Annotated in this window: 50 protein-coding genes and 6 pseudogenes (2 of these 56 cut by a window edge); 18 read left to right on the top strand and 38 right to left on the bottom strand. The window is 68.2% G+C overall.

What is annotated here, in order from left to right; genetic code table 11:
- Both ACT2CW_RS37365 and ACT2CW_RS37360 read right to left on the bottom strand, forming a co-directional pair.
- On the bottom strand, positions 1-286 hold the 5' portion of the coding sequence (locus ACT2CW_RS37365) for a TetR/AcrR family transcriptional regulator (RefSeq protein ID WP_445519778.1). It extends 359 nt beyond the left edge of the window; the window shows 286 of its 645 coding nt (coding positions 1-286); the start codon lies at positions 284-286; its stop codon lies beyond the left edge, outside the window.
- A gap of 28 nt (positions 287-314) precedes the next feature.
- Positions 315-722 carry a PaaI family thioesterase gene (locus ACT2CW_RS37360; RefSeq protein ID WP_182470161.1) on the bottom strand — a complete coding sequence of 136 codons (408 nt, stop codon included), beginning with the start codon at positions 720-722 and terminating at the stop codon, positions 315-317.
- A 210-nt stretch (positions 723-932) separates the two neighbouring features.
- Between ACT2CW_RS37360 and ACT2CW_RS37355 the strand changes: the two genes are divergently transcribed.
- Positions 933-1,088, top strand: a complete 156-nt coding sequence (locus ACT2CW_RS37355) for a hypothetical protein (protein ID WP_445519777.1) — start codon at positions 933-935, stop codon at positions 1,086-1,088.
- A 293-nt stretch (positions 1,089-1,381) separates the two neighbouring features.
- A complete protein-coding gene (locus ACT2CW_RS37350) occupies positions 1,382-1,618 on the top strand; it encodes a RidA family protein (RefSeq protein ID WP_445519776.1) in 237 nt (78 codons plus the stop codon).
- Between the two features lie 122 nt (positions 1,619-1,740).
- On the opposite strand, the gene ACT2CW_RS37345 is transcribed toward ACT2CW_RS37350, so the two are convergent.
- Positions 1,741-2,592 carry a helix-turn-helix transcriptional regulator gene (locus ACT2CW_RS37345; RefSeq protein WP_445519775.1) on the bottom strand — a complete coding sequence of 284 codons (852 nt, stop codon included), beginning with the start codon at positions 2,590-2,592 and terminating at the stop codon, positions 1,741-1,743.
- A 169-nt stretch (positions 2,593-2,761) separates the two neighbouring features.
- On the opposite strand from ACT2CW_RS37345, the gene ACT2CW_RS37340 reads away from it, so the two are divergent.
- The 6 genes from ACT2CW_RS37340 (at position 2,762) to ACT2CW_RS37315 (ending at position 7,317) form a co-directional block, all read left to right on the top strand.
- Entirely contained in the window at positions 2,762-3,589 is an 828-nt protein-coding gene (locus ACT2CW_RS37340) for an enoyl-CoA hydratase/isomerase family protein (RefSeq protein ID WP_445519774.1), read from the top strand.
- Between the two features lie 67 nt (positions 3,590-3,656).
- On the top strand, positions 3,657-4,073 hold the full coding sequence (locus tag ACT2CW_RS37335; protein ID WP_182470164.1) for a nuclear transport factor 2 family protein: 417 nt from the start codon (positions 3,657-3,659) through the stop codon (positions 4,071-4,073).
- Between the two features lie 58 nt (positions 4,074-4,131).
- Complete coding sequence (locus ACT2CW_RS37330; protein ID WP_414082792.1) at positions 4,132-4,539, top strand: carboxymuconolactone decarboxylase family protein; 408 nt, start codon at positions 4,132-4,134, stop codon at positions 4,537-4,539.
- 368 nt (positions 4,540-4,907) lie between these two features.
- Positions 4,908-5,213, top strand: a complete 306-nt coding sequence (locus tag ACT2CW_RS37325) for an alpha/beta hydrolase fold domain-containing protein (protein ID WP_445519891.1) — start codon at positions 4,908-4,910, stop codon at positions 5,211-5,213.
- A gap of 173 nt (positions 5,214-5,386) precedes the next feature.
- Positions 5,387-6,442: an MBL fold metallo-hydrolase gene (locus tag ACT2CW_RS37320; RefSeq protein ID WP_445519773.1), complete on the top strand. Its 1,056-nt coding sequence runs from the start codon at positions 5,387-5,389 to the stop codon at positions 6,440-6,442.
- 35 nt (positions 6,443-6,477) lie between these two features.
- Positions 6,478-7,317 (top strand): MBL fold metallo-hydrolase, encoded by an 840-nt coding sequence (locus ACT2CW_RS37315; RefSeq protein ID WP_413100043.1) that lies wholly within the window; start codon positions 6,478-6,480, stop codon positions 7,315-7,317.
- A 94-nt stretch (positions 7,318-7,411) separates the two neighbouring features.
- On the opposite strand, the gene ACT2CW_RS37310 is transcribed toward ACT2CW_RS37315, so the two are convergent.
- The 6 genes from ACT2CW_RS37310 to ACT2CW_RS37285 are packed head-to-tail and all read right to left on the bottom strand — an operon-like array spanning position 7,412 to position 14,626.
- Positions 7,412-8,065: a TetR/AcrR family transcriptional regulator gene (locus tag ACT2CW_RS37310; RefSeq protein WP_413100044.1), complete on the bottom strand. Its 654-nt coding sequence runs from the start codon at positions 8,063-8,065 to the stop codon at positions 7,412-7,414.
- A gap of 31 nt (positions 8,066-8,096) precedes the next feature.
- Positions 8,097-9,104 (bottom strand): amidohydrolase family protein, encoded by a 1,008-nt coding sequence (locus ACT2CW_RS37305; RefSeq protein ID WP_445519772.1) that lies wholly within the window; start codon positions 9,102-9,104, stop codon positions 8,097-8,099.
- Complete coding sequence (locus ACT2CW_RS37300) at positions 9,101-10,621, bottom strand: bifunctional 3-(3-hydroxy-phenyl)propionate/3-hydroxycinnamic acid hydroxylase (protein WP_445519771.1); 1,521 nt, start codon at positions 10,619-10,621, stop codon at positions 9,101-9,103. Before ACT2CW_RS37300 ends, ACT2CW_RS37305 begins: the two co-directional genes overlap by 4 nt.
- On the bottom strand, positions 10,618-12,474 hold the full coding sequence (locus tag ACT2CW_RS37295; protein WP_445519770.1) for an AMP-binding protein: 1,857 nt from the start codon (positions 12,472-12,474) through the stop codon (positions 10,618-10,620). The genes ACT2CW_RS37300 and ACT2CW_RS37295 overlap by 4 nt, the downstream gene beginning before the upstream one ends.
- Before the next feature lie 56 nt (positions 12,475-12,530).
- Positions 12,531-13,490, bottom strand: coding sequence for a fumarylacetoacetate hydrolase family protein (locus ACT2CW_RS37290; RefSeq protein WP_445519769.1), 960 nt, complete (start codon positions 13,488-13,490; stop codon positions 12,531-12,533).
- The gene (locus ACT2CW_RS37285) at positions 13,487-14,626 is read right to left on the bottom strand and encodes a VOC family protein (protein WP_325117163.1); all 1,140 of its coding nucleotides are present in this window, start codon (positions 14,624-14,626) and stop codon (positions 13,487-13,489) included. Before ACT2CW_RS37285 ends, ACT2CW_RS37290 begins: the two co-directional genes overlap by 4 nt.
- Positions 14,627-14,963: 337 nt before the next feature.
- Here ACT2CW_RS37285 and ACT2CW_RS37280 point away from each other — a divergent pair, with 337 nt between their 5' ends.
- Both ACT2CW_RS37280 and ACT2CW_RS37275 read left to right on the top strand, forming a co-directional pair.
- Entirely contained in the window at positions 14,964-15,638 is a 675-nt protein-coding gene (locus ACT2CW_RS37280) for a DUF3159 domain-containing protein (RefSeq protein WP_445519768.1), read from the top strand.
- A 46-nt stretch (positions 15,639-15,684) separates the two neighbouring features.
- Positions 15,685-16,071 (top strand): transposase, encoded by a 387-nt coding sequence (locus ACT2CW_RS37275; RefSeq protein ID WP_445519890.1) that lies wholly within the window; start codon positions 15,685-15,687, stop codon positions 16,069-16,071.
- On the opposite strand, the pseudogene ACT2CW_RS37270 reads toward ACT2CW_RS37275, so the two are convergent.
- From ACT2CW_RS37270 to ACT2CW_RS37250, 5 genes and pseudogenes are all read right to left on the bottom strand, one after another.
- Positions 16,013-16,318: pseudogene (locus tag ACT2CW_RS37270) on the bottom strand (helix-turn-helix domain-containing protein); the annotation flags it as partial. The gene ACT2CW_RS37275 and the pseudogene ACT2CW_RS37270 sit on opposite strands and share 59 nt — an antisense overlap.
- A gap of 43 nt (positions 16,319-16,361) precedes the next feature.
- Positions 16,362-17,486: an XdhC family protein gene (locus ACT2CW_RS37265; RefSeq protein WP_445519767.1), complete on the bottom strand. Its 1,125-nt coding sequence runs from the start codon at positions 17,484-17,486 to the stop codon at positions 16,362-16,364.
- Positions 17,487-17,648: 162 nt separating this feature from the next.
- Positions 17,649-19,835, bottom strand: coding sequence for a xanthine dehydrogenase family protein molybdopterin-binding subunit (locus ACT2CW_RS37260; RefSeq protein ID WP_445519766.1), 2,187 nt, complete (start codon positions 19,833-19,835; stop codon positions 17,649-17,651).
- Positions 19,832-20,812: an FAD binding domain-containing protein gene (locus tag ACT2CW_RS37255; protein WP_432045452.1), complete on the bottom strand. Its 981-nt coding sequence runs from the start codon at positions 20,810-20,812 to the stop codon at positions 19,832-19,834. The genes ACT2CW_RS37260 and ACT2CW_RS37255 overlap by 4 nt, the downstream gene beginning before the upstream one ends.
- Positions 20,813-20,824: 12 nt before the next feature.
- Complete coding sequence (locus tag ACT2CW_RS37250) at positions 20,825-21,457, bottom strand: (2Fe-2S)-binding protein (RefSeq protein WP_445519765.1); 633 nt, start codon at positions 21,455-21,457, stop codon at positions 20,825-20,827.
- 1,036 nt (positions 21,458-22,493) lie between these two features.
- On the opposite strand from ACT2CW_RS37250, the gene ACT2CW_RS37245 reads away from it, so the two are divergent.
- On the top strand, positions 22,494-22,778 hold the full coding sequence (locus tag ACT2CW_RS37245; RefSeq protein ID WP_445519902.1) for a hypothetical protein: 285 nt from the start codon (positions 22,494-22,496) through the stop codon (positions 22,776-22,778).
- A 13-nt stretch (positions 22,779-22,791) separates the two neighbouring features.
- On the opposite strand, the pseudogene ACT2CW_RS37240 reads toward ACT2CW_RS37245, so the two are convergent.
- Positions 22,792-23,028: pseudogene (locus ACT2CW_RS37240) on the bottom strand (IS21-like element helper ATPase IstB); the annotation flags it as partial.
- A 41-nt stretch (positions 23,029-23,069) separates the two neighbouring features.
- Here ACT2CW_RS37240 and ACT2CW_RS37235 point away from each other — a divergent pair.
- A pseudogene (locus tag ACT2CW_RS37235) lies at positions 23,070-23,237 on the top strand (integrase); the annotation flags it as partial.
- A 195-nt stretch (positions 23,238-23,432) separates the two neighbouring features.
- Here the strand turns inward: ACT2CW_RS37235 and ACT2CW_RS37230 are convergent.
- Positions 23,433-24,590: a lactonase family protein gene (locus ACT2CW_RS37230; RefSeq protein ID WP_445519764.1), complete on the bottom strand. Its 1,158-nt coding sequence runs from the start codon at positions 24,588-24,590 to the stop codon at positions 23,433-23,435.
- A 759-nt stretch (positions 24,591-25,349) separates the two neighbouring features.
- Between ACT2CW_RS37230 and ACT2CW_RS37225 the strand changes: the two genes are divergently transcribed.
- Positions 25,350-26,447, top strand: coding sequence for an integrase core domain-containing protein (locus tag ACT2CW_RS37225; protein ID WP_445519763.1), 1,098 nt, complete (start codon positions 25,350-25,352; stop codon positions 26,445-26,447).
- A 264-nt stretch (positions 26,448-26,711) separates the two neighbouring features.
- Here the strand turns inward: ACT2CW_RS37225 and ACT2CW_RS37220 are convergent, their stop codons facing one another.
- Entirely contained in the window at positions 26,712-28,142 is a 1,431-nt protein-coding gene (locus ACT2CW_RS37220) for an endo-1,4-beta-xylanase (RefSeq protein ID WP_445519762.1), read from the bottom strand.
- A gap of 477 nt (positions 28,143-28,619) precedes the next feature.
- Between ACT2CW_RS37220 and ACT2CW_RS37215 the strand changes: the two genes are divergently transcribed.
- On the top strand, positions 28,620-30,086 hold the full coding sequence (locus ACT2CW_RS37215; RefSeq protein WP_445519761.1) for a non-reducing end alpha-L-arabinofuranosidase family hydrolase: 1,467 nt from the start codon (positions 28,620-28,622) through the stop codon (positions 30,084-30,086).
- A gap of 87 nt (positions 30,087-30,173) precedes the next feature.
- Here the strand turns inward: ACT2CW_RS37215 and ACT2CW_RS37210 are convergent, their stop codons facing one another.
- From ACT2CW_RS37210 to ilvA, 13 genes and pseudogenes are all read right to left on the bottom strand, one after another.
- A complete protein-coding gene (locus tag ACT2CW_RS37210; protein ID WP_445519901.1) occupies positions 30,174-30,506 on the bottom strand; it encodes a hypothetical protein in 333 nt (110 codons plus the stop codon).
- A 37-nt stretch (positions 30,507-30,543) separates the two neighbouring features.
- Positions 30,544-30,753, bottom strand: a pseudogene (locus ACT2CW_RS37205) (carboxylesterase family protein); the annotation flags it as partial.
- A complete protein-coding gene (locus ACT2CW_RS37200) occupies positions 30,723-31,004 on the bottom strand; it encodes a carboxylesterase family protein (RefSeq protein ID WP_445519760.1) in 282 nt (93 codons plus the stop codon). The gene ACT2CW_RS37200 and the pseudogene ACT2CW_RS37205, both read right to left, overlap by 31 nt.
- Positions 31,005-31,141: 137 nt before the next feature.
- Positions 31,142-33,601 carry a beta-glucosidase gene (locus ACT2CW_RS37195; RefSeq protein ID WP_445519759.1) on the bottom strand — a complete coding sequence of 820 codons (2,460 nt, stop codon included), beginning with the start codon at positions 33,599-33,601 and terminating at the stop codon, positions 31,142-31,144.
- Positions 33,602-35,255: 1,654 nt separating this feature from the next.
- Positions 35,256-36,566 carry a ricin-type beta-trefoil lectin domain protein gene (locus ACT2CW_RS37190; protein ID WP_445519889.1) on the bottom strand — a complete coding sequence of 437 codons (1,311 nt, stop codon included), beginning with the start codon at positions 36,564-36,566 and terminating at the stop codon, positions 35,256-35,258.
- A gap of 57 nt (positions 36,567-36,623) precedes the next feature.
- Complete coding sequence (locus tag ACT2CW_RS37185; RefSeq protein ID WP_445519758.1) at positions 36,624-36,881, bottom strand: RICIN domain-containing protein; 258 nt, start codon at positions 36,879-36,881, stop codon at positions 36,624-36,626.
- Complete coding sequence (locus tag ACT2CW_RS37180) at positions 36,878-37,954, bottom strand: arabinofuranosidase catalytic domain-containing protein (protein WP_445519757.1); 1,077 nt, start codon at positions 37,952-37,954, stop codon at positions 36,878-36,880. The genes ACT2CW_RS37185 and ACT2CW_RS37180 overlap by 4 nt, the downstream gene beginning before the upstream one ends.
- Positions 37,955-38,093: 139 nt before the next feature.
- Positions 38,094-39,695, bottom strand: a complete 1,602-nt coding sequence (locus tag ACT2CW_RS37175) for a glycoside hydrolase family 27 protein (protein WP_445519888.1) — start codon at positions 39,693-39,695, stop codon at positions 38,094-38,096.
- A gap of 88 nt (positions 39,696-39,783) precedes the next feature.
- Positions 39,784-40,524: pseudogene (locus ACT2CW_RS37170) on the bottom strand (SGNH/GDSL hydrolase family protein); the annotation flags it as partial.
- 135 nt (positions 40,525-40,659) lie between these two features.
- Complete coding sequence (locus ACT2CW_RS37165; protein ID WP_445519756.1) at positions 40,660-41,895, bottom strand: RICIN domain-containing protein; 1,236 nt, start codon at positions 41,893-41,895, stop codon at positions 40,660-40,662.
- Positions 41,896-42,009: 114 nt separating this feature from the next.
- A complete protein-coding gene (locus ACT2CW_RS37160) occupies positions 42,010-43,452 on the bottom strand; it encodes an arabinofuranosidase catalytic domain-containing protein (protein ID WP_445519755.1) in 1,443 nt (480 codons plus the stop codon).
- 773 nt (positions 43,453-44,225) lie between these two features.
- Positions 44,226-45,325, bottom strand: a pseudogene (locus ACT2CW_RS37155) (integrase core domain-containing protein).
- 222 nt (positions 45,326-45,547) lie between these two features.
- A complete protein-coding gene (gene ilvA / locus ACT2CW_RS37150) occupies positions 45,548-46,813 on the bottom strand; it encodes a threonine ammonia-lyase IlvA (RefSeq protein ID WP_445519754.1) in 1,266 nt (421 codons plus the stop codon).
- A gap of 28 nt (positions 46,814-46,841) precedes the next feature.
- On the opposite strand from ilvA, the gene ACT2CW_RS37145 reads away from it, so the two are divergent.
- On the top strand, positions 46,842-47,642 hold the full coding sequence (locus ACT2CW_RS37145) for an IclR family transcriptional regulator (protein ID WP_414081585.1): 801 nt from the start codon (positions 46,842-46,844) through the stop codon (positions 47,640-47,642).
- On the opposite strand, the gene ACT2CW_RS37140 is transcribed toward ACT2CW_RS37145, so the two are convergent.
- From ACT2CW_RS37140 to ACT2CW_RS37115, 6 genes are all read right to left on the bottom strand, one after another.
- Entirely contained in the window at positions 47,608-48,612 is a 1,005-nt protein-coding gene (locus ACT2CW_RS37140; protein WP_445519753.1) for a glycerate kinase family protein, read from the bottom strand. The two genes, ACT2CW_RS37145 and ACT2CW_RS37140, sit on opposite strands and share 35 nt — an antisense overlap.
- Positions 48,603-49,565 carry a 2-hydroxyacid dehydrogenase gene (locus ACT2CW_RS37135; RefSeq protein WP_445519752.1) on the bottom strand — a complete coding sequence of 321 codons (963 nt, stop codon included), beginning with the start codon at positions 49,563-49,565 and terminating at the stop codon, positions 48,603-48,605. Before ACT2CW_RS37135 ends, ACT2CW_RS37140 begins: the two co-directional genes overlap by 10 nt.
- Positions 49,566-49,573: 8 nt before the next feature.
- The gene (locus ACT2CW_RS37130) at positions 49,574-50,515 is read right to left on the bottom strand and encodes a hypothetical protein (protein ID WP_445519751.1); all 942 of its coding nucleotides are present in this window, start codon (positions 50,513-50,515) and stop codon (positions 49,574-49,576) included.
- Positions 50,512-51,750 carry a CaiB/BaiF CoA transferase family protein gene (locus ACT2CW_RS37125; protein ID WP_445519750.1) on the bottom strand — a complete coding sequence of 413 codons (1,239 nt, stop codon included), beginning with the start codon at positions 51,748-51,750 and terminating at the stop codon, positions 50,512-50,514. Before ACT2CW_RS37125 ends, ACT2CW_RS37130 begins: the two co-directional genes overlap by 4 nt.
- Positions 51,751-51,783: 33 nt before the next feature.
- Positions 51,784-53,199: a GntP family permease gene (locus ACT2CW_RS37120; RefSeq protein ID WP_445519749.1), complete on the bottom strand. Its 1,416-nt coding sequence runs from the start codon at positions 53,197-53,199 to the stop codon at positions 51,784-51,786.
- Positions 53,200-53,703: 504 nt separating this feature from the next.
- Positions 53,704-53,838 carry a hypothetical protein gene (locus ACT2CW_RS37115; RefSeq protein WP_445519748.1) on the bottom strand — a complete coding sequence of 45 codons (135 nt, stop codon included), beginning with the start codon at positions 53,836-53,838 and terminating at the stop codon, positions 53,704-53,706.
- An 83-nt stretch (positions 53,839-53,921) separates the two neighbouring features.
- Here ACT2CW_RS37115 and ACT2CW_RS37110 point away from each other — a divergent pair, with 83 nt between their 5' ends.
- Positions 53,922-54,275, top strand: coding sequence for a hypothetical protein (locus tag ACT2CW_RS37110; protein WP_445519747.1), 354 nt, complete (start codon positions 53,922-53,924; stop codon positions 54,273-54,275).
- Here the strand turns inward: ACT2CW_RS37110 and ACT2CW_RS37105 are convergent.
- Positions 54,200-54,583, bottom strand: a complete 384-nt coding sequence (locus tag ACT2CW_RS37105; RefSeq protein ID WP_445519746.1) for a hypothetical protein — start codon at positions 54,581-54,583, stop codon at positions 54,200-54,202. The two genes, ACT2CW_RS37110 and ACT2CW_RS37105, sit on opposite strands and share 76 nt — an antisense overlap.
- Before the next feature lie 125 nt (positions 54,584-54,708).
- On the opposite strand from ACT2CW_RS37105, the gene ACT2CW_RS37100 reads away from it, so the two are divergent.
- Entirely contained in the window at positions 54,709-55,305 is a 597-nt protein-coding gene (locus ACT2CW_RS37100; RefSeq protein ID WP_445519745.1) for a hypothetical protein, read from the top strand.
- Complete coding sequence (locus tag ACT2CW_RS37095) at positions 55,236-55,631, top strand: tyrosine-type recombinase/integrase (RefSeq protein ID WP_445519887.1); 396 nt, start codon at positions 55,236-55,238, stop codon at positions 55,629-55,631. The genes ACT2CW_RS37100 and ACT2CW_RS37095 overlap by 70 nt, the downstream gene beginning before the upstream one ends.
- Here the strand turns inward: ACT2CW_RS37095 and ACT2CW_RS37090 are convergent.
- Positions 55,594-56,604, bottom strand: the 3' portion of a protein-coding gene (locus tag ACT2CW_RS37090) for a serine hydrolase domain-containing protein (protein ID WP_445519744.1). Its footprint extends 84 nt past the window's final position; 1,011 of the gene's 1,095 nt are visible here — the last part of the coding sequence; the start codon falls outside the window, past its right edge; the stop codon is at positions 55,594-55,596. The genes ACT2CW_RS37095 and ACT2CW_RS37090 overlap by 38 nt on opposite strands.

Below are 56,604 nucleotides of genomic sequence, written 5' to 3'. Positions count from 1 at the left end.
AGGTTTCGTAAAGCGCCGTCACCGGATCCGGGACCCCCCGGGACACGGCCTCCAACTCGATGAACAGTGAACTCCACACCCGCAGGCACGTGGCGTGGACGAGTTCCCTCTTCGAGGCGAAGTGGAGGTAGAAGGCCGGCGGGGTGACTCCCGCCCTTGTCGTCACCGCGCGAATCGTCAGAGCGTCGGCGCCACCGTCTGCGAGCAGCTGATCGGCGATGTCGAGAAGCTGCTCGCGGAGCAGGCCGCCCTGGCCCTTGGCGGCGCGAACACGGGAGCCGGTCACGGGAGGGGACCTTCGGGAGAGGGCGACATCAGGATGTCTTGGTCGGTTTGACGGCGGTGACCACCTGGGTCACCCGGGCGCACAGTTCGCCCTCGGTGTCGTGCACGTCGACCTCGATGACGGTGTTGCGACCCACACGCAGGGGGCGAGCTGTCGCGACGACGTCCGTGTGTGCCGGCCGAAGGAAATGCGTGGTCGACTCCACGGTGGCCGGTGCGGCGCCGGCCGGACCGTTGAGGGCGGCGCACACGGCACCGCTCACGTCGGCCAGTCCCATCAACGCTCCTCCATGGAGGCCACCACCCACCGTGGAGAGCGAGAGATCGTGCGCCAACGTGGCTCGAACGCCGGCTGCCGTCATCTCGTCGAACACGACTCCGAGGGTCTTGGCGTACGGCGCGAGCGCGTAGACGTCTTCGGCTCCGAGTGTGGGCACGGGCTGCTCCCATCTGAGTAAGAAATGATAAGTTATCGACGTTAACTCAGCCCGTCAACCGGGGACTTGTGGCCGGTCGGCCGCCTGATATGCCACGGTTGCCGGGAAGTCCGCTCGCGGAGAGCGGATGCCGTGTCGCCGGGTGTTGTACCGACGCGGCCCAGTGACCGGTCGGCTGCGCACAGGACGAGGAACACAACGGCCACAACGATGAGCAGCCAGACCATGGCGTGCAGTCCGGAACTGGTGGCGCCGTTCGCGGAAGAATCCGGCGCTCGCCGCCGCCGCGAACAGTGCGCCGATGTACATGAACGTGCGCAGCAGTCCCGCGGACGAGCCCATGCGGGCGGGATCGGCCTGCGCTGAGGCGACCCCCATGGCGTGGACACTCTGACAATGGATCTTGCAGATCCAAGGGAAGGTGTCCTGGTGGGCCGTAAGGGCTTGCCGGGATTTAGAGTTTGTCTCACCTCGAAGTTTCGTGACGGTCCGCCGACGGAGTCGGTGGACCGTTTTCGTGTCGTGGGCGAAGGCTGTGCGGGCCCAGGGCCCGAGTGTCGCCTCGGGGTGGCGCCGGGTTCCACTGCTCCGGGTGTTTGAGCTGCTGTCGTAGGGACGGGAAATCCGTTGGTCGCGGGCGAACCCGGGGCGAGGTGAGGGTGGGCACGGACGGCAACCTGGTCGGCAAGGACGACACCGAGGCGCAGGTCCGGCAGGTGTACGCGAACCCGACCACCGCGCGGGCGGCAGCCGGTTCCGGCCTGGAGCACGTGGTCGAAGCGACGGTCTACCTGACCGATCTGGCCGATCTGGCCGCGTTCCACGGGGTGCGGGACGCGCACCAGGACACGCCCAACACCCGCCCGCCTGCTCCCTGGTGGGGGCCGCCGGCCTGATCCACCCGGACTTCCGGGTCGAGATCGACGCGCCGGCCGTCGTGCCGAGCGCCGGTTGACGGCCGGGGTCCCGGACAAGGCCCCCGTTCCCCCTCGCCGGCGCCCGCGCGGCCGCTCGGCGGCTACTCGGCGGACGCGGTCGCCGGGGCGGGCTCGGCGAGGCCGGCCAGGAGGCGCAGGGAGTCCGCGGTGCGGCTGCCGCGCTCGGCCCGGTAGACGAGCAGTTCCTGCCCGTCGGAGCCCCTGATGTCGAACGCCTGGTATGTGAGCTCCAGCGCGCCGACGACGGGATGCGTGAACCGCTTCGCCTCGTAGGTACGCCCCCGGACCGGGTGAGCGTCCCACAGCTCCTGGAAGTGGGCGCTCGACGCGGACAGCCGCGCCACGAGCTCCAGCAGCCGCGGGTCGTGGGGGCGGCGGCCCTGGGCGAGGCGGAGGGTGGCGACCACGGCCTCGGCCACCTGGTGCCAGTCGGTGTAGAAGCCGGTGCCGGCCGGGTCGCCGAAGGTCATCAGGGCGAGGTTGACCGGGTCTGCGAAACCGGAGTGCATCGCCGCCGCGAGACGGTTCTGCGCCAGGACGTCGAGCGTCTCGTTGAGGACCAGCGCCGGGGTGGTCGTCCACTCCTCGACGAGTTCGAGGACGTCCGGCCGCACCGCCGGCTGCGGGAAGCCGCGGCGGCTCGGCGTCGCCCCGGCGAGCCGGTGCAGGTGCTCCCGGGCGTCGGGTCCGAGGTCGAGCGCGCGGCCCAGCGCGTCCAGCACCTGGAGCGAGGGGTGCCGTTCACGGCCCTGCTCCAGCCGCGTGTAGTAGTTGGCGCTGACCCCGGCGAGCACCGCGACCTCCTCGCGGCGCAGCCCCGGCACCCGGCGCATGCCCGCACTGGGCAGCCCGGCGCGCGCCGGATCGACGCGCGCCCGGGCCGCGCGCAGGAACCCACCGAGACCGGACGTGCTGCTTCCGTGCTGGCTCATGCCACCACGGTACGACGCCCCACCCGCCCCTGCCTGTGTGCGGCACTCCCCCCCACGGTCCGGTCTGGTTGCCCACCGACGCAACCGGGAGAGTCGAAACCGGCACCGCGGAACGCCTGTTCAGCGGGCCAGCAGGCACACACCGTGTCCGACTACGCAATGAGGGAACGTGTCCGAGGAATTCACCACACTCAACGTCACCGAGAGCCAGGGCGTCGCCCGGGTGACGTTCGACAACCCGCCGATCAACCTGTTCGACCCGGCCATGATCGCCGACTTCCGCCGGCTGCTCGACCGGTTCGCCGCGAGCCGGGACACCCGCGTCGTGGTCTTCTCCAGCACCCACCCCGACTTCTTCATCGGCCACGCCGACCTCAACCTCTTCCTCGACCCGGTGGACGAGATCCCGCCGAAGCCGACGAAACTCGGCGCGCTCCAGACGCTCTTCGAGGACCTGCGCACCCTCCCCCAGGCGACGATCGGGGTCCTTGAGGGCCGCGCGTCGGGGGCCGGCACCGAGTTCCTCACCTCCTGCGACATGGTCTTCGCCGCCCGCGGCCGGGCCCTGCTCAGCCAGTTCGAGGTGGCGGTGGGCGTCCTGCCGGGGGCCACCGGCTCCCAGCGGCTACCGCGACTGCTCGGGCGCAGCCGGGCGCTGGAGATGATCCTGGGCTGCGACGAGTTCGACGCCGAGCTCGCCGAGCGGTACGGCCTGGTCAACCGCGCCCTGCCGGCCGCCGAGCTGTGGCCCTTCGTCGACCGGCTGGCCGCGCGCATCGCCACGTTCCCGGCGGCGGCGATCGCCCTGAACAAGGTGGCCGTCGACGCCTCCGAGCTGCCGATCCAGCTGGGCCTGCTGGAGGAGACCCACACGCTGCACCAGACCCTCGTCGGCGGCGAGGCGCAGCGCCGCATGCGGCTCCTGCTCGAACTCGGCGCCCAGGAGGAGGAGTTCGAGCGCGAGCAGTTCACCGCCGCGCTGGAACGCCTCGGCTGACGCGCCCGGCCCCTGCCTCAGGCCTCTCGGCCCCCTGACCCCCTACCCCCGCCCCGATCGGAGACCCATGACCGACACCCGCACCAGCCGCTCCCCCCGCGACGTACTCGCCCAGCTCCTGGACGACGTCAGCGCGGACCGGTGGGAGCACCTGCATGAGCTGTACGCCGACGGCACCGTCGTCCGCCACCCCTTCGCGCGAGACGAATCGCGCCTGCTCGAAGGCCGGGAGGCGCTCCGGCTCCACTTCGACCACTTCGCGCAGAGCGGCCTCAGCCTCCGCGCCCGGGATGTCGTCTGGCACGACACCACGGACCCGGAGACCGTCATCGCCGAGTTCGTCTACGACGGGACCGGTCCCGCCCCCGACGAGCACTTCGAGATGGCTGCCTGCTTCGTCTGGCGGGTCCGCGACGGGCTCATCCTCGACGCCCACGACTATCTCGACCGCCCCCGCCCGGTCGCGGCCCCGCAGCACCCCTGACACCGCGCCGACTCCTGACACACCACTCCCGACACAACCCCTTTGAGAGGAAACCCGCATGTCCGCCAACACCGTCGACCCCGAAGAGACCACCGCCGTCCGCCGCCGCCGCGGCGAGGACATCGTGACGTCCCTCAGCGGCGGCGCCCGCCCGGCCTCGCTCGACGCGCTCGACCGCGACTTCCCGTTCCTAGCCAACGCCGTCAACGCCTACGCGGTCGGCGAGATCTTCGCCCGGGACGTCCTCGACGTCCGCACCCGCCAGCTCGCCCTCGTCGCGGCCTTCGCCGTCCTCGGCCTGGGCGACTTCATCAAGATCCACGGAGGCTATGCCCTCAACGCGGGCGTTACCGAGGACGAGCTGAAGGAGATCGTCTACCTGACCACCATCCCCGGCGGCTTCCCCCGCGCCATCCAGGCATCGCAGGCGGTCGCCGAACTCCTCGCCTCCCGCAAGGCGGCCTGACACACCCCGAAGCCCGACGGCCGGCACGGCCCCGTACCCGTGCCGGCCGTCGGGCTGTCCTGGATCCGGGCAGGGCGTACCGACCCGTGCCGGTGAAGGCCGAGCCGCCGCGGCGGGACCGTACGCGCAGCCGTGCTGGTGGCAGCCGCTCAGGGGTGGCGCCGGTGTGCGAGCGCGGCACCATCCACCAAGCGTACCGGGACGGAATGGAAGACCAGCTCGGCTCGCGCTGCTGAGCCTTCCGACCCGGGTCGCGGTCGCGGGTACCAGCGCCGGAGCCAACCCGGCAACAGGGGCCGCGCCGGCGCTCGCCGACTCGCCCCCCTCGCTCAACTGCTCGTCTACCTCGTCGTCTCGGGTGACCCACACTGCCATCACGTACCGATTTCGCCGGGGGATACGGACTGACCACCCAGGCGGTCGACCGGTGCATCGACACCTACCTCGTGGACCCGGCGCAGCGGCATGATCCACGCTTCGCCCCAGTGCTCTCCGATGCGCTCGCTGTACTGCGGCCGACTGTGCTGGTCAGCGCCGGCTGCGACTCACTGCACGACGACGCCCACGTCTTGCTACAACACCTGCGGGCGTCCGGCGTGCCCGTCGATGAACATGTCACTCTGCGGCCCGCTCGACTCCATGTCGCACTCACACCAACTACTCCTTCCCGATAGGCCCTGCCTCGACCACTCGACCCACAGCCATTAATGATGAACTCATCAGACTTGCTTGCATTATCAGATATGGCGAGACAGTCTGGGGTTACCCGCCACTTCGCGAGCGGGCGCATCGAGCAGAGGATCCTTATGCAGCCGACTCCATTTAGCCTTCCCGCGCCCGACGAAGGGTGCGATCCGTGACTCACCAGTCCTCTCAGTTGCAACTGGTCACACTCGGCACAGCCGCCGGTCGGATCTGGCCGGACCCAGGGCGCAGTGGGACCAGCACAGTGCTATGCGTGGGCGAGCACCATTACGTAGTAGACGTCGGCTACGGCTGGGGCCAGCGCTACCACCAGTACGGTCTGGGTACCGGCTTCGGCCTCACACCGCTGCGCAACTTGCGGGCCGTGTTCCTCACCCACCTGCACTCCGACCACACAATCGGTCTCGCAGAACTCCTCACCTACGGCCTTGAGCCCCGGGAGGAGCCGATCCTCGTCATGGGCCCGGGGTCACGGGGTACGCCACCGCCTACGCACGGCTCAGTCGCGGGGCGCAACGTTCCCCTGGTTCATCCTGAGCGACCGTTGCCGGGGACGGTCGACATGGTGCGGATGCTACAGGCGGCGTTCGCCGCAGATCTGAACGACAACGTGCGCGACAGCGGGAAGCCGCACCCCGACTCGGTACTACGGGCAAGCGACGTACGTCTTCCCGCCTCGGTGATCGCCGCTGTCGGAGACCCCGACGTGAATCCCGCGCCGATCATCGAGCCGTTCGCTGTCTATGAGGACGACGACGTCAGAGTGAGTGCGACGCTCGTCGACCACCGCCCGGTCTTTCCGGCACTGGCCTTCCGCTTCGATACCGCCGCCGGCTCGGTGACCTTCTCGGGCGACACCTGCGTGTCAGAGAACCTTGTGCGGCTGGCTCGCGACACTGACGTGCTGGTCCACGAGGCCAACGACGTCGATTTCATCGAGCAGTTCCTACCTGAGCCCCGCACGCCGGCGCAGCAGGCCAAGCTGGACCACCTGCGCGCAGCGCACACCAGTCCCATCGAGGCCGGCCAGGTCGCCCAGGCGGCCGGGGCGGGCACCTTGGTGCTGACACACCTTGGCCGATGCGACCCCGCCGCGCCTCCTTGGGACATGGCGGCTACGACCTTTGCGGGCCGTGTGGTCGTCGCGGAGGAAGGCATGCGTCTGAGTGTGGGCAATCGAGAGGAGATTCACCAGTGACGACGCGAGTCACCCTTACGGGGACAGGTGTTCCGATGCCGAGCCCGGAGCGCGCCGGCGCTGGTGTGCTCATCACCTACGACGACATTCACGTCCAGGTCGACGCAGGCCGCTCGACGCTCATGCGACTGGGGCAAGCCGGCGTCGCTCCTCATGCTTTGACCGTCGTCCTACTCACCCACCTGCACAGCGACCACGTGACCGGCCTCGCCGACCTGGTGCTCACCCGATGGGTGCAGGATCACCTGTACCACACGGGCGGTCTACCACTCGTGGCCCCGGCCGGACGGGCAGAGACCTTCTTGCAGCGCCTCCTCGACACCTACGAGTACGACATCGAAGTCCGCGCCCAGCATGTCCAGGAAGGCGGGCCGCAAGTCGAGGCGCACTGGTTCGACGTCCCGGATAAGCCGGCAGTGGTGTGGCGCAGTGCCTGCGGACGGGTGGAGATCGAAGCCGTGCGTGTGCGACACGAGCCGGTCGAGGAGGCCGTGGGGTACCGCATCACCACCCCGGACGGCTCAGTCGTCGTCTCCGGCGACACCCGCGTCTGCGACGAGGTCGCCGAGCTGTCGGCAGGAGCCGATGTCCTTGTGCACGAGGCATGCCGGAGCACTGCTCTCGCGGAGGCGGTGCGGGGCACCAGATTCGAGACGATCTTCAGCTATCACGCCGATACCGTCGCCCTGGGCGCGATGGCGCAGCGGGTGGGTGTGCCGCATGTGGTGCTCACACATCTGATCCCCGCACCCAACACGCCTGGGGAGGAACAGGAGTTCACCGCCGACCTTCGCCGCGGCGGTTACGACGGTCAGGTCACCGTCGGGCAGGATCTCGCAACGATCGAGTTCGGCCAAGAACCAGCTTCTTCGTGACACGACGGTGCGCCCCCCCACGCTCTACAGGGGGCGCACCGTCGTGTCACGAAGATCTTCATGTGGTGCCCCAGGGGCTGGGGCGTCTTGGACCTCAGATCGATACCGTCGGCGGTTCATCGACGGGTAGGGGCAGCGTCACGATCCGGTGCGCTTCGGCGTCCTCCATGCCGAACATCCGCAAGACATTGAGGACGGTCTGGTCGGTCATGTCATCGACCGAGGCTTTGGGGTCGGTCTCGCACAGGTGCACTACGGCGAGCAGGCATCCTGTCGCGCAGGCGAGCGCGACGCGGACATCTTCGGCGGCGAAGCGACCTGCGTCGATAGCCGCCTCGATGTCGCGACGGGCGTGCGCCGCATGGCCGTACGACGCTTCGAGCAGGGCGCCTCTGCTGTTCATGTTCATCATCACCCGGGCCATCCGGGGATGCGTGCGGATCAGGCGACCGGTGAGACGCATCGATGTCGCGAAGACCACGGCCGGATCGTCGACGTCTGCAAGCAGCCCCTCCAACCATGCCGCGTGTGTCTCGAGCGCTTCGGCGATCGCCGCTTCGAGTAGCTCGGCCTTCGATGAGAAGTGGTTGTAGAACGACCCGAAACCGACATCGGCCGCTTCTGTGATCTGCTGGATGCTTACGTCAAAGTCACCGCGCTGTGAGTAGATCTCCTGTGCTGCTTCGATCAGGGCTGCGCGCGTGCGCAGCTTCCGTCGCTCTCCGCGTGAGGGTGACTTTTCAGGCATGGTGCGGATCGTAGCCCGAGCGTCGGTCATCTCAGGCATAGGGCTTCCGGCTACTCCGCGACGCGCCGCGGAGTAGCCGGGCAGCGTTGGCCGTCGTCTTCTCTCGCCACGTGGGGAGTGAGAGACCGGTCGAGCTGGTCGACCAGGAGTCGTCAAGGAGGCCGAGCTGGAGATCGACCGCGACAGGCGGGGTGAAGCAGTAGTCGCTGCCGTAGACGACCTGCTCGGCGCCCCACCGGTCGGTGATTGCATTGAGGTGGGTGGCGGTTGGTGTGCCGGAGAGGTCCCACCAAAGATCGCCGAGGACGTCAGTCACTCCGGGTTCGCCGTGAGCCGGGTCGTCAGGCGACAGAGCCAGTCGCTGCCCGAGCTGGAACAGCGCGGCCCGGTCGACGAGCATCGGCACCAGGCTGCCGGAGTGGGGCACGACGAGGCGAAGGCGGCGATGACGGCCGAGCACGCCGCGCATCGCGAGGGCCAAGACCACCCTGGCCGTGTCGAAGAGGAACTCCGCCATCGGTCGAGGCTGGTCCATCGCGTTGGCCTCCCAGCCGACCGGCGAGGTCGGGTGGAGGAGTACCACGCACTCCCGGTTCGCCAGTTCCTGCCACAACACATCGTGCGAGCCGTCAGCGACATAGGTGCCCAGCGCGTGTGTGGAGAGGATGACTCCTTCGGCACCGAGATGATCGACAGAGCGCTCGAGCTCGGCGAGTGCGGCGTCAACATCCGGCAAGGGCAGGGAGGCGAGCAGCCCGAAGCGCGCCGGGTGGTCCGCCACCACCGCCGCACCGGCCTCATTGACGCGTCTCGCAAGGTGTTCAGGATCGACACTTCCACCGAGCGCGACGCCGGGGCTGGAAAGCGATAGCAGCGACCGTGCGATGCATCGCTCGTCCATAAACCCAAGGTGATCATCGGCGTTCCATGCCGGCCAGCCCGGCATTCCGTCAGGCACCGCGTGACCAGCGGTTCTGGCAAGCTCCGCATACCAGGGCGGCAGGAAGTGGCTGTGGACGTCGATGATCCGTTCGCTCACTGCGCCACCCCCGCCGGCCCGGCGGCCGCGATCACGCGGTCGGGATCAACTCGGACCCACGCGACACGGGCGTCTCGCAGCCACCGTGCCAGGTACCGCTCGCCCTCGCTGCCCTGCGGATTGACGGTCAACCACGCAGCGGGAAGGGCGTCGGGGACTGCCGCGAGGTCGACGCCGGGAAGCGCGACAACCGTGGCCCTGTCACCCAACACCTGGTCGACCAGCACGAGGTCGCCGTCCGGGCCGGGCAAACGCACAAGAGGGAGGAGTGCACCGCGCACGGTGCCAGGAGTGCGCCGTAGGACGCGAGGGCCGGCTTTCAGCGCTGGAGTGCGGCTATCGAGAAGGAGCCGCTGCACCGCCCGGGAGCGGGCAAGCGTAGGCACCAGACGGCGGCGTGCGAGCGTGGCTATCCGCCCGCCACCTGTCATCAATTGCCCCATGACCTTGGCCCTTTTGATCATCGTCGTGGCGTGCGGCCGACGTTCCGCCTCGTAGGAATCCAAGAACTCCGGATCATCGCGCCCATGCATCACCGAGGCCAGCTTCCACGCGAGGTTCTGCGCATCGCGCAGACCTGCACACAGGCCCTGCCCGATGAATGGCGGTGTGACATGTGCCGCATCACCGGCGAGAAAGACTCGACCATCGCGCCACCGTTGGGCGACCCGAGCCCGAAAGGTGTACTCCGCACACTTGAGCAAAATCAACCGGTCGTCGGGTACGTTGCGGACCCAGGGCCCGATCAGCTGGCGCAGGGCCGGGATGTTCGCGTAGTCAGTCGCGCTCTCGCCTTCGAGGAGTTGGAACTCCCAGCGATAGCGGTCGTCGCGGATGCGCATGTAGGTACCTGCCCGATGGGCGTCACACACCTGGTGCACACCTTCCCAGGAGTCAAACTCAAGTCGGCAGCGGATATCGACGACCAGCCAGCGCTGCTCAAACCCGAGGTCAACGCTGCCGATACCCAGTTGGCTGCGAACCGTGCTGTTGGCGCCATCGCAGGCGATCACGTACGGCGCCCGCAGATCTACGAGCGAGCCGTCCGGCTGACGCAGGTGGGCGGTCACGGACGCGGCGTCGGTGGTGTCCAGATGCAGCAGTTCGTGCCCACCGAGAAGCGTCACCTCGGGACGACGTTTGAGGTTGTCGCGCAGCAAGCGCTCGAGTTCAGGCTGATCAAACATGTTGGCCTGCGGGACTCCTGAAGCCGTCATCAGCTCGCGAGTGAAGGTGGCCAGCTCGCGGTGGCACCCATCGACGAGGCGCAGGCCCGAAGCGGGCCGGGTATGGGCGGCAAACTCCTCACCGATGCCCAGTTGGTACAAGATCCGGTAGACCTCGTCATCGAGGTGGACGGCCCGCGGGAGCGGGTAGACCTCGTGATGGCGTTCGATCACCGCAATGCGCAGGCCGTGCTGACCCAGCAGGGTCGCCACTGACACACCCGCAGGACCGCCGCCGACCACGATCACGTCCCATGGCCCGGAGGGCGGACAAGGGTCGGTCGACGTCATTGGCCCTCCTCTCCGGCCCCGGCACGGAGGTCGACGTCGTAGCCGTACAGGGCCGCGACAGCCCGGCTGACCTCACCGCCGCCAGTCAGACGCACGACCAACCGTCCTGCCTCGTGACCGATGCCCACCTCGACGCCCTCGATGCCCTGCGCTACGAGCTCGTCACGGAACTGCTGGGCCGCTGCCGCCTCCCGCAGCGCGGGCTTGAACGGCTTCCCGATTTCAGTGAGCGGGATCGAGTCAAGCACGGTGATCACTTTGGGGCGCGCCGCCGGTTCGCTGATGTGCTGGTCCACCCACTTCGTCAGCTCCTCCACAGTGACCTCGCCACTGGCGAGCGAGACGAACGCGACCGGCACTTCCCCGGACTTGCGGTCGGGCCGACCGACGGCGCCGACTGCGGCCACCCCGGGATGGGCCAGCAGGGCGTCCTCGATGACCGCGGGGTCGATGTTGTGGCCACCGCGGATGATCAGGTCCTTCTGCCGACCACGCAGATGAACCCGTTCGTTGCGTACGAAGCCCAGATCGCCGGTGCGCAGCCAGCCGTCGATGACGATGCCCTCATCAGACACCTCTCGGCGGCCTTCGTCGCGTCGCAGGTATCCGGCGAAGACAGTCGGACCGCTGATCACCAGCTCACCGGTCTCGCCCTCGGGAAGCGGCCGCACCTGGCCAATCACCGCGTCGACCTCGGCGGCTGCCACGGTCTGATAGGGCAGCCGCTGTCCGACGGATCCGTGGCATGCATCGCCGGGCAGGGTCACCGAGGATGCGCAAGTGCCCTCAGTGAGCCCATAACCTTCCAGAAGTTCAAGCCCCGTCACCTCGGCGAACGTGTGCCGTACCGCGTCGGGCAGCGGAGCGGCACCGACGACTGGGACCTCCAGAGAGCTGATGTCGGCGTCAACCGGCGTCGCCGAGAGGAATGCGTAGACGGTGGGGACCGCCGACATGGCGCGCGGCCGGTAGTGTTCAACAAGTTGCCAGAAAGCGGCGTACAGCTTCGGGTCGCGGTAGCCCCGCGGGCCCGGCCAGATCGACCGGGCGCCACTGATCATCGGCGCGAGGGCGGTCACGAGGAGCGCGTTGACGTGGAAGAGCGGCAGGCCGGCGACGATACTCTCGCCCCTGCGGGAGGCACCGGCGAGCGCGATGGTCCACGCCATCACGGCCTGGTTGCGGTGAGTGTGGGCAGCCACCTTCGGGGTGCCAGTGGTGCCACCCGTATGGAAGAAGGCCGCGAGGTCGTCGGGCTCCGGAGGCGCGGTCGGCAAGTCGGCGGGAGTGTCCCGGACGGCGCCCACCAGATCTTCGAGCCGTATGGCGCGCAGTCCGGCTCGCGTCTCCAGTTCGGCTTTCGGCTCATCGCCATCCGGCGACAGCGCGACTAGGACATCGATCCCGAGATCAGCGGCGCCCTCGAGCATCCGCTTCCACAGCGCCTCGTCGAGCTCGGGGCCGGCCGTGACGAGCGTTCGGGAGCCGGTGAGGCGGACAATGTGGGCGAGATGATGCACATCGAGAGCGGAATTGACGGGTGCTGCAATCCCCACGGCTTCGGCTGCAAGGGTCGCGGCGAGGAGATCGCTGCAGTTCGGAGCCATCAGCGTGACGGCATCCTGCCGCCCGACTCCCAGACCGTGGAGGGCATGGCCGATCGCGTGCACTCGGTCGAGTAGCGCGCCGAAGGTCACCGCAACGTGGTCCTTGATCGCGGCCGCATCAGGGATCCACAGTGAGCTGGTCTGCCCCGGCCACCTCTTTGCGGCCCGCACCAACAGGTCATATGTGGTGAGGGCGAGGTCGCGCTCAGCGAGCGGTATCCGCTCGATGGCTTGCAGATCTGCCATACCAGTCAAGGGCGGCAGGTCCACGCCCTCGGTGGGCGGTTGCACCTCGATCGGCCTCACAGCACCGCCCTCCGAGCCGGGCCCCTCACGATGTTCATCTGCTGACCGAGATTGATCCCCTGTATGGGATCACTGATCGTTGCGGCCACGACATCGCCGTCCTTGAGATAATGCGGGTTGTCGGCCTGGCTCTTGAAGAATGTCTTCCACTTCACGGCGGGCGGCAGCAGCGCGCCGATCTTCTCCACCACCACACCGGGCGACTTGAGTGCAGTGCCGCCCGGAGTGCCCGTGAGCACCAGGTCGCCGACGTCCAGGGCCTGGAAACGCGCCAGTAGGTTGAGTGCCCGCGCAGGCTTGACGATCATGTCGGCAACGGTGCTGTCCTGGCGGACCTCGCCATTGACACTCAGGGTGAGACGCAGGCGTTCCAGGGCAGCGAGTTCAGCGCCGTTGACGAGGGTGAGGAACGGGCCGACGGGCGTGAACGTGGGGTAAGACTTCGACTCGTAGAACTGCGTACGCGTCAGCTGGATGTCGCGAGCGCTGACGTCGTTGGTGACAACGATGCCTGCGACGACATCAGCAAGTTCGCCCTCGGTGAGCGAAGTGCCGACGTCGATGCGGCGCCCGATCACCAGGCCGAGCTCAACCTCGTAGTCGAGGAAGCGGACGTGGTCGGGGCAACGGATGTCGGCGGTGGGCCCGCAGACCGAGCCGGAAGACTTACGAAAGAAGGCCGGTGGCACCGTGTCGGGATTGAACCCCGAATCGTGCGCATGACTACGGTAGTTGACCATCTGGGCGACTACACGGGCGGGCACAGTCACCGGTGAGAGCATCTCGGTGTCCTGGAGTCGGGGCCCATTGGGGTCGGGGGCCCTCGCCGCCTTCTCGACTTCTGATCGGTCGGCGAGGAGCTCTGCCGTGGTGCCGGCCTCGGTCCGGATCGGTGTGAGCCGACCATCGCTTTCGACCCACCAGCCGTCGTCGGTTCGTGCCACGTTGATACTCATGCAGCCATCGCTTTCGCCAATGCCTTCAAGGTGTTCTTGTCGATCTCGTTGTCCTTGTCGCCCAGCGCCTTGAGCAGCGCGGCAACCATGCTGGGACTGGGCTCGCTGCCGAGGAAGTCGCGGGAGACGGGCGGGCCCCACTGGGCGAGACCGCTCGCGCTCATGGGCGCCCAGCCGGGCTCGAGTGAGGAGTCGAAGAGGTCGCCGTCGGCGTAGTGCTCGACCATCATGCGGTCGGGGTCACGCCAGTAGTCGAAGATCTGGCTGCCCTGGATGTGCCGACCGATCCCCCACACCCTCCGGTACCCGCGCTCCGCGAGAAACTCCCCGCCCGCCGCCACGGCATCCAAGTCGGTGACCTGGTATGCGGAGTGCACGTAGCCGATGCGTGGCCCGAGGTGCATGGCCAGCGTATGGTGATCGGCTGGTATCGACCCGAGGTCGCAGCGCATGAAGGCCATGGTGGGGCCACGGTCGCGAAGATCATCGAGGTACAAGAAGTCGCTCACGATCAGCCCGAGCGCCTCCAGGTACCACGACAGAGCTCGCTGGAACTTCGTCGTCTCCAGCACGACGTGGCCGAGCCGCTGCACCTCCGGCGCAGCCCGCGGAGCCCGCTGGGTCGCATTGATCCGGACCGGCTTTGTGCCGGAGTTCAGCTCGAGCGGAGCACGTTCAGCCAGAGCGCCCGGCCGTTCCACTCCTGCGACAACCCGCACCGGTATGCCGCTCGGATCGACAAGCTGGACGGCCTGCCCGGCCCCGAACGGCAGCGCGTTCGCCCGGCTCCAGCGGGCCAGGCGGCGTACATCGGAGACAGACTCCGCGATGAACGTCAGGCCAATGAAACGGGCACTCCGACCCCGGTGGATGACCAGGCACGGCAACGCGGACCATGTTCCGCGCAGACTGAGCCGGTCGCGCGTGCGCTCGTGGACGGAGAAGCCGAAGTCGCGGGCGAAGCGCTCAGCGCGGTCAAGGTCGGGCTTTGCGAATTCCAGCCACCCAAGCTCGACAACCTTGATCACAGGATTCCGGGCACGACCGGGGTGCTCACCCCGCAGGGCCCCGAGCTCGCTGTGGAGTCCGTCATGGACGTCGACCGGAACGGTTGTGGCCAGCTGCTCAACCTCGATCACGGGTAAACCCCTCTCTCGATGAATCTCGTGGCTGCCATGTACATGCCCTCCCTGAGGCCGGCCGGGCAGCCACGGCGCCTGGCGCCCCCGATGGCGTTTCCGCAGCTGAAGGCCAGATCGCCGCCCGAGAACGGAGTTTCGTCCAACCGCCCGCAACGACAGGACTACACCGGTCCGTTCGTGTCGCAGCATCCGGCAGGCGGCGCGCCAAACTGACGCTTACATAATGATTGACTTATCAGTAGTGATGTGTCAACCATTACTGAGCGACCCATCAGGTCGTGTAGATGTGGAGCCAGGTTGGCCGGCTGCGTAACGACTGATGGAGGACGCAATGACCGAACCCGACACACGTAATGGGCGGAAACCGATCTTCGAGCACCCCCACCGTGCGGCTGACATAGCGCGGCACATTGTCGATGCGGCCGCCGCGCCGGCGACGTTCCTGCTCGTTGAGGCTCGCTGGGGCCCAGAGTGGGGAGCACTCGCCGCCCTCCTGGCCGCCTTGATGGTCGCCGGAGTCCGCCGACACCGCGGCGACCGGCTCATCGTCGTCGCCGGGTCAACAGTGCTCGTGGCGTTCCACAGCGTGAGCGCCATCGCTTTCGACGAAGGGCGGGCGTTCTACATCCCAGAGTTCGTGATCAACGGCTCTGGTCTGGTGGTGTGCGTGGCCTCCTTGCTGATCGGACGCCCGGCCACCGAGGTGGTGTGCCGCAAGATCCGTCTGGAGCCGGCAACTACCCTCGGCGATCCACGGGCCCGGAAGCGCCATCGACGCCTAACCGCCATCTGGAGCGCGCTGTGGGTATCACACCTCGTGCCGTTCGCCTACGTCTATTCGATGGACTCAGTCGCCGGACTCACCCTGCTGGGCACGTTCTTCAACAAGCCGACGCTGCTGCTGATGGTCATCCTTACCGTTGTGGTCGTACGCCGCGCTACGCGCCCCCTCGATGGCGGCACCCCCCTCGAAACACGGTCGCGTTTGCAACAGCCGCGGAACTGATTTCCCGGCAGTCGAGCGTCGCGTCCCAGACATCTGATCCCCCGGCATCGACCGGGCCGCGCCACCACGAACCGACGGCAAGCTGGAGACGGCGAGCGAGCCGAACACGAAGTACGCAGGCGACCTTACCTGTCTCCCGCTGGACGGCGGGAAGTTCCTCTACCTGGCCACCGTCATCGACCTCGCCTCACGCCGCCTGGCCGGCTGGGCCATCGCGGACCACATGCGCACCGGCCTCGTCATCGACGCCCTGGCCGCCGCCGAACGGACCCGCGGCAGCCTCGCCGGGGCGGTCATGCACACCGATCACGGTGCCCAGTACACCAGCCGGGCCTTCGCCGACGCCTGCCGCCAGGCCGGCGTCCGCCAGACCCGTCCTTGCGGAACCGCTTGCGCTGCTGGAGCGCGAGCGAGGGCCCGAGGTGGTCGATGATGCGGTCGGCCGCCGACTTCGACACCCCGAGCAGCGCTGCCAGTTGGCGCAGGGTCAGGTTGGTGCGCCAGTACGCGGCGACCAGGAGCACGCGGTCGTCCAGCGGCAGGCTCCAGGGCCGGCCCTTGCGCACCGGATCCGCACCCTCACCCCGGAGCGTGGTGATCAGTTTGCTGAACTGGCGCGGGCTCAGCCCGGTGAACGGGGCTATCCAGGAGGGCTCCGACGCCGTGATCACACCAGACACAGCGAGATCATCTCACCCGTGACCAGCAGTTAGGGGACAGCCCTTAGGCAGGGAGAGGCTGTGCGGGATGGTGGATGCGGCCGATGCCGTGCGACAGGGGCAGGCCCGTGCCGCGGTTGGTGTGGGCGATGATCTCCGCCGTGATGGAGATGGCTGTCCCCTCGGGAGTACGGGCACCGAGGTCCAGGCCGATTGGCGAGTGCAGACGGGCCAGTTGCTCCTCGGGCACGTCGGCTTCCCGGAGCAGGTTTATGCGATGTTCGTGGGTGCGTCGGGAGCCCATGGCACCGACGTAGCCAACGGGGAGAGCGAGCGCCAACCGCAGCAGGGGGATGTCGAACTTGGCGTCATGGGTCAGGACGCAGACGGCGGTGCGGGCGTCGGTCTCGGTGACCGCGAGGTAACGGTGGGGCCACTCGGTGACGACCTCATCGGCGTGCGGGAAACGGGCCTGCGTAGCAAAGACGGGGCGGGCGTCGCAGACGGTGACGTGGTAGCCGAGGAAGCGGCCGACCTGGCATAGGGCAGCGGCGAAGTCGACGGCGCCGAAGATCAGCATGCGGGGGCGGCGTGCGTTGGTGTGGACGAGGACGGTCAACTTTGTGGGGCAGGTATCGGTGTCGCCGCCGACCTCGATGCGGGCGGTGCGGCCCGCACGCAGGAGCGCACGGGTGTGCTCCACGACCACCGTGTCCTCGTTCTTGCCGCTGAGGGTCCCGTCGTGGGGACCGCTTTCGGGGACGTGGAGGGTGCGGCCGATGAGTTCACCGGGGCCGTCGATGATTTGGGCCACGGCGCAGGAGTGCCCTGCGGCCACGGCATCGAGGGCAGCGACGAAGGGGGGCTCGTCGGCAGGCTCCACGCGCTGTGCCAGGACCTCAATCTCTCCGCCGCAGGTCAGGCCGACGGCAAAGGCGTCGTCGTCGGAGTAGCTGAAGTCGGCGAGGGCGGGTGGCCCGCCGTGTGCGAGAAGGTGTTGGCATAGTTCGTAGACCGCCGCTTCGACGCAGCCGCCGGAGACGCTGCCGATCACGGTGCCATTTGTGTCCACGGCCAGTGCTGTGCCGACGGGGAGGGGTGCGCTACCGCTGACGTGGACGACGGTGGCGAGGGCGAAGGGGCGTCCCTCGCGGCACCACTGACGCAATGTATCCGCGATGTTCAGCATGACGGGCTTTCCATGAGGTGGGGGAGGAAGAGGACGCCGCAGCGCGACCTGGGGAAAGGGACGCTTGGCGACGGCCCTGCTATCCGGCGGTGTGGGGACGAGAGCCGCCGGACGTTTGCGTTTGGGGAGGTGGCCGGGTGAGTGCACCGGCTACCCGGGCCCTCAGAGCAGTGCTTCGGGAGTGATGGGCAGCTCGCGGATCCGGCGTCCGGTGGCATTGAAGACCGCGTTGACAATGGCGGGTGCCACTCCGACGATGACGACCTCACCGAGTCCCTTGACGCCGATCGGGTCGGCCTCGAAGTCCTCGCCCTCGATGTAGATCGCCTTCATGTCGGGCATGTCGGCGTGGGTTGGCACGAGGTAGTCGGCGAGGTTGGCGTTGACGATCCTGCCGTCGCGGTGGTCGGTGACCGTGTGCTCGAGCAGGGCCTGCCCGATACCGCCGGTCATGGCCCCGATGGCCTGGCTGTCGGCGAGTCTGGGGTTGATGATCCGGGCGGCGTCGTACACGCCGACCATGCGCCGGACTCGCACCAGGCCGAGGCGGGCGTCGACGGCCACTTCGGCGAACGTCGCGGCATAGGCGTGGAAGGCGAACCTCTCCGATTCCGGCGCGCCGGCGTACGAGCCGAGCGCTTCGAGGTGGGTGCGGTCGTTGCGGGCCAGGAGCAGCTGATACGTCTCCCCGCGTGTGGGCTGGTCCTTCACGTACAGTCGGCCGCCACGTACCACCACTTCGGTGGGGTCGACGCCGTACAGCGGTGACTCCTCGTCCTTGACCGCAAGGGTGATCGCCTGCTTGCGCAGCTTGTCGCAGCCGTCCTGGACGGCGGATCCGACACTGGCCATGGTCCGCGAGCCGTGGTGGCCGGGGGCCGTGGGCATGAGGGAGTCGCCGAGCCGGAAGGTCACCTGGCGCATGGACAGGCCGAGGGCATCGGCGGCGACCTGAGTCATGGACGTGGCCGTGCCGGGGCCCATGTCGGTGGTCGCGGACTGGACGAGGGCGGTGCCGTCGGCGTCGAGCCTGACCGATGCCTGGGCCGCGCTGCGCGCGGTGTCGTAGACACCGGCGGCCATCCCCATGCCGATGAGCCAGTCACCGTCGCGCGTCGAGCGGGGCTTGGGGTTGCGCCGGTGCCAGCCGAACTCGCGGGCGCCCTCGCGGTAGCACTCGCGGAGGCGGCGGGTGGAGAACGGCAGCCTGGTGGACTCGTCGTCGGCGGGTTCGTTGCGCAGCCGTAGCTCGATCGGGTCCACGCCCAGTTCGTGAGCGAGTTCGTCCATCGCCGTCTCGACACAGTAGGTACCGCTGGAGTAGCCGGGACCACGCATGAACCACGGCGAGTTCACGTCCAGCGGGACGTGCCGGTACACCTGGCGGACGTTGGGCGTGCTGTAGAGCATCCGGCCGGGTTCGAGCACGGCTTCGCTGTGCGTTTCGTAGCGGGAGGTTTCGGCACGGACGTCGTGCGTGGACGCGGTCAGGCGGCCCCGCCGGTCGCTGCCCAGTCGCAGGGCGTATTCGTATGCTGGCCGGGACCCTACGCCGAAGTACATCTGTCGGCGGGTGAGAACGAGTTTTACGGGACGCTTCACTTCGCGGGCGGCCAGGGCCGCGATGGAGGTGTGCACGTGGGTCCGGCCACCGCTGCCGAAGCCGCCGCCGACGGCCGGCGAGATGACGCGTATCCGGCCCGGCGGCATACCGAACTCACTGGCCATGGTCGCCAGGGTGCCGCCCACCCACTGGGTCTTCTCCCAGAGGGTGAGCTTGTCACCCTCCCAGTGGGCGACGGTGCTGGCCAGCTCCATCGGGTTGTGATGGTTGCGGGCCATCCGGTACGCCAGATCCAGCTTGACATCGGCGGTCTCCAGGGCCGTGTCTGCGTCGCCGCGCGCATAGGTCTCGGGGTTGTCAGCAGGGTTGGCGGTGCTGATGTTGGTCGAGGGAGGCTGGACATCGTAGGAGACCTTCACCAGGCTCGCGGCGTGCTGTGCCACTTCCAGCGTGGTCGCCACGACGACCGCGACGGGCTGTCCGAAGAACTGGACGCGGTCGTCCTGGAACGGGCGCAGCGGCTTACCCGGCGGGAGTGTTCCTTCACGAGGCGGCAGCTTCGGCGCGTTGAGGTGGCTGATCACCTTCACGACACCGGTCTGGGCTTCGGCGGGGCGGGCGTCGATGCCGGTGATACGGCCGCGTCCGACATGGCTGTCGACGATAACCGCGTGCACGACCCCGTCGGGGTTGTTGTCTCCGGCGTACTTCGTTCGTCCGGTGACCTTCAGTCGTGCGTCGACGCGGGGCACCGGCGCACCGACTGCTGCCTGTGGCTGGCTCATTCGGTGCCTCCTACGGTGTTCAGCTGGCGTTCGATGGTGCGTTTCAGTAGCTCGGTCTTGAAGCCGTTGTGCGTTAGGGGGCGGGCGCCGTCGGCAGCCTGCGCGGCGGCCTCGGCCCACAGCCGGTCGGACGGGCGTTCGCCGATGAGGTGGCGCTCGACGGCGGGCAGCTTCCACGGCACAGTGCCCACACCGCCGGCGGCGACCTTCGCCTCGCGGATGACGCCGTCGCGGATGTGCAACGCGACTGCGGCGGAGGTGAGCGCGAACTCGTAGGACTGCCGGTCGCGCACCTTGAGGTACCCGGACCTCAGTGGCCGCGGGTGGGCCGGTATCTCCACTGCGGTGATCAACTCACCTTGGTGTAGGGCTTGTTCGCGGTTCGGAGTGCTGCCCGGCTGGAGCAGGAAGTCGGCGAAAGACACGATGCGCGCACCGTCTGGCCCCAGCAGATGGATGGTGGCCTCCAGAGCGGCGAGGGCGACCGCGAGGTCGGAGGGGTGCGTGGCCACGCAACTGTTGGAGGTGCCGAGGATCGCGTGGGTGCGGTTATAGCCGCGCAGCGCGGCGCACCCGGAGCCGGGCTCGCGTTTGTTACAGGCCGCGGTCACGTCCCGGAAGTATGTGCACCGGGTGCGCTGCATGATGTTGCCACCGATGGTGGCCATGTTCCGCAGTTGGGCGGACGCGCTCAGCTCCAGCGCCTGCGAGATGACGGGATACAGGGCGCGCACTTTGGGGTGGGCGGCAGCCTCGGACATACGGACCAGGGCGCCGATACGCAGCCCCCCGCTCTTGGTGGCGGTGATCTCGCTCAACGGCAGGGCACTGATGTCGACCAGCGAACCAGGACGCTCGACGGTCTCCCGCATCAGATCGACGAGGGTGGTGCCGCCGGCGATGTAACGCCCCCCGTTCCGACCGGCGTTGAGCGCCTCCCGTGTGTCCGCGACCTTGGTGTAGGTGAAGGGATGCATGAGAGTCGGCCCTCACTTCCTTCCGGCGGTCTGTTCGACCGCTCGCACGATCTTCACGTAGCAACCGCAGCGGCACAGGTTGCCGCTCATCCACTCCCGGATTTCCTCCGCCGAGCCCGTGTGGCCCTCCTGGATGCACCCGACCCCGGAAACAATCTGCCCCGACGTGCAGAAGCCGCACTGGAAGGCGTCCTGGTCGATGAACGCCTGTTGCAGCGGATGCAACTGGTCACCCTTCTCCAACCCTTCGATCGTGGTCACCTCGGTACCCTCCAGCCGCACCGCCAGCGTTAGGCAGGAGTTGACACGTTGCCCGTCGACCAGGACCGTGCAGGCGCCGCAGGCACCGGCGTTGCAGCCCTTCTTGGAACCGGTCAGGCCCAGGTGCTCGCGCAGCATGTCGAGGAGCGAGGTGCGGTTGTCGATCGCGACGGTGTGCCGGACACCGTTGACCGCCAATGAGACGCGGCTGCTGGGCACCGCCTCGGCGCCGGGCGGAGGCGATCCGGCGACCAGGCCACCGGCCACGACCGCTCCCCCGACGGCCGTGCTCGTGGCGATGAAGGTACGCCGGGACGGCGCGGAGGAGGACACAAGAGGGTCGGCAGGGGAAGTCACGGCTGGGTCAGGTCGTTCGGTGGGCATGTCCACGCTCCCTTGGTGCGGGTAGGGGTGGCCGTGAAGAGCGAACCGATGGTCGCGTCGATCGCGGGAACGCACCGGTTACTCAAACGGGCTGTTCCAGGTAATGAGTGGTGGTTATGGGGCATCATGGCGGATGCGGCGGCTTAGAGGGGTGTCGAGCAACGGGGCCCGTACGGATGGCATGGCATCCAAGGCTGCGTCAGCCGTGTGCTGTTCGAGGGTGAGGCTGTCAAGCCGATCCGTCAGCCGGGCCATCAGGACGCTCTCACGGTCGGCGGCCGGAGGTCGGGCACAGGCGATACTGACACCCGAGGAGTCACAGGCGATCAGGGCAAGGGTTCGGGGCACCCACCCAGCCTCCACCATGTGACTCGTGCACATCCAGAGGTTGTTGCACCATGCATGTTTAATAACCGTTGCGGCACACGTCCGTGCAGGTTGGCGCGGCGCAAGGCAGAGTAGGCGCTCTCGTGCTGTCAGGTAGGGGCGCATTGCTACGCCGCACCCCCTCAGAACCGGACGGGCGGCGCTAGCCGCATCCGGCTCAAGCAGGCCCTGAAGGCCCACGGGCAGCCAGGATGGCTGGTCACCGTGGTTCACTACCGCCGCGCCAGCGGTGGCAGTGAACGTGGGTGAGTCGGTGACGGGATCGTCGGACTGGCTTCCGTCCGGTTCGGCGGTGAGCGCGTTCGCGCGTACCGCCGTCCGGATCGCCCGCAGCCACTGCTCCCATTCCTGGGGGCTCTGCGGCTGGCGGCCGCACAGGCGGTCGCCGAATACCCATCGGTCCTGCCGGGACTCGTTGAACCGGCCGAAGTATCGGATGTCGCCCCGCCGTTCGGTCTATTCGGGTGTGTGCGCCGGGCCCACTTGTAGACCAGCCTCCACACGTGGTTGTCCAGCGAGGTGAACACCTCGCTGGAGACCACCCTGTAGGTGCCAAAAACCTCATCCGAGCTGGTCATGACGGGCGAGCGCTGCGGTGGACCCGCCGACCTCGTTGCCGACCCAGCCTCTCCCCCACCAGCATGGTGGAGTGCTGCTGCGACTGCTCTACCTGACCTTGACGAACGTGTTCACCTTGACACGGCTCCTGCCGCGGAATGAGCACGACAAAGACGCCGAGATCCTGGCCCTACGCCACCAACTCACGGTGCTGCGCTGGCACCGTGACCTGCTGCGCCGCCGCCACGCGAAGGCATCCCGCCCCAAGCGCCCGGGACGACCTCCGTTCGTCCAGCCTCAGGGCGTACGGCGTGGCCCGGCCACCACCAGGCCGCGCAAAGCCGTGGATCGGCGAAGGTCCTGCTCCAGCCCGTGAAAGCCTCGTTGGAAGCGATCGCGATGCTGCTCTTCTCGTCACGCGTAGTGAGACCTGGAAGAGCATTTCCGCGCCACGGTGGCCAGTTCGAGATAGCCCAGCTCATCGATTTCGAGAAGGTCGACGCCTCCGCAGCGGGTGAGGGCTTGCCGAGCTGCTTGTCGTCTGCCGCTTCCACCAGCTCGTTCACCAAGGATGCGGCCGTGATGTAGCGGACTCGTTGGCCGGCCAACGCGGCTGCGGTGCCCAGCCCAATCGACAGGTGTGACTTGCCGGCGCCCGAGTCCCCGCAAGCGACCTGGTCGACCTCGTACGGTGCACTCCATCCGGATTCTGGTGCTGCGTCTGGCGAGGGAGAATCCACACCTGGGACTACAGGCGTCTGCACGGCGAGCTGCTCGTGCTGGGTGGGAGGCGGCCGCGTCGGCCGTCTGGAAGATCTTGAAGGATGCCGGTGTCGTGGGTGGCGCAAGCGGCGACGAAACGAATCTGGGCATGGACCTCGAAGACGTCGGATGCCGGGCACGATTCATCACTGACCTGCGCGGATGAGGTACTCGGCAGGAGCACCGCTCAGCCGCGCCCGGACGTCGAGCGCCGGACCGCAGATCCTGCACGCCCGGGCGACGAACGCTCAGCGCCTCCACGTGCTGGTCACGCGGCGACGATGCCCTCCATGCCACCCTTCTCCGCGGAGAACTTCGGCAGGCCTTCAGTGACCCTGGTGACCAGGGTCAGCTTGCCGTTGGCCGCGACCCGGAATCCGTCGATGTTGCCGGTCGTTCCGTTCTGTACGTAGAGGAACGCCCCGTCGGCGGAGGCTGCCATGTCGATCGTGCCACGGGAGTCGGCCGACAGCGGCACCGCCTGCTTGGCCACCACGCTGACCTTCCCTGCCGAGTCCACGGAGTACGCGGTCACCGCTGAATTGCCGGTGCTGGCACCGTAGAAGAAGCCGCCCGCGGCCTGGATCCAGCACAGCGTGTTCTGCCCGTTCGGCACCGCGGCCGTCACAGTGGTCAGCTTTCCGCCGGCGCCGACCTCGTAGGTGCTGACCGTCGATTTCTCGGCCTCGGTGACGAACAGCCGGCCACCCTGGTCGAAGGTGAAGCCGAAGGGGACGTTGCCTGCCGACTTGTTGGAGACGGCCTTCTTGGCGAGGGTGCCGTCGGCCGCGACCGGGAAGACCTCGATCGTGTTGGTCGACTTGAGGGTCACGGCCAGGTTTTCGCCGTCGGGCGTGAACGAAACCTGGGCGGGGTTGTCGGTGAAGACCGGGACAGCAGGGCCCTTGACCCCGAGCAGGCGCTTCGATCCGGGTATGGCCTTCAGCCCCTGCGCGGTGATGTTGAAGCCCTGCACCGACGCTTCGCCGCCACCGTTCAATACATAGGCGGTGTCGCCGTACACCGCGACCGACAGGGGGAAGTCACCTCCCGAGGAGACCGACTGGCGGTTGGAGAGCTTCTGGCCGGAGACGCCGAACGAGGTGACCGAACCACTGCCCGCGTTGACACCGATCAGCAGGTGATGCCGCGCGTCATAGACCAGGGAACCCTGCGAAGCGAGCGCGTCGGTGGGCGCACCGGTGGCAACCGCGCCCTTGCCTCCGGTCTTGTAGTTGCCGACGGCGGTCAGCTTGCCTGTGCCGGAACGCTTGAACGCGTGGATGGTGTTGCCGGACACTTCGTTGCCCTGGACGAACACCGCGTGGTCCGCACCGGTGGCAGCGGCCTTGGTACTGGACGCGGCGCCCGGACGATGTTCCTCACTGGCGTTGGCCAGGCTGAACGTCGTCACGGCGGCCGCCACCGTGGTCACTGCGACCGAGAGGCCGATCACGCGGCTCTTCGTATAGGACCTGCGACGCCTGCTCATTACGCGTATGCCTCCTGTGTGAACGGTGTGTCGGCAACCATCCTGAGAAGCGAGGCGGGAAGGCAGCGGTGATTCGGTCAGCACGTCATGACTTCGTAAGAACCCGGGCGACCGGCTCGGCGATCGTAAATCCCCTGGTCAGCCACCGTACTGCAGTAAGTGCACCCTTCAGGGAAGCCGGATCGATACCGGAGGCAGTCAAGATCTTCCAGACCGTGGAGGCGCCGATCCCGCGGCCCAGCCGCACGAGCTCCCCCTTGATCCTGCCCACCCCCAGCGCGGGTTCTCCCGTGCCGGCCGCAGCACCAACTCCTTCACGACTTCCGCTGTCGCCGGTCGGCCCGGCCTCCTCCAACACTCGCTGCAGTCCCACCTGCGTGCAACGAGACGTCGATGCCAACCCAGCAACGTCCCCGGTGTCACAGGGAACACGTGCGCCCAGAAACGCCGGGGTATCAACGAGGACAATCCGCGAACCGCAACCGGTCCGCCCACTGAGAGGGCGGTAAGTGACGTGCTGCCCGCTTCGAGCTGGCAGCTGGGGCTGTCGGGCTGGTGGTGGCCACTTCGGGTGACTATGGCCGTGGCTGGGTGAACAACCCTGCTCGGGCTCGGTCAGGATCCCGCGTTCGACCAGCCGCTTGAGCTTCAGCTCTCGCGCAGCCGACAGTCCACGCGTCATGATGATCGACCGTGCTACTGCGACTGGCCTACCTGGGAGTGACCAACACGTTCGCGCTGCTGCGCCTGCTGCCGAAGAGCGACCGGGACAAAGATGCGGAGATCCTGGCCCTCCGTCATCAGATCACAGTGCTCGAGCGCCAACTCGGTGGTGATCGAGCACGGTTCACGCCGAGCGATCGGGCGTTCCTGGCGGCGCTGCTGCACCGGATGCCGTTGCCCGCCCTGCTGCGTGTGCGATTGCTCGTGCGTCCTGACACGGTGCTGCGCTGGCATCGCGACCTCGTCAAGCGCCGTCATGCCGCTTCATCTCGGCCCAAGCGACCCGGTCGGCCCCGTACCGTGCGCTCCATCCGGATTCTGGTACTGCGCCTGGCGAGGGAGAATCCGCAGTGGGGGTACAGACGGCTGCACGGCCAGTTGCTCGTGCTGGGGGTGAAGGTGGCCGCCTCGACCGTCTGGAAGATCCTCAAGGATGCCGGCGTCGATCCGGCGCCCGACCGGAGCTCCAGCACGTGGGCCGACTTCCTGCGGTCCCAAGCCGACGCCCTCCTGGCCTGTGACTTCCTTGAGACGGTCGCCCTGTCCGGCACGCGGATGTACGCACTCGCGGTGATCGAACACAGCAGCCGTCGCATCCGGATCCTGGGCGCCACCGCACACCCGACCACCTCCTGGGTGACACAAGCAGCGAAGAACCTGGTCATGGATCTCGAGGATGTCGGCTGCCGGGCACGATTCATGATCAGAGACAGGGACGGGAAGTTCCCCGCCCTGTTCGACGCTCTTCTCAAAGACACGGGCATCGAGGTCGTCCTCACCGGCATCCACATGACGAGAATGAACTCGATCATGGAAAGGTGGGTGCAGACCTTCAGACACGAACTCCTGGACCGGACCTTGATCTGGAACCAACGCCACCTCCTCCACGCCCTACGGGAGTTCGAGGAGTTCTACAACTCCCATCGTCCGCACCAGGGCATCGCGAACACCCGACCGCTACACCCACTACCCACACCAATCGACGATCCGGAGAAGCTCAACCACCTCGACTTACGACGCCACGACCGCCTTCGCGGCATCCTCCACGAATACAGACATGCCGCGTGACCTGCACGGACGAGGTATTCGGCAAGCGCACCCTCCACGGCCTCGTGCTCGGTGGTGGTCTCGCTCATCAGGCGTCTCCTTGATCATCGGATCCGCCGTCTATTGGACACCCCCTCCCGACGTGGGAGCTGTCATGAAAAGGCCTCTGCGTCCTTCAATCCGGGATAGACGTCGACGGAGTGGAGCCAGGATCACCCCGGCTCCCCTCCAGGTGCGGGCACTGTAGGTCTTCAGCGATTCACCCTGGGTTCGTGGCATGTCCCATCAGGTGCGGGTCCAGCGTTGGTTGCTGCCGTTCGAGCAGGAGTAGAGCTGGACCAGGGTGCCATTGGCGGTGCCGCCTGCGACGGCGTCGAGGCAGAGGCCGGACTGGACACCGACGATGGATCCGTCGGAGTTGAGGCGCCACTTCTGGTTGTCGCCACCCCAGCAGCCGTAGATCTGGACCTTGGCACCGTTGCCGGTGCCGGCGGCGTCCAGGCACTTGTCGCCGTAGACCCTGAGCTCGCCGGCGTCGGTGTACGTCCACTGCTGGTTGGTGCCGCTGTGGCAGTCCCACAGGTTGACCTGGGTGCCGTCGGTGGTGCTGGTGCCGGGCACGTCCAGGCAGCGGCCCGAACCGACACCCTTGATCTGTCCGGAATCCGCAGGGGGCGTGGTGGAGCCGCCGTTGAGTGCGCCCAGGACAGCGGTGTAGGCGGGCTTCTTGCTGCCGTTACCGTTGAACAGCAACGGCGTCTGCTCCGCTCGCCAGGAGTCGGTGTCGCGCACACCCCAGACGGTGATGCCGAGGCAGCGCGGAACGGCCAGGCAGTCGTTGGTCACGTTGGCGTAGGTCGTGGCCGGGGCGCCCTGGATGTCGAGTTCGGTGAGGGCCACGTCGACACCGAGGGCGGCAAAGCTCTGAAGGGTGGTGCGGAAGTTGCTGTTGTACGGGCTGTCGTTGTTGAAGTGCGACTGGAAACCGACGCAGTCGATCGGCACGCCGCGCTGCTTGAAGTCCCGGACCATGGCGTACACGGCCTGGGTCTTGGCCCAGGTCCAGTTCTCGATGTTGTAGTCGTTGTAGCAGAGCTTGGCGGCCGGGTCGGCGGCGCGCGCGGTGCGGAAGGCGACCTCGATCCAGTCGTGGCCGGTGCGCTGTAGGTTGGAGTCGCGCCGGGCTCCCGAATTGCCGTCGGCGAACGCTTCGTTCACGACGTCCCACTGAGCGATCTTGCCCTTGTAGTGGGCCATGACGCCGTTGATGTGGTCGATCATCGCCTGGCGCAGTGTGCTGCCGCTGAGGCTCTGCATCCAGCCGGGCTGCTGGGAGTGCCAGGCCAGGGTGTGACCGCGCACCTTCTTGCCGTTCTGCACCGCCCAGTTGTAGACGCGGTCACCGGCGCTGAAGTTGAACTGGCCCCGCTGCGGTTCGGTGGCGTCGATCTTCATCTCGTTCTCGGCCGTCACCATGTTGAACTCACGGCCCGCGATCGTCGTGTACGCCGAGTCGCCCAGTCTGCCGGAGGCGATGGCGGTGCCGAAGTAGCGGCCGCTCTGTGCCGCCGCGGCGCCGAGCGTGCTCTCGGCGGCGTGTGCGGTCGGCGGCGTGACCAGTGCGGCGACCGTTGCGAGGACGCTGACGACCAGCGCCAACAGCAGGCCGCGGAACTTCCGGCGGCTAACCGGTCTGGGAAGGGCATACGAGCCCATGACTGTGCCTCCAAGTAGGAATCACGGAAGGAATGCAGGCGCAGGGGGTGCCTCGTCCGCTCCCCCTCGGCGGACGGACACCGGAACGTGACGGGGGTGGCGCAGGCTTTGGTGCGCGGAACTGTCGTGCGGTACCGACACGGTTCGAGATCTCGAACTATGACCGGCTTCTCAGGCAGGGATGATTGAGGCATTGACGATGACTCGTCAATACTCCTCGCAGAAGAAGTTTCCGTTCCTCGTCCGAAAATTTCCGGACCCCGGTGAGCCCGACAGCGAACCCCCGGCGTCGCCGGAGGCGCTATTTGTGGACAGATCGGCGACAGACCTTGACCAAAGGGCCCAACATTCCTAGCTTGTGGCGCCAGAGCATCCGGAATTTCTTCGTAATGTTCCGTGATTGCTCCTGCCCCCGGGCACGTCCGCTCCGCGGTTCATCGGGGTCACGTCACCACCGCCCCCAAAGGAGGCCCTCTGATGTGGTTTCGCCACCCGCCCCCGGCCCGTCCAAGACGCTTACTCGCCGTCCTTGCGCCTTTGCTGCTCGTGGCCACCTTCCTCGGTGCCCAGCCCGCCGACGCGGCGACCGTAGACCCCAACGCCTCGTATGTGCTGGTCAACCGCAACAGCGGCAAGGCCCTGGACGTCTACAACATGGCGACCGGCGACGGCGCCCGCATCACCCAGTGGACCAGGAACGATCAGAACCAGCAGCAGTGGCAGTTCGTCGATTCCGGGGGCGGCTACTACCGCATCAAGTCCCGCCACTCGGGCAAGGTGCTGGACGTCTCCAACCGGTCCACCGCGAACGGTGGTTCGATCGTCCAGTGGGCCGACCTGAACGGCACCAACCAGCAGTGGCGGCTGGCCGACAGCCCGGATGGCTACGTGAGGCTCATCGCGCGCCACAGCGACAAGGCCCTCGAAGTACAAGGTGCCTCCACCGCCGACAACGCGAACGTCGTCCAGTACGACGACTGGGGCGGCACCAACCAGCAGTGGCAGCTCGTCAAGGTCGGCGGCAACGACCCCGGCGCGTGCGATCTTCCATCGACCTACCGGTGGACATCAACGGGCGCGCTGGCGCAGCCCAAGCCGGGGTGGGTCTCGCTCAAGGACTTCACCGTCGTCCCCTACAACGGCAGGCAACTCGTCTACGCGACGACGCACGACACGGGGACGACATGGGGTTCGATGAACTTCGGCCTGTTCACCAACTGGTCGGAGATGGCATCGGCCGGCCAGAACACGATGTCGGCTTCCACCGTCGCGCCCACGCTCTTCTACTTCGCGCCGAAGAACATCTGGGTGCTCGCCTACCAATGGGGTGGCACCGCCTTCTCCTACCGGACGTCGAGCGACCCCACCAACCCGAATGGCTGGTCGTCCCAGCAGGTGCTCTTCTCCGGAAGCATCTCCGGCTCCGGAACCGGGCCCATCGACCAGACGCTCATCGCCGACGGGACGAACATGTACCTGTTCTTCGCCGGTGACAACGGCAAGATCTACCGGGCCAGTATGCCGATCGGGAACTTCCCGGGCAGCTTCGGCACGAACTCGACAGTGGTCATGAGCGATACGACGAACAATCTGTTCGAAGCCCCGCAGGTCTACAAGCTCCAGGGCCAGAACCGCTACCTCATGATCGTCGAGGCGATCGGCTCGCAGGGCCGCTTCTTCCGCTCGTTCACGGCCACCAGTCTGAACGGCTCGTGGACGCCCCAGGCCGCGACCGAGAGCAATCCCTTCGCCGGCAAGGCCAACAGTGGCGCCACCTGGACCAACGACATCAGCCATGGCGAACTGATCCGCACCAGCCCCGATCAGACCATGACCGTCGATCCCTGCCATCTGCAGTTGCTCTACCAGGGTCGCAGCCCCAACTCCGGCGGCGACTACGGCCTCCTGCCCTACCGTCCGGGTCTGCTGACTCTGCAGCGCTGACGGCGTGACACGAGTCGAGACGGTGGGGGTGAGCGGGGTCGGGGACCGGCGCGGTGGCTGATGCACCGATTCCGGTCCCCGGCCTCCTCAGGAGTGCTGTGTGCCCGGCATCGTGTCCCAGAACGCGCACTGGTGTTCCGTCGAGTACCGGTCGTTGTCGATCAGGGCACTTCTGCCCCCGGCCCGCAGCGACAGCATCAGGCCCTTGCCGCTGTGATAGCCGGGCCAGACCATCGAGCGGAGCCCGCACCCGCCGATCCCCGCGACACTCCCCGAGTCCGTCATGATCCCGCCGACGAGGTACGCCGCGGTGTACCGGTCGGACGTATCGGGCCAGGGGTAACGGGCGAGGACCTCGTCGGCGCGGGCGCCGGCGAGCTTCTGGACGAAGGCGAGGCTCGCCGTCGATGGTGACCTCACCGGGGTTGCCGCCGAAGGCGGCTATGTTGCGCTGCACCCAGCGCAGCGCGGCCTGCTGGTCCATGAACCCGTAGTTGCCGGACTCGCCGCCCTCCTCGGTGAGGGCGGGCGAGCCGAGGAAGCCGAAGGCGCCGAGCCGGTAGTTGAGCGAGACGCCGATGACACCCGTCTCCTTGACGAGCTTCGACTCGTCGTTCTGCGAGCCGCTGCCGTTGGTCAGACCACCGCCGTGGATGAAGACGTGCACCGGAAGACGGGCGCCGGCCCGCACGCCCGAGGGCCGCGGCGGTTCCAGCGCAGGGAGCCGGTGGGCGCCGCCGCGTAGGGAATGCCGAGGAACCTCTCGACACCCTTCGAGGTGGCGCCGCGCACGGCGCCCTTGTCGGTGGCCACCGCGGTCGGCGCCGTCGCGGAAGCCGTCGCGGGCAGCAGCCCGACGACAGCGAGGGACATGACCAACGCACCGCCCAGGGAAGTACGGATTCTGCTGGCAGTCATGGATGGGGACGTCTCTGGCCGGGTGCCGGCCGCACGGTGCGGCCGGCACCCTTGGTGGTGGAGGGGGAGGAGCCGGGCCGGGGCCGGCCCGGCATCAGACGCCGCTCGTCACCCGGCCGATGTCGCGAGCCGGGCGGTCAGCGGGTGACCTCGACGCCGCCGTGCAGGGGGAGCGTCCGTGACGAGGAGCCGACCCACACCTCCCGGTGCCCGGTGCCGAGCTCCCAGGCGTGGGAGGAGGTGTTCCAGTACTTCAGCTGCTGTGCGTCGACCTGGATGCGTACGGACTTCGACTGACCGGCCCGCAGATGCACCTTCTGGTAGCCGCCGAGCGAGCGCACCGCCTGGGGCGCGGTGCTCTTCGGGCTCGCACCGACGTAGACCTGGGCGACCTCGTCACCGTCGCGGGTGCCGGTGTTCTTCAGCGTGAACGAGACGGTCAACGTGCCGTGGCTCTGCCGAACCGCGAGGTCGCGGTAGGCGAAGGAGGTGTACGACAGGCCGTGGCCGAAGGGGAACAGCGGGGCGGCCTTCTCCTTGTCGTACCAGCGGTAGCCCACGTAGATGCCCTCGGAGTAGTTCTCCTGGTTGTTCACTCCCGGGTATCTGAGCGGGTCCCCGGCGACCGGTGTGGCGGACTCGCTCGCGGGGAACGTCTGGGTGGTCTTGCCCGACGGGTTCACGTCGCCGTAGAGCAGGCGGGCGGTGGCCTCGGCCCCGTTTTCCCCGGGGTAGTACGTGTCGAGCACCGCCTTGACCTTGGACAGCCACGGCATGGTGATCGACGATCCCGTGTTGAGGACGACGATCGTGTTCGGGTTGGCGTCGGCGACGGCGGAGATGAGTCCGTCCTGGTCGGCCGGCAGGGAGAGGTTCTTCCGGTCGGCGCCCTCGGTACCGTCGTCGTGGGCGAAGACGATGGGGGTCTTCACCTGGCGGGCCAGGGCCACGGCCTGCTCCCGGGCGCCCTGCGCGGCCTGCGGGGTGACCCAGTTCAGCCGGATCTTGGCCGGTGCGCCCTGGATGGCTTGGGCGTTGGCCGCGAAACGGTGCGTTCCCGCCGTGAGGTGCACCGTGGCGCTGCTGGAGCCCAGGAAGCCGGTGATGACGCTCTTGCCGTCGATCTTCAGCGCGCCGTACGCGGCGGGAAGGTCGTAGACGAAGGAGTAGTCGCCGTCGGCCGGCACCGTGAGGGTGCCGCTGTAGTCGAGGGGGGCGGCCGGGGTGACGGTGATCGTGCCGTCCGAGCCGGCCGGCAGGGCGGGGCTGAGGGCCGTCGCGGGAATGGGGGCGCCGGTGGTGTCGACGCCGGCCGCGTAGCGCACCGTGGCCTTCCGGCCGGCCCGCTGCGTGATGGTGTCCAACGGCGAGGCCGCGGAGTCCGGTACGACGTTGGAGCTACCGCCGCCGGTGACCTTCGGTGTCTTCGCGGTCGGGCCGATGAGCCCGATGTCGGTGTCCTCGTCGGTCAGCGGAAGCGCCTTGCCGGTGTTCTTCAGCAGGACCGAGCCGGACTCGGCCACCTGCTGCGCGACCTTGGCGCCGCCCTTCGGGTCGCGTGCGGGCCGCCGGCCCGCGGCGCCGTCGAGGAGACCGAATCGGTTCATCTGGCCCAGGATGCGGGCGACCGAGTCGTTGAGCTCCGAGACCGGAATGGTGCCGTTCGTGATCGCGGTCTTCAGCTTGTCGCCCAGAAAGACGCCGCTCGGCATCTCCTGGTCGAGGCCGTTCACGATGTCGGTCGTCGCGTGGGTCGCGCTCCAGTCCGACATGACCCAGCCCTGGAAGCCCCACTGCTCTTTGAGGATCGAGTTGAGCAGTTCGTCGCTGCCGCAGCCATGACTGCCGTTCACCGAGTTGTACGAGCACATCACCGCACCGGCGCCGGCCTTGACGGCGGCCTCGAAGGCGGGCAGCTCGATCTGACGCAGGGTCTGCTCGTCGACGTTGACGTTCACCCCCATGCGGTTGTCTTCCTGGTTGTTCTCCGCGTAGTGCTTGACGGTGGCGATCAGGCCCTGGCTCTGAACGCCACCGATCTCGCCGGACACCATGCGGGAGCTGAGCAGCGGGTCCTCGCTGAAGGTCTCGAAGTTCCGCCCCGCGTACGGCACCCGGATGATGTTCGTCATCGGTGAGAGCAGGACGTCCTGGCCGAGCGCACGGCCGTCGCGCCCGATGACCTGGCCGAACGTACGGGCCAGTCGGTCGTCGAAGGACGAGGCGAGCGCGACCGGCGCCGGCATCGCGGTGGCGTGCGCGTTGACCCGGACGCCCGCCGGACCGTCGGTGAGCCGCAGTTCGGGGATGCCGAGGCGGGGAACCCCGGGGATGTATCCGGCCTGGCCGAGGGCACGGGGATCGGTGCCTCCATGAACGAAGGACAGCTTCTCGTCCAGAGACATCCGGGCGATGAGGGCGGCGACGCGGGGAGACACGCTGACGGTGCCCCGAGCGTCACCCGCGCCCACGCCCGAGGCGCCAGGGGCCGCGGCCGTGCCCGCGGCGAGGAGCATCGCGCTCGCTCCCGCGATCAGGGCCGTGCGGCGCAACCGGCCTCTGCTGCGACGTCGTACCGATGTCCGATTGAACTCCATGCGAACTCCTCACCAACGAAAGTAAGAGCCAGTCGATGACACGTCGTTCTCGTACGTCTGGGCCCATGCGACGGGTGGGCTCACTGCGCGCGGCCCGGGCCTGCCGTAGGAGCTCCCGCGACCGGGCCTCGAATTGCGCCTTTGGCAGATCGTTGGCCCAGTCTCCGCGGCTGACCGGTGCACCGGCGGCCTCGAGCGCGTTCATCAGTGTCCAGGTACCGGGGTTGCCGAACCGGCTCTCCCGGTAAGGGACGACCGGGTCGTCGACGGAGTGGTCGGCCCATATCGGAATGTGCGTGATCCTCTCCATAACGGCCGGGTCGCCCCACCCGGCCGTGGGCCCGTGCCGTCGGGTCCGTCCATGGGACGGGGCAGAGGGATCTGCGGAGAGAGGACGAACGCGGGGTCGCGGCGCTGTCGTTCCGGCTTGGCGAACGTGACCGCGATCCGGTTGGAAGTGAGCTGGGTCATGTCGTTGTCCGCGACTTCGCCACCGCCGTACAGGGTTCCGGCTCGCGAACGGACCAGCCTTGAGCACCAGTTCACCTCCCGGGTTGCGCACGTCCGCGACCTGTCCCCCGGCCGTCCGGGATCGGATCGGTCGTCCACTTCGGCGACGGCGTTGGGGTAGACCCGGGTCACCGTGCGAGCCGCTGTCTGCTTGCCCACACCGGACTCCCGGAAGCAGGCGGCACGTTGTGGGCCCGAACGGCACGTGCGGTGTCCGCGGCCGACGGAGGCTCCGCTCGGGCCCGGGACGCCGGTCACAAGGAGAAAGCACCGGCCACCACTGCACCGACGGTCATGACGGGGGTGGTGGCTGAGCCCAGGGCTGCCAGCATGGCGACGCTCGCTTTCTCGGGGACGGCCCTCGGCGGCGGTGGGCGGGCTGGTGGGACAGACCGAGGTGTTACGCGAGAGTGTCGAAGCACCAACGGATCCGTGTCCAGCATCAAACCGAGATCTGTTCATGCGATACGCGCATCAATTCACGCAGGTGCGCCCTGTACTCGTGGGCCGTGGACCACCTTGCGTCAACTGGCGGCGTTACACGGCCGTCGCCCGGGCCGCGCCCTCGACCGCGGCAAGCAGCCGGGCGACCTGAGCGGGGTTCGGGACGCAGCACGCCGGGAGCCGAGTACACAGCCTCCGGTTCGACGAAGGCTGGCGTAATGGTGGCCAGAGCAACTGCCGGAATGCAGGTGACTTCCGGGGATCGTAGGAGCCCCGACGGCCTCTCCGCCACCGATAAAGCCACCGCCACCGCTCCCGAGCACACCTGAGCGGCAAGGGCCGCGGCGGCCCCCGGCGCAGGCCCTGTCCTCCTCACTGCGCCGCAAGCCGGTGTTCTTCCAGTCTCTACGGGCAGAGCCGCCCCCGGCTTCATCGAAGTGATGAGCGACGGCCGCGCCGAACAGCAGACCCTGAACGACACGACGCCACACCGGCGCATTCGTCCGCTTTCATGATCCGGGCCCGTAGCACGTGTGCCACCAGCAGACGAAGAACCTGCTGGTGAGCTACTCGCCGAAGAAGCTGGGCTTCTTCCGGAGGGGCCACGTTGGTTGCCTGGAGGGAGTTCAGTCCCCTCCAGGCAACCTCAGGCTCGAGGGCGGCGCCAGGCCCGCACGATGCCCTTGCCCGGCCCGGCGTGTCAGTTCTCCAGGTGCCAGCGCTGGTTCGTACCGCCCGTGCAACTCCACAGCTGTACTTTCGTCCCGTTGGCGGTCCCCTGACCGTTGGCGTCCAGGCAGAGCCCCGACTGCACCGCTGTGATCGTGCCGTCGGGATTGATGTTCCACTGCTGATCTGCCTGCCCGCTACAGTCCCAGATCGTCGCCGGGGTGCCGTTGCCCGTCTGGCCGGAGCTGCCCAGGCACTTGTTGCCGTAGACCACCAGCTGCTTCCCAGCGGTGTGGGTCCACCGTTGGTTGGAGCCGCCATTGCAGTCCCACAGTTGTGCCTGCGTGCCGTTGGCCGTGGTGGAGTTGTTGATGTCGAGGCAGCGCCCCGACTGCTGGCCGACGATCTCCTGGTTGCCGGAGGGCGCTGGCGGATTCGAGCCGAACTGTGTGAAGAACTGCCATACCGCTGCCGACGTCCAGGTGCGCCAGCCGCCACCGGTGGAACCGTCTATGGGACCGGGGTCGTGGCCCGCTCCGTCGAACGCGGCCCAGACGACGGGGTATCCGGACCTGCATCCGGAGTAGGTGGTGATGATGTGGGTCAGGCTTCCGTAGGACGGCTCGGGCGGGTTCTGCGGGGTACAGCCGTTCGTCCGGACGAAGGTGTCGCGCAGTTGCCGTCCCGACGCGATGGGCAGCACGTTGTCCCTGAGGCCGTGCAGACCCATGTAGGCGATGGGCTGGTTGCCCCCGTCGCACCCGCTGAGGTTCGCGCCGGAGTAGACCGCGACCGCGCGGAAGACCGTCGCCCGCGAGCAGGCCAGGGCGTACGACATCGCAGCGCCATAGCTGAATCCGGCGGAGAACACCTGGGTGGTGTCGACGCACAGACCCGCTTCGATCTGGCTGACCATGGCATCGACGAAGGCCACGTCCTGGCCACCGGGGTTGGCCCAGCCGTTGCCATTGCCCTGGGGCGCGACGAAGATCGTGCTGTTGTTCGCGTCCGCCAGGCGCCGCAGACCGTAGTAGGACCAGTTGTACCCGTCGCTTCCGCCCGAGTCGACGTCGCCCGCCGTGCCGCCCCGCCAGTGGAAACCGAAGATCAGTCGGTAGGCGTGGTTGCTGTCGTAGCCGGCAGGAATCCGCAGTATGTAACTGCGGGTCTGGCCGCCGACCTGCATCGTGTGCGTACCACTCGTCAGCTCTGGGGCCTTGCCGCACCCGGCGGTCGCCCGGACGGCGCCGGTGGTTGTGGCCGACGCGGGCGTGCCGAGGCTGCTGCTGAACGAGGTGCCCGGGGCTGCCAGGACGAGAAGTACGGCAGCCGCGATGGACATGAAGAGGCGTTTGGGTTTCATGTACTCCTTCTTCCGGAAGTTTGCCGCTGTGGCCGCTCAGGCCCCGGTGATGGTCCATTCGTTGTTGGTGCTGGAGTTCGGTGTCCACAGCACCGTGGTCGAGCCGACCGTGGTACTGCCGCTGCCGTCGAGGGCGGTGCCGGTGCCTCGGTTGACGATCTGGTAGCGGTTGCCACCGAGGCTGCCCAGCTGCCACTGCTGGTTGTCCCCTCCGTTCCATGCCTCCTGCCGGGCAGGAGCGCCGTTGGCGGAATCGCCCCAACTGTCGGCGGCCATGCCGTTGGTGCGGTTCATGATGCGGTAGTAGCCGTCATCTGGGTCTGCGTACCCGGCGTCGTGGACGCGCCCGGCACCTCCAGGCACCTGCCCGCACCCACCGCGCGCAGCGCACCCGTCGTGTTGCCACCGCCGCCGCCCACCCCGTAGCCGGCGGCGGTGATGGCGGCCTGCACGGCGTTCTCGGTGGCGTCGGAGGGGTAGCCCGCCGTCATCGCGCCTTCGAAGAACTCGCCGGTGCCCGAGACACTGTTGTCGCCCCCGGTGCCGAGCAGGACCGAACTGTCGAGCTTCATCGGTGAGTAACCGCCGGGCAGGGGACCGGAGAAGGTGGTGGTCAGGCCGCCGGAGGCGCCGTTGCCGTATTGAGGGTGAAGTTGCTGGTGCCGTTGTTCTTCAGCCACGCGCTGACGAACGGGTAGTGCACACCGGTGTTGTTGGGGTCCTTGTTGGAGCCGGTGTTGGTGTGGTGCATGCCGTTCTCCAGATCGGCTTCGACCCACGGGCCGTTGCCGGTGCACCCGTTGAACCAGCAGGCGTTGCCCCAGTAGATGGCGTTCATGGTGGCGTTGCCGGTGTCGGTGTGGGAGTTCTCCCCGCTGCCGTAGTCGAAGCAGCAACTGGTTCGTGTAGTTCGACGACGTCACCATGTAGATGCCTTCGGGCTGGGAACCGGTGGCCACGCCCTTCGCGTGGTCGATCCGGTAACCGACACCTTGCTTGACCTTGACGCCGAAGACCTGGTGGCCGGCCGCGGTTACCGGCAGGGCCATGGCGTCCGCCCCGATGTCGGATCCGCCCGGGCCAGGGCCTTTCCAGAAGCCGCCCCAGGAGATCGGCAGGTCGTTGTGCTCGGTGGTCTGGTCGTAGATCTTGGTGATCGTGCACGACGTGCCCGAGCAGAACGAGACCTGGGAAGCCGCGTCGGCGTATCCGCCCGCGCTGAACACCGCGATGTCGCGGTAGCTGTGATCGGAGGACCGCTGGATCTGATACAGCGGCCCGTTGTACGACGCGAAGAGGGCCCTGGTGGTGACAAGGAGCGCGGCCTTCCGTCGACTTCGCCGGGGAGGGACGGCAGGTTCGATCATGGCGACCTCCTCTGTGGCGGTGCCGCCCCACGGCGGCGCCGAAGCTGCCAGTGGTCGGTGCGGAGGCCCCCGGCCGTCCGGGGCGGGCAGGCCCCGCGGGAGGGCCCGGCCGGTGCCGGGCCGGGGCACGGAGGGGGACTCACCCCAGCGTCCAGCGCTGGCTGCTGCTGCCGTTGCAGGTCCACAGCTCGGCGAGGGTTCCGTCGGCCGTGGCCCCTCCGGCGACGTCCAGGCAGAGGCCGGACTGGACACCGGTGATCGTGCCGTTCGAGTTCAGCGTCCACTGCTGGTTGGTCTGGCCGTTGCACGACCAGATCTCCACCTTCGTCCCGGGGCTGGTCCGGTTGTCGTAGGCGTCCAGGCACATCTGGCGGCTGCCGGAGTAGACGGTGAGCTGGTTGGAGGTGGAGTGCGTCCAGGTCTGGTTGTCCCCGCCGTGGCAGCTCCAGATCTCCACCTGGGTGCCGGCGGTCGTGGTCGAGTTCGGCACGTCCAGGCACTTGTCGGCACCCACCGCGTGCAGCGCGCCGGTCACACTGGTGCCGCCGCCACCGCTGGTGCCGCCCGCGACGCGGTACATCACCGTGCCGTGTGCCGGCACCGAGGCGCTGATCGTGCCGGAGGTGGTCGAGGACACTCCCGACCACAGGTCGGTCAGCGTATAGGCGGACGTCCCGGTCTTCCCGATCGCGGCCGCGGTGGTGGTGATGGTCGCCGTCGAGCCCGTCTCGTTGAACAGCGCGACCGACACGTCCCCATTGGCCAGCGGCTTGGCCAGCACGTCCAGGCCGCCCGAGGAGGAGACCATGGCGCCCTGCTTGCCCAGGGGATCCTGGTCCACCGCGATCACCCGGGAGTTGGTCAGCGTGGACAGGGTGTCCGCACTGGCCGAGGGGATGTTGGTGCCCGCGATCAGCGGCGCGGCCATCTCCGCCCACAGACTGAACTCGCTGCGGCTCTCGGTGACCGTCAGTGAGCCGTTGCCGACCTCCAGCATGTCCGGGTCGTTCCAGTGGCCGGGGCCGGCGTAGGAGGCCAGCCCCACGTTGCTGTGGAAGATCGACAGCATGCTGGAGAAGCTGGCGTTGATGTCCCCGGTGGTGCGCCAGCTGTTGCCCACGTCCGCGCCCCAGCTCCACACGTTCTCCTGGCCCCAGTTGCAGAGGCTGAACAGGATCGGCCGGCCGGTGGCCGCCAGGGCGTCACGCATCACGGTGTACCGGGTGCGCGCGGGCGCCCCTGTGTTGTTGCAGTTGTCGTACTTCAGATAGTCCACGCCCCAGGAAGCGAACGACCGCGCGTCCGTCGTCTCGTGCCCCAGGCTGCCCGGATACCCGGCACAGGTCGCGGTGCCCGCGTCCTCGTAGATCCCCAGCTTCAGCCCCAGCGAGTGCACGTAGTCCGCGGTGCCCTTGATGCCGTCCGGGAACTTGGCCGGGTCCGGCACCAGGCGGCCGCCGGAGTCGCGGCTGTGGGTCATCCAGCAGTCGTCGATGTTGACGTACGAATAACCGGCCGCCTGCATGCCGTTGGTGTGCATCGCCTGCGCGGTGGACTTGATGAGCGACTCGGAGACGTTGCAGCCGTACGCGTTCCAGTCGTTGAAACCCATCTGCGGGGTCAGCGCGAGCCCGTTGCCGAGTGCGGCGGCGGGTTGCGCCGTTCCGAGGGAGACGAGGGGGACGACCGCGGTGAGCAGCACGACCGAGACGATGAGCGTCAATGTTCTGCGCAAGGACATCCGCGGGGACGGCGACAACCGTCGCCTGGCTCTCGCAGTGGACACGGGCATGATTCCTCACTACTGGGCCGGGTTACGGAAGGAGGCGGGGCGGTTCGATCCAGCCCGCCGCGTCCGCGGCCTGGACCCCCGCGTTGAAGGCGTCCGCCATCTTGCGGTAGCCGTTGTCGTTGGGGTGCAGGGAGTCGGCCAGGTCCGCGGCGGTGAGAGCGCTCATGTCCACCAGGCGTACGTGCTTGCCCGCGGCCTGCTCGGCCCGGACGATTTCGGGGAGCTTGGCGTTGAACGCGGGCCGGTGGGCCTCCTCGGTACCGCTGGTGGAGACGATCAGGGTGCCGACGAGGACGGTCGCGCCGGGCGCGTCCCTCGTGATCTGGCCGATGAGCGCACGGAGCCGGTCGGGGGCGGTCGGCACCTGATAGTTGCCGTTGAGATCGTTGGTACCGATTTCCAGGGTGACCACGTTCGGCCGGTACCGGGCCAGCACGGAATCCGCGATACCTGCTATCTGGTCGATCCGCCAGCCGGAGTGGCCTTCGTTGTCCGGATCGGGCATGGACCCGTTGCGGCCCGAGCCGACGAAGTCCACGGCGTGCCCCTCGGCCGCCAGCCGGTTCCACAGGAGGCCCCGGTAACCGTTTCCTGACGGGCTGCCGACGCCCCAGGTGATCGAGTTGCCCAACGGCATCAGCCGCAAGCCGGTGGGCGCGGCGGTCCGCGCAGCGGGGGGTGGTGCCTCGGTGCTGGTGGCGGCGGTCGCGGGTAATGCGGCGGCCACGCAGAGCGCGGCCGTCAGCGCCGCGGCCAAGGGGACCGAGTACTTCTTCATCAGCGTTCCTCACTGGTGCGGGACGGTGGGTGGGGTGAACGAGCCGCCGGTCCGTGCGGGCCTGTCGACGCCGCCCGGCGTCGACACGGAATTCCTGCCGGGTCCGGGCCGATCGGGAGCGAGGGCCCGAGCCGGTCAGCGGGGGGTGAAGTCCTGGTTGCTCTGCCCGTTGCACGTCCACTGGTCGATCGCGGCGCCCGCGCTGGTGGAGTTGCCGTACACGTCCAGGCACAGGCTGTCGCTGCCGATCACCAGCTGGTGGTAGCCGGTGGGGAAGCCGCCACCGCCGCCCGACGACTGGACGCCCGCCTGCTGGATGACCTGCCGGGCGCCCTGCGGCCAGTTGGTGCCGCCGACCAGGACGTTGCCGGTGAGGACGTTGTTGTGCGGAGGACCGGTGGCCACGTACGTGTTGCCGCCGTTGTACCAGTTGCCGGAGAAGGTGCTGTCGTCGGTGTGGTTGTTGCCGTACATGTAGTTGTCGCTGATCGCCGAGCCGGGGCTCGCGGACAGGCTGTAGATGCTGCCGCCGTCGAACATCGCCTTCTTGGTGTCGAAGACCAGGTTGTGGGAGACGGTGTTGTTCTTCAGCGTCGTGGGCGTGCTGTACACGGGCTGGTAGGCGTACGTTCCCCGGTTGACGTAGTCCTGGCTGCCGCCCGGGTCGTTGATGCCCCAGCCCCAGCCGATGTCGATCCCGTCGTAGGGAAGGTGGTCGCATTGGTTGTGGGTGATCGTGGCGTTCGTGACGTAGGTGGACAGGATGCCCGCGGTTTCCTTGTCATCGGTGCCCACCCCGCTCACCCGGTTGTTGCTGACGGTGATGTCATGGTTGGTCATCTGCGGGTTGCCGGGGTGGTGCGCGTCCGGCTGGATCCCCCCGACCTGGATGCCACTGCCGGCGATGTCGGTGAACGTGTTGCCGGTGGCGGCGGAGACCTGTACGGCCGCGGGCATCTGCACCCAGTGGTTACGGGTGGCCTCGAGCCGGCGGGCTCCTGTCACGACCGGCTGCTGCCCGGACACGCCCTGGTAGGTGATGGTGTGGCCGTTCTGGCCGCCGTCGCCGGGGCCGAAGGCCAGCGGTTCGGACAACCGGTAGGTCCCCCCGGCCAGGTGGACCACGACGTCCGAATCGGCCGAGAGCTGGTGCGCGGGCCGCTGCGCCTGGTCGATCGTCGCGAACGGCCGCTCGGCGGTGCCGTCCCCGCCGGGATCCGCGCCCGGAGCCACGTACAGGACGGCGGCCGGCGCGTGGCGCTCGGCGGGTACGGCGAACGTGGCCCCGGCCGTGGCCAGGCTCCCGGCCAGTAGGGCGAGCACGGCTACGGGGGCGGCCCAGAGGCCGCGGAGCGCTCTGGCTCCGGACATCGTCATCCTCCAGTGGTGACGCGTGTGGACCTGGTGGTGCCGGGGCGGTGTGACGTCGTTCGCCGTCGAAGCCGTCTGCATGACGCGCGCCCTGGTCGGGGCGAGGAGGTCAGGTCAGTCGAGATTCCATTGCTGGTTGGACCCACCGTTGCACGGCCAGAGTTCCGCCAGGGCGCCGTTGGCGGTGGAAGCGCCGGTGACGTCGAGGCAGAGTCCGGACTGGGTGCCGGTGACGGTGCCGTCGGAGTTCAGCTGCCACTGCTGGTTGGCGCCGCCGTTGCACGGCCAGGTCACCACCTTGGTGCCGGCGGACGTCTGATTGTTGTACGCGTCCAGGCACATCTGGCTACTGCCGCTGTAGACGGTCAGTTGGCCCGAGGAGGTGCGGGTCCACGTCTGGTTGGCGGCGCCGCCGCAGTCCCAGATCTGTAGCTGGGTACCGGCCGTGGTGGACGAGTTCGGCACGTCCAGGCACTTGCTCGCGCCCATCGCGTGCAGCGCGCCCGTGCTCGTCCCGCCGGAGGAGTTGCTGTATCCGGCCGCGGTGATGTTGGCCTGGACCGCGTTCTCGGTGGCGTCCGACGGGTAGCCGGAGGTCATCACGCCCTCGTAGAAGGTGCCTTGGGCGCCCTTGCTGTTGTCGCCGCCGATGCCCAGGATGATGGCGCCCTGCTTCCGCATCGGGTTGTAGCCCGGGACGTTTGGACGCGGTCCGTCGTAGAAGGTGGACAGGCCGCCGGACTGGGCGTTGCCCCCACGGATCGCCCAGTGGTTCGGGCCGCCCTTGATGATGGCGGTCGTGTACCGGTGGTTGATGGTCGGGTCGCCCGCGTTGTAACGCTGGTTCACCCCGGAGAACAGGCCGTTCTCCAGATCGGCCATGATCCAGGGGCCGTTGCCCGAACCGTAGCCCCAGACCCTGATGTTGCCGAAGTAGATGGCCTCCATGGTGCCGTTGCCGTCGTCGTTGCTGTCCGTCTCGGCGTTGCCGTAGTCGAAGCAGCATCCGCCGTTGTAGTGCGTGCCGTCGAAGATCGCGTACATGCCCTCGGGGTTGTCCCCGGTCGCGATGCCGTTGGTGCGGTTGTTGCGGTAACCCGTGCCGGGCGCCACGAAAACGCCGTAGGCCTTGTGGCCTCCCACCATGGTGGGCGCGGCGGTCGCGTTCGCGAGGTTGTCGGGGCCGCCCGCGGCACCGCCGCCGGGCGCCTGGGTGAGGTTGTTGCCGCGTCCGGACTGGTCATAGATGGTTGTGATGAGACAGGTCGTCCCCGAGCAGAACGAGTCCTGGGCGGCGGCGTCGGCGTATCCGCCCGCGCTCAGGACGCCGATGTTCCGGGTGCTGTTGTCCGAGGCACGCCGGACCTGGTAGAGCGGCCCGTTGTACGAGGCGTACAACGCTCGCGTCGTGCTGTGCGCCGCCACGCAGGGTGTCCCGCCTGTCGCGTAGATGTCGCACGGCCCGGACGTGTCAGCACGGGCCGTACCCGCCGTGGCCGTGGCGCCGACAAGCGCCCCGGCGACGAACACGGCCGCGGCTCCCGCCCGGGCGAACATTGTCGCCGCTGAGCCGGGTGAGCGCGTCGGCAGAGGGACGTGTGCCCGGCCCGGCACGCGGCCCGGCCTGCCACCGCGCCCTACCGCCGCGAACAACCGTCGCACGCCCCCGCGCACGGACAGCGGGTGGCATCTTGTGCGCATGGTTCTCATCTGATCTCCCTACCGTGCCGGCGCGACCCGATCGGGTCGTCTGTGGTGGCGCTGACAATCCGGAAGCGCTTGAAAGTGCCGTTTCCGCAGCGAGATTGCAGAGAGGGTTCGGGGGGAGACGGTGCTCCCGGCTTCGTGGACTGTCAAGAGTGCGGAGTCACTTGTTGCGAACCTTGTCGCGGAATCGATTCAACGGCCGATTCCGGCAGTTCGGGACCGATCGGGACGCTCGAACAGTCCCGGGGCGACGGCAGGCGATGGGCGGCCGGTCTTCCCATCGGGCGGGCCGCGCGGGCCTGCCCGACGGCGGGCCGCCGGATTATGGGTGACTGCCCATCATGCGGTTGAGCAGGAACGCAGCCGCCAAGCTCATGTGGCGAAGAGCCGCTTCGGAGAGCTCCAGCCGAAGCAGCGGGGCTTCGGGCCGCTCGTCGGCGCCGCCGTCGCTTCACGGCACGGGATTGATCCCGCATTCCGCCGGTCGTAGCATCCGTCGAAGCGCTTGCGTGGAATCGATTCACTCCACGCCTTCCGTACGACATGGGACTCGGAAGGCTCGATGGCTCTGCGCTTGCCGGAAATCTCATCCGTGTGGGTGCCGGAAAGTATGTCCACGCTAGTCAGGCTGCATGTCGGTACTCGTGGAGGGTTCCGCGGAGTCGGTCGCGTCTGCGTACGTCCAGTTGGACGATCCGGTCCGGATCGTTGATCGGCGTAAGCCGTGATCCCAGAGGTGAGCCCTGGCCGAGATCCCGGTGCGGGCGATGGGTGTTGTAATGAATCTCGAACTCGCATAGCACGTTGATGAGATGGCGCTGGTTCCAGATAAGCGTCCGGTCGAGGAGTTCGCGTCGGCAGGTCGCTACCCAGCGTTCCATCACCGCGTTCATCCGCGGCATCATGACGCCGGTGAGCACGGTCTGGATCCCGGCGTCGGCGAGGATAGCGTCGAACACCTGCGGGTACTTCCCATCCCGATCGCGGATCAGGAACCGTGCCCGGCACCTGGCGTCCTCCAGGTCCATGACCGGATTGCGCGCCGCCTGGGCAACCCATGCCGCAGTCGGGTGCGCGGTCGCGCCCAGGACCCTGATGCGACGGCCGGCCTGCTCGATCACCGTCAGCACATATAGTCTCGCGCCGGTGAGGGTGACGGTCTCGAAGAAGTCGCACGCCAGCAGGGCATCGGCCTGTGAGCGCAAGAAAGCGGCCCATGCCGCGTCCGTGCGCTGCGGCGCCGGGTCGATTCCTGCGGCGCGCAGGATCTCCCAGACCGTCGAGGCTGCGACCTTGATCCCGAGCACTGTGAGCTCGCCGTGTATCCGGCGATACCCCCAGGTCGGGTTCTCCTTCGCCAGCCGGATCACGAGTAGCCGGATGGACCGGACCGTTCGCGGCCGACCCGTGCAATTTGGGCGTGAACGCACGGCGTGCCTGTGGCGCAGCAGGTCGCGGTGCCAGCGAAGTACGGTGTCCGGCGTCACCAGCAGTCGAAGCCGACGGAGGCGCTGCTTGGGAAGGCGATGGAGCAAGGCAGCAAGGAAAGTGCGGTCCTCGGGCGCGAACCGGGGGGGCGGACTCCGCCGAGCTGCCGCTCCAGCACGGCGAGTTGGTGCCGCAGCGCCAGGATCTCCACGTCCTTGTCCCGGTCGCTCAGCGGCAGCAGCCGTAGTGCGGCGAAGGCGTTCGTTACCGTCAGACAGGCCAGGAGCAGTAACACAATTGATCATTATGTCGGTCAACGCTGACGCGCCGAAACACCGCCCACCCGCCGTCGGCAAGACAACGTGATCCGTTCTTTCACCTGCACGGATGGACTTTTCGGCACCCACAGGGCCGTGAGCAGGGCCCGCGCGAGGACGAGGCGCTGGCGCTGACCGCCGGACAGGGCCCGGCCACCCTCGTCCAGGCGGGTGGCTCCAGGGTCAAGCAGACCCGGGTGTCAGGTCAGGAACGTGAAGAGCGGGCTGTCCGGAGGCACGCGCTCGATACGGTGCGGGACCTTGCCCATGCGGTCCAGCAGCGGCTCGAGGCCGTCAGGCGCACCGAGTTCGATGCCCACCAGTGCGGGGCCCGTCTCGCGGTTGTTCCGCTTTACGTACTCGAAGAGGGTGATGTCGTCCTCCGGTCCCAGCACGACGTCGAGGAACCGTCGCAGTGCGCCCGGTTCCTGCGGGAACTCGACGAGGAAGTAGTGCTTGCGTCCTTCGAAGAGCAGCGCACGTTCGACGATCTCGGCGTACCTGCTCACGTCGTTGTTGCCGCCCGAGACGACGCACACGACCGTCGCGCCGGGCTCCAGGCCCGGATCGCGGTCGAGCGCGGCGGAGGCCAGGGCGCCTGCCGGTTCGCTGATGATGCCGTCGGACTGGTAGAGGTCGAGCATCTCGACACAGATCCGGCCTTCCGGCACGGTGAGCATGCGAGGCGGCTGCTGGGCGACGACCGTATAGGTGTGACGACCGACGGTGCGTACGGCCGCTCCGTCGACGAAGGGATCGATGTCCGGCAGCGTCACGGGGCCTCCGGCGGCCAGGGCCGCGGCCATACTCGCCGCGCCCTGCGGTTCGGCGCCGATCATCTGGACGGTCGGGTGTGTCTCACGGAGCCAGGCGATGGCGCCGGCGAGCAGGCCGCCACCGCCCACGGGGACGATCACCGCGTCCGGAGCGCGGCCGAGCTGCTCGACGGCTTCCCTCACCACGGTGCCCTGCCCTGCGATGGTGCGCGGGTCATCGAAGGCGGGTACGAGGGTGGCTCCGGAAGCATGGGTGTATTCGATCGCCGCAGCGGCGGCGTCGTCATAGGTGTCGCCCTCGACGATCATCCGGACGTGCTCGCCGCCGAGTGCCCGCACCCGGTCCCGCTTCTGCCGGGGTGTCGTCCTCGGCAGGTACACCCGGGCGGGCACGCCCAAGGAGGCACAGGCCAGTGCGACGCCCTGGCCGTGATTGCCGGCGCTCGCACAGACCACACCTCGCCGGCGTTCGGCCGCGGACAGCTGCGCGATGAGGTTGTAGGCGCCGCGCGCCTTGTACGACCGTACGGCCTGCTGGTCCTCCCGCTTGAGCCACACGTCGAGTCCGTATCGCTCGGACAGCCGCTCGCTGCGGTGCAGGGGGCTCGGCCGGATCACCTCCGCGCACCGTCGTGCGGCCGCGACCACGTCCGATGCGTCCACGCCACCGGTCCCGCTGTGCTCAGTCACCCGTTTCTCCTGTCGTATTGTTGGGCGCATGGCAGCCCGAGGTAAGTCCGCCACGGTGGCGAACGAAGGGTCGAAGCAGGCTCCGCTGCTCGTCCTGGGAAAGATCTCCGAGATTCTCAACGCTTTCACACTGGCCCGGCCTTCTATGAGCCTGCGCGAGATCCAGCAGCAGACGGGACTGCCTGCTTCGACCGTGCAACGCCTGGTGACGAATCTGGTGGCGCACGGGTTTCTCGACCGCTCCGAGGATACGTTCCGGATCGGGGTGAAGATGGCCTACTGGGCGGCTGCCGCGGCAAAGGACCTCGACATCCTCCAGGTGATCAACCCCGCTCTGAAGGACCTTCGTGACCGGACCGGGGAGACCGCGTGCTTCTTCCGCTCCGAAGGCACCCAGCGGGTGTGCATCGCGGTCGCCGAGACATCGCACGCCCTTCGCCGGGAGATGTCGGTGGGGAAGATCGCCCCCATCACTGTGGGGTCGTCGGGGCGGGTGCTGCTGGCCTGGGATCCGGATCTCGCCGAGCGCGTGCTGCGGGAAGAGCTTCCGCAGCTGACCGAGAGCACGGTGACCGACCGGGACGAACTGCGCGGGCTGGTCCAGCAGACGCGTTCCGAGGGCTATGCCATCACGGTCGGCGAGCGCATCGACGGTGCGTCGGGGCTCGCGGCCCCGGTGTTCGATTCGGCCGGGGATCTGGTCGGGGCACTCATGGTTCACGGGCCGACGCTGCGCATGCCCTATGAGCGGTGCGTCGAATGGGTCGATCTGGTGGTGGAGCATGCCGAACAGGTCACCCGAGCGCTTGGGGGGCGGTATCCGGCCTGAGCCGCAGCCGTTGTCCGATGGCCCGGCCTGCGGCTTCCATGGCTGCCTCGTCGCTCGCCATGATGATGTCCATGAACTCCTCGCGCAGGGGCCCGAGATCCGGGCCGACGGATCCCGCCACGGCGAAGCACGCGGTGCCGGCCGAGCGGGCCAGCACGGCCGACACGATCTTCCCCTGACTGCTCTGCTCGTCGAGGCGCCCCTCCCCGACGACGACAGCTTCCGCATCGGCGAGGTGGTCGTCGAACGACAGCGCGTTCAAGACGTAGTCCGCACCCGATACCAGATCGGCGTCGAACCGTGCCCACATCGCCCCGGCGAAGCCTCCGGCAGCCCCGGTCCGTGGCACGTACGTCGGGTCGCGCGGCAGCTGTTTCGCCTGGTGATGCAGGCGCAGCGTCAGGGAGGCGATCTGCCCCATGTCCGCGCCCTTTTGCGGGCCGAAGACCCGCGCCGCTTCCGCGTAAGGGGTGGTGACGTCGGTCAGGACCGTGACCGGGGTGCCGCGCAGGCCACCGCACTCGTCGATCGCCCGCAAGGCCCCGAACCCGCCGTCGCTGGTGGCGGATCCGCCGGCGGCCACGACGATCTCGGTGACGCCGTGACGGGCGGCATCGGCCATCAGCATCCCGACGCCGTACGTGTCGGCGGCCACCGGATCCCGCGAGCCGTCGTGGGGGGCGTTGATCCCGCACACCTGGGCGAGCTCGATGTAGGCGGCGCCGGAGGGCGCGAGTGCGATCGTTCCGTCGCATACGGCGCCCCAAGGGTTGCGGGCCGGTGCGGCGCGGTGGCGCAGTCCGAGGGGGTCGGCGAGGACGGCGAGGGTTCCCTCGCCGCCGTCGGCCACGGGGACGAGCACGGGAACGGCCGGGGTCTGCGCCAGCCCCCGGCCGATCGCCGTGGCCACCTGCGGTGCGGTGTAGGTGCCCTTGAAGCTGTCGGGCGCCACGACGACCTTCATCGCCATGCCTCCGGGTTCACCGCATGGGCCGGCATCTCGCCCCGCGCCATGGCGACCGCGTTGTTCGCGCAGACCTCGGCCATGGTGGCGCGGACGGAGCGGGTGGCGCTGCCGACGTGGGGCAGGAGGGTGGTGTTGGGCAGGTCGGCGAGGCCATCGGCGAGTACGGGTTCGTCCTCGTACACATCGAGTCCGGCGCCGGCGATCTCACCTGAGCGCAGCGCCTCGACGAGTGCCTTCTCGTCCACCACGGGCCCGCGGGAGGTGTTGACGAGGCAGGCCGTCGGCTTCATGGCGCGAAGGGTCTTCTCGTCCACGAGATGGTGTGTGGCGTCGGTCAACGGGACGTGCAGCGAAAGGAAGTCGCTGGTGCGCACCAGGTCGTCCCACTCGGCGAACCGCACCCTGTCGGCGAGGTGTCCGAGCCGCTCGGGAGGTACGGGTCCGCTGCGTGCGGTGTAGCGCACGGTCATGCCGAACCCGAGGGCGCGTTCAGCCGTCGCCCGGGCGATCCGTCCGAAGCCGACGAGTCCGAGTGTGGCCCCGCTGACGTCGCTTCCGAGGAGCAGCTCGGGCTGCCAGCCCTGGTATATCCCCGCGCGCAGGAAGCGGTCCGCCTCCACGCAGCGCCGTGCCGTGGCCAGTAGGAGAAGCATGGCGATGTCGGCGGTGGCGTCGGTGAGGACACCGGGCGTATTGCCCACGAGGATTCCGCACCGCGTGGCGGCTGCCACGTCGACGTTGTCGTATCCGACCGCGTAGTTGGAGATCCCCTTGACCTTCGCGTCTTCCAGTACGGCCCGGTCGAACACATCGGTCAGCTGGGCGACGACGACGTCGACGTTCCCCGAGGAGCATTCCCGGCGCAGTTCGCCCGCGGACAGTTGCCGGTCGGGTACGTACACCTCACCGGCCGCCCGGAGAATGTCCATTCCGGGAGCCGGGATGGGGGTTGTCATCAGGAACTTCATCGGCACACCTGCGCATCCGGTGCCGCCACGGCCCATTCGAACGCGGTGGTGCTGGAGTGCGCCGCCTGACCTGCCCTGGAGCGGTTTGGCTCGTCCAGCTCTGCCAGCAGCCCGTCGGCCAGTTCGACCACGGCGCCGAAGGTATCCGGCGTCAGCCAGTCGGGACGCAGTGCGAACAGCAGATCTTCCGTCGCGGCGTTCCCGCTGGCACCGGGTGCGAACGGGCAGCCGCCGAGGCCGCCGAGCGCGCCGTCCAGTTCGCTCGCTCCGGCGGCCACCGCGGCCAGGGAGTTGGCGACGCCCATTCCCCACGTGTCATGCCCGTGGTAGACGATCCGCCGCGCGGGCGATCGCGTGGCCACTGCGGAGACCAGGCTGCTCACCTGAGTCGGTACGGCCTGACCGAGGGTGTCGCACAGCACGATGTCCTCAGCTCCCTCCGTACGGGGGTCGTTGGCGATCCGGAGCACCGTTTCCTCCGGGACGGCTCCGTCGAACGGGCAGGTGAACGCCGTGGCGACGCAGAGCTGAATGCGCCCGCCGACCGAGCGGGCGTGCTCGATCGCCGCCGGCATGGCCGCGAGGCTGTCCTCGGTCGACCGGCCGATGTTGGCCTGGTTGTGACGGTCGGACGCCGACAGGCAGTACTGGAAGTTCACCGCGCCCGCCATCGCCGCCTTCTGGACGTGCCGTGGAGTGGCCACCCAGACCCAGGACCGGGCAAGCTCGTCCGGGCTGAGGCGTGCGATCACCTCCAGCGTATTGGCCATGGGCGGGACGAGCGTCGGATTGGCGAGCGAACCGATCTCCACGCTGGGGACGCCGAGAGAAAGAAGTTCGCGGACGACGGCCACCTTGCGGTCGGTGGACAGAGGCTTGCCGGTGAGCTGGAGGCCGTCGCGCAGCGTCACATCGCGCAAAGTCACAGGGGCACTCATGACGTCTTCTCCATCTCCATGATGATCGCGTCGGTCTCCTCGTCGTCCTTGCCGAGCAGGTCGGTGAGCACCTGCCGGGTGTGCTCGCCGAGGTCGGGGCCGAGGGATCGGACAGGCAGGGACTTCTCGCCGAGGACGGGGACGATGCCGGGGAATCCGACCTCTTGGGGCTCGTCTGCGGCTATGTGGACCGGCAGCCGCTGGATCATGCCGCGGGCAGCGAATTGCTGGTCCTCACAGATGTCCGCCGCGGTGTAGATCGGGCCCGCCGGGACGCCTGCGGCATCGAGGACCGTGAGCACCTCGTCACGAGGAAACGTCCTGGTCCATGTGTTGATCGCACTGTCGAGTTCGTCACGACGGGCCCATCGCTCCGCGTTGGTCTGCAGTCCGGGATCGTCGGCGAGATCGGGACGGCCGATGGCCCGCATATAGCGCCGGAAGATCGCGTCGCCATTACCGGCGATCACCACGCTGTGCCCATCCCCGCATTCGTACGCGTTGGTGGGGGCGATGCCCTCCATCCTGCCGCCGACCCGTTGCCGTTCGAGGCCGTAGGCGAGGTAGTCAGGAACAAGGGATTCCATCATCGAGAAGACAGCCTCGTGCAAGGCGACATCCACCGTTCGCTCCGACAACGGCGCCTTCGTGGGAACCCGTTCGCGCTGTAGGAGCGAGACCACGGCGCCGAACGCCGCGTACAGACCCGCGATCGAATCGCCGATGGACACCCCGACCCGGGAGGGCGGGCGGTCGGCTTCCCCGACCAGGTGGCGCAGACCGCCCATGGCCTCGGCCACCGCGGCGAACCCCGGGCGGTCCGACAGAGGCCCGGACTGACCGAACGCGGAGATGCGGGCCAGCACGATATCGGGGTTGGCCTCCTCGAGGGCTGCGGGGCCGAGTCCCCAGCGCTCCAGCGTGCCGGGGCGGAAGTTCTCGATCACGACATCGCATCGCCGCACCAGGTCCAGCACGGTCGCCCGGCCGCGATCCGTCTTCAGGTCCAGCACCACCGACTTCTTGTTGCGATTGATGGTGCGGAAAAGCATCGAGACATCACCGGCGTAGAGCCGCCAGTTCCTCAACTCGTCCCCGGTACGAGGGCGTTCAACCTTGATCACCTCGGCACCGAAGTCCGCGAGCAGCCGCCCGGCGGTGGGGCCCGCGATGTAGTTGCCGAGTTCGAGCACACGCACTCCGTGCAGTGGCAACTGTGTGCTGCGGTTGGTCATGGTGTCCTAACGTCAGGTGGATGGTGGTGGGGATCAGAGGATGGCGCTCAGCACGAGGATCGGGCCCATCGCGACGACGGAGGCGACGGAGACCCCGACCGAGCAGGTCTTGAGGGTGCCGCGGGTGGTCTGGCCCATCAGAGACTGGAGCAGCCAGAAGGTGTTGCTGGTCAGGTGCACGAAGAACAACGATCCGGCTCCGGCAGACAGCGCGATCAGTACGGGATCGAGACCCAGCGTGGGGGCTACCGGCGCGAGCAGGCCGGCGGCAGTGATCGCGGAGATCGTCACCGAACCGACCGCGATGTGCAGCACGGCGGCCACCAGCCAGACCACCAAAAGCGGAGCCCAGGTGTTGGCCTTGAAGTATTCCCCGAGGATGTCCCCCAGCCCGCAGGCGGCGATCACCGCTGCGAGACAGCCTCCGACGCCATTGAGGAGGAGGATCTGTCCGCTGTCGCGCATGCCCTTGCTCAGCGCCGCGTCCACGCGGGGCTGCCCGAGGTAGCGCCGGGCGACGAGGCAGGTGGCGACCAGGCCGAGCACGAGGGCCACGACCGGGCTGGAGAACAATTTCACGAAGGGGTTGTGCCACCCTGCCACCTCGGCAAGGGCTCCGGTGGCAATGAAGAGGAGGGAGACCAGGAGGGGCGAGAAGAGCAGGAGGAGTCTGGGCTGCGGCCGGGTGCGGGCCTTCACCTCCACCGCTGTCATGGTTCCGCCGCCAGGTGTGTTCTGGCCGACGGGGTGCGCGTCGTCGGCCGCACCGCCGTCCGCGGGCGCGCTCGGCGCCGAGCCGGAAACGTCCTCTTCATCGAGCGCCGGGTTCCACCAGCCGCGCGTCAGCGCGAAGTTCATCACGGCGATGGCGATGGTCACGGTCGGGATGACCACGATGAGTCCGTACAGCAGGTACGTGCCGAGGGGCACGTGAAGGAGCGCGGCGAGCGCCAGCGCTGCGGCACCTGGGACTGTGAAGACGATGCCGCACTCCAGCCCGATGGCCAGGGCAGTGGCCATGCGGGCGGTTCCGTACCGGCCGAGCTTGGAGGCTATGCCCTTGGCCAGCGGCCCGGTGATCACCAGCAGCACGTCCAGATAGATGGACTGCAGGAAGGTCGTGATCGTCAAGGCCATCGCGTAGGGGATCCGCTTCGGGCCCGCGACGCGCAACAGGGTGTCGACGAGCCGCTCGATAGCTCCCAGCTCGCGTAGGAGGGCTCCGATGAGTACGCCGAACGCGATCAGGAGTCCGATGTCGGCCATGACGTCGCCGAACCCCTTGGTGATGGTCTCCACGGTCTTGTCGACCCCGAGGCCGGTCGCGAGACCGAGATAGCAGGCGCCCAGAACCAGGGCGACCACAGGATTCATCCGCAGCCGCACGATCATGAACACGATGGCGATCACGGCGATGGCCGTGTTGAGCAAGATTGCGGTATCCGACATGCCTACCGTCCGGTTTGGTGCGGAGTGGGACGTATACGAAGCCGGCGGCTCGACCCGGTGGCCCGCATTATGAGCACGGACCCACAATGCGGGTCAACAGTCTGGAAACATCAAGTCGCGCAGGTGGGAACGGCAGCCGCGAGCGAGGGCGCTCGCGAGCTCGACGCACCGGGCCCAACTACCGCGATCTCAGCCCCTGCCCGGCGGCGTGCGACACACCGCCTTGATGGGCTACGTCGGAGAATGGGCCAGCAATCCCTCGCACGCAGAGCCGCCAACATCGCCCCCACCCAGAACGGCTCACTCGGAACCCACCGCACCCTCGCCGCCCACCTTGCACCGCGCCGCGACCGTCATCCGGCTGCGATCCTGTGCCGTTCAGAAAGCATCACTGCAGGCCATAGAGGGTCTGACCTCTGCGGACGCACTGAGACCACCCTCAGATGATCAGCGCTGGTGTATCGGGACACCGCTTCCGGCCCTCACGAGGTGAGCCGGCGGCTCTTACTCGTCGTCGGCACGGTTGGCAGCGTAGGGATGGAGGGGGCGGCCAGGACTGAAAGAGGTGAACCAATCCTCGGTACCCGTAGGGGCGATGCCGAGGTCGGCAACGGCCGGGTCCTGGTCGATGCCGTCCATCGCGGGGTTGTAGAGCAACTCATGGTCGAGGTCTTCGAAGACGTTCTCGCGGAAGGCAAGGCGTCGAGTGCTGCGCGGACGCCATGGCCAAGGAGGCCGCAGCGGTCGAGGGTGGCCCCGGTGGTCTCCAGCAAGAGCCGGAGAAGGAGTTCCTCAGCGACGCAACGGAGTTGCCCGAAATCCGGTCGGCACAGCCGCTCGGTGAGCATGACTGCGACAACAAGGAGCCTGCGGGCGAACAGCGGCGTGTAGCGGTGGGCGAACTGGGGTGGAAGTCCTCCGAGTTGAAGCAGCCCATCCTGGCACTCAGCCACGCTCGGGCTGTAGCCAAGAGTGTCGATGTCCTCGAAGAGTTCGTCGATCAGCAGATCGAGGGAGTACACCATCGCGCCGGCGGCAAGCTCGGCGTCCTTGCGCGCGACACCAGTACCTCCTGACCGTCGAGGTCCTGGGCGGTCAGGTGGCCGAAGGTGGCGAGACTGACGCCGGCAAGCTGCGGCACGAGCGCGCGCATGGATGCCCCCGTCTTCTCGCCCTTCGTCTCGACTGTCGGTGCTCGATTCGGTTTGCTGTAGCGATGCGCCGTGTCGAGCGTTGCCGGGTCGGCCGCGGGGCCCTCCGGCTCCTGGGCGGCCACCGGGCCTTCCCCGCCGACGTCGAAGCGCAGCCGGCCCTCGCACGCGTCGACCGTCCATTCGGCGAGCGGATCATTGTGTTCGAGGATCTCGGCGATGACGGCTTCCACGGCGACCTCCAGTGCCGGGGCGTCGATGAAGACCTTCAGCAGGGCGCCCGCGGGGTGAGCGCCGATGACGTGGTCGGTGATCTCGACGGCCTCGCCTCTTCGCCCTCGATGAATAGGTGATCACCATGCGCGCCCACGAGGCCGTGGGGCGCGTCTACCGCCGCTGCGGATGCCGCGACAAGCAGCGCCGCCAGCTCGGCGCCCACTGCCCCCAGCTGATCTCCGATCCCGCCCACGGGACCTGGACCTTCGCCGTCGACCTTCCCGCCACCGAGCCCGGCGGGCACAACCGCACCGTGCGCCGTGGCGGCTTCCCCACCGAGGACGACGCCCGCACCGCCCTGCGCCGCTACCGCGCCGGCCGCCGGATCGGCATCAGCGCCGACCCGAACCAGACCGTCGCCCACTACCTGACCCAGTGGCTCACGGCCAAACGACTGCGGCTCAAGCCCACCACATGGGTCCGCTACCGCGACTACGTCCACCACGACCTGATCCCGGCCCTCCGCCCGATCCGCCTGGACGAGCTCGCCTACGAACACATCCACCACTTCGTACAGACCCAGCTCGACGCCGTCCGCCAGCACCGACTCCCCACGAACGTCGCCCGGCCCACCGTGATCCCGCGCCCGGCCTCCGTCGAGCGCACCATCTGGCCCCAGCCCAGGCCATCCGCTTCCTGCACCACTGCCACACCAATGATCCGGACTTCGCCGACCTGATCGAGTTCCTCATCGGCACCGGCCTCCGCAAAGGCGAAGCCCTCGGCCTGCACTGGGACGACGTCCACCTACACGCACACACCGTCTACGTCCGCTGGACCCTCTCGGCGATCGACAACAACAAGCTCGCGCTGACCCGCCCGAAGACCCGCAAGAGCGCCGAGGCGGCGGTACGGCGCCGGGCCCCGGGGCGGAGCGAGAAGCGGTACGACGTGTTCACTCGGCGAGTGGGGCCACCTTCCGCATCCACCGCCCCCGGCGTCACGGCGTCGGGGGCGGGGATCCGGCTCAGTCCGCGTCGAGCTCGCCGAGCAGGGCGATGGTGAGCTCGTCGACCGGGCGGGCCCCGGACCCGGTCTCCTGGCTGAAGGTGTTCACCATCATCACCACCGCCGTCCCGCTCTCCCGGCTGAACGCCGCGCAGGTGCTGAATCCGCCGGTGCTGCCGTTGTGCCAGGTCATGGTCCGGCCGCTGGGCAGCGGGCTGAGATGCCAGCCGAGGCCGAGCCGCAGGTCGCGGTCGACGGTGAAGTGAGGCCGCTGGGTCAGCTCGATGGCGGCCCGCAAGGGCGAGCGCTCCGGGCGGAGTTGGGCGCCCAGGAAGCGCAGCATGTCATCGGCGGTGCTGTAGATCGAGGTGCCCGCCGCGCTGAGCACCCGGTCGTGCCAGTCGGGAACGGCCTCCCCGTCGAGATGCCCGACGGCCTTGCGGGAGGCCATATCCGGCCGCAGGGTCGTCGTGGTGTCCGACAGACGGAGCGGCGCGGCCACCCGGCGCCACAGCATCGCGTCCACGGCGTCGAAGGCCAGCGCCTGGCCCAGCAGTCCGAAGCCGAGGTTCGCGTAGGCGTATGTGCTGCCCGGCTCGCTGTCCAGGGTTGTCTCGCAGAGCCCGGCGGCCAGGTCGTCCAGCGTGTAGCGGGCGTACGGATCGTGGGGATCCGCTCCGGCGAGGAGGTTGGGCGGCAGCGAGGGCAGACCGGAGGTGTGGGTCGCCAGATCGGCCAGGGTGATCCGCCGGGGGCCCTTGCGCGGGACGGGGAAGCGGGCGGGCAGGACGAGCGGTGCGTCGAGGCGGGTCTCGCCCGCGCAGACGGCGCGGGCCAGGGCGGTGGCGGTGAGTGTCTTGCCGATCGAGCCGAGCTGGAACACGGTCCGGCCGTCCGGTGCCGGTGCCTCCCCGTCCTTGGCCGCGCCCGCCACGTAGGGACGTCCGCCGTGGATAACCCCGCAGACCGCGCTCGGACTGCCGGCGGCGAGCGCCCGGTCCAGTTGACGCCGTACCCGCGCGGGCAGGGT

The sequence above is a fragment of the Streptomyces sp. NEAU-174 genome (genome assembly GCF_052665095.1).
The sequence above is the reverse complement of the archived record's forward strand: the minus strand, read 5'-3'. Positions and strand labels throughout refer to the sequence as shown.

Bases quoted from the DNA above. Each gene is read 5' to 3' on its own strand.
- ACT2CW_RS37355 (WP_445519777.1), top strand. From the start codon at position 933: ATGAGCAGCCAGACCATGGCGTGCAGTCCGGAACTGGTGGCGCCGTTC.
- ACT2CW_RS37345 (WP_445519775.1), bottom strand. From the start codon at position 2,592: ATGAGCCAGCACGGAAGCAGCACGTCCGGTCTCGGTGGGTTCCTGCGC.
- ACT2CW_RS37335 (WP_182470164.1), top strand. From the start codon at position 3,657: ATGACCGACACCCGCACCAGCCGCTCCCCCCGCGACGTACTCGCCCAG.
- ACT2CW_RS37330 (WP_414082792.1), top strand. From the start codon at position 4,132: ATGTCCGCCAACACCGTCGACCCCGAAGAGACCACCGCCGTCCGCCGC.
- ACT2CW_RS37315 (WP_413100043.1), top strand. From the start codon at position 6,478: ATGCCGAGCCCGGAGCGCGCCGGCGCTGGTGTGCTCATCACCTACGAC.
- ACT2CW_RS37310 (WP_413100044.1), bottom strand. From the start codon at position 8,065: ATGCCTGAAAAGTCACCCTCACGCGGAGAGCGACGGAAGCTGCGCACG.
- ACT2CW_RS37300 (WP_445519771.1), bottom strand. From the start codon at position 10,621: ATGACGTCGACCGACCCTTGTCCGCCCTCCGGGCCATGGGACGTGATC.
- ACT2CW_RS37295 (WP_445519770.1), bottom strand. From the start codon at position 12,474: ATGGCAGATCTGCAAGCCATCGAGCGGATACCGCTCGCTGAGCGCGAC.
- ACT2CW_RS37290 (WP_445519769.1), bottom strand. From the start codon at position 13,490: ATGAGTATCAACGTGGCACGAACCGACGACGGCTGGTGGGTCGAAAGC.
- ACT2CW_RS37280 (WP_445519768.1), top strand. From the start codon at position 14,964: ATGACCGAACCCGACACACGTAATGGGCGGAAACCGATCTTCGAGCAC.
- ACT2CW_RS37265 (WP_445519767.1), bottom strand. From the start codon at position 17,486: ATGCTGAACATCGCGGATACATTGCGTCAGTGGTGCCGCGAGGGACGC.
- ACT2CW_RS37260 (WP_445519766.1), bottom strand. From the start codon at position 19,835: ATGAGCCAGCCACAGGCAGCAGTCGGTGCGCCGGTGCCCCGCGTCGAC.
- ACT2CW_RS37255 (WP_432045452.1), bottom strand. From the start codon at position 20,812: ATGCATCCCTTCACCTACACCAAGGTCGCGGACACACGGGAGGCGCTC.
- ACT2CW_RS37250 (WP_445519765.1), bottom strand. From the start codon at position 21,457: ATGCCCACCGAACGACCTGACCCAGCCGTGACTTCCCCTGCCGACCCT.
- ACT2CW_RS37220 (WP_445519762.1), bottom strand. From the start codon at position 28,142: ATGGGCTCGTATGCCCTTCCCAGACCGGTTAGCCGCCGGAAGTTCCGC.
- ACT2CW_RS37215 (WP_445519761.1), top strand. From the start codon at position 28,620: ATGTGGTTTCGCCACCCGCCCCCGGCCCGTCCAAGACGCTTACTCGCC.
- ACT2CW_RS37200 (WP_445519760.1), bottom strand. From the start codon at position 31,004: ATGACTGCCAGCAGAATCCGTACTTCCCTGGGCGGTGCGTTGGTCATG.
- ACT2CW_RS37195 (WP_445519759.1), bottom strand. From the start codon at position 33,601: ATGGAGTTCAATCGGACATCGGTACGACGTCGCAGCAGAGGCCGGTTG.
- ACT2CW_RS37190 (WP_445519889.1), bottom strand. From the start codon at position 36,566: ATGTCCATCGCGGCTGCCGTACTTCTCGTCCTGGCAGCCCCGGGCACC.
- ACT2CW_RS37185 (WP_445519758.1), bottom strand. From the start codon at position 36,881: ATGAACCGCACCAACGGCATGGCCGCCGACAGTTGGGGCGATTCCGCC.
- ACT2CW_RS37180 (WP_445519757.1), bottom strand. From the start codon at position 37,954: ATGATCGAACCTGCCGTCCCTCCCCGGCGAAGTCGACGGAAGGCCGCG.
- ACT2CW_RS37175 (WP_445519888.1), bottom strand. From the start codon at position 39,695: ATGTCCTTGCGCAGAACATTGACGCTCATCGTCTCGGTCGTGCTGCTC.
- ACT2CW_RS37165 (WP_445519756.1), bottom strand. From the start codon at position 41,895: ATGTCCGGAGCCAGAGCGCTCCGCGGCCTCTGGGCCGCCCCCGTAGCC.
- ACT2CW_RS37160 (WP_445519755.1), bottom strand. From the start codon at position 43,452: ATGTTCGCCCGGGCGGGAGCCGCGGCCGTGTTCGTCGCCGGGGCGCTT.
- ACT2CW_RS37145 (WP_414081585.1), top strand. From the start codon at position 46,842: ATGGCAGCCCGAGGTAAGTCCGCCACGGTGGCGAACGAAGGGTCGAAG.
- ACT2CW_RS37140 (WP_445519753.1), bottom strand. From the start codon at position 48,612: ATGGCGATGAAGGTCGTCGTGGCGCCCGACAGCTTCAAGGGCACCTAC.
- ACT2CW_RS37135 (WP_445519752.1), bottom strand. From the start codon at position 49,565: ATGACAACCCCCATCCCGGCTCCCGGAATGGACATTCTCCGGGCGGCC.
- ACT2CW_RS37130 (WP_445519751.1), bottom strand. From the start codon at position 50,515: ATGAGTGCCCCTGTGACTTTGCGCGATGTGACGCTGCGCGACGGCCTC.
- ACT2CW_RS37125 (WP_445519750.1), bottom strand. From the start codon at position 51,750: ATGACCAACCGCAGCACACAGTTGCCACTGCACGGAGTGCGTGTGCTC.
- ACT2CW_RS37120 (WP_445519749.1), bottom strand. From the start codon at position 53,199: ATGTCGGATACCGCAATCTTGCTCAACACGGCCATCGCCGTGATCGCC.
- ACT2CW_RS37115 (WP_445519748.1), bottom strand. From the start codon at position 53,838: ATGGACGGCATCGACCAGGACCCGGCCGTTGCCGACCTCGGCATCGCC.
- ACT2CW_RS37110 (WP_445519747.1), top strand. From the start codon at position 53,922: ATGGCCAAGGAGGCCGCAGCGGTCGAGGGTGGCCCCGGTGGTCTCCAG.
- ACT2CW_RS37100 (WP_445519745.1), top strand. From the start codon at position 54,709: ATGCGCGCCCACGAGGCCGTGGGGCGCGTCTACCGCCGCTGCGGATGC.